We start from the raw sequence: 57,671 nt of genomic DNA, 5'->3' as shown, positions 1-57,671 counted from the left end.
GTTTTATAAATTCAATCATGTAGAATAGTGTTAGGTCCTGCAGAAACTTAAATGAAAGAGAGACATGCCAGCGCTTTCCCTTTAAAACGACTACCTCCACTGCCTGTCATGGGAGCGTTTCCCATTCCACTCGGGAGTAGATAGAGCCTATTAATGAAGTACCTTACCAGGTTCTCTTGCTCATCACTACATCAAGCTCAGTCCTGGACATTTTGCCTAATTCCGGGTGCTGCTCCAGCCACTTAAGGAAATCCTTTTTAATCGGGTCCGTCCACTGGCTGTCTATCTGGCCTGTGGTATAGCGCCCTGACCGCACCATTTCAAACCCAAACTTGTCTTTGCGGGTAACAAACTCTGCTGTGCCTATTACCTGCTCTGCCAGGTGAGCCGGCACAAAAAGGACTCCCTCTCTTTGTGCAATCACCAAATCTCCGGGCAACACCATAGCATTCCCAATGCGGATGGGAGTATTGAGCCCCATCAATACCATTTCCTCCAGGAAAGAAGGATGAAAATCGCGGACAAAAGCATTGAAGCCCTCGATATTCTGCATCTCCTGCAGGTCTCTTGCGCTACCGTTAAACACGACGCCGTTGCCGGATTTACTGAAAATAGAATTGGCCAGTGTAGCTCCCATAAGCGTTCCCCCGTCAATCTTGCCGAAGCCATCAGCCACATAAACATCGCCCTTGGTGAGCACCTCAATTGGCCAGGAATTGGTGTTCCCTTTTCTGCCTTGCTTTGTCGTTCCCCGCTCCTTTATGTTCTTCTCTATGTCCGGGCGACTAGGCATGAACATAGCAGTGACGGCTCGCCCTATCACCGGCACATCGTCCTTCACCATTTTCCATTCGCCTGCGAATTGGTTGGTATAGCCCTCATTTTTCAGTACTGTCCAGGCATCATCAATCCCTATGTTTTTAGCCCTTTCCAATAATGCATCGGGAATTTTAGGACGGCCATCCGGAAATCGCTCTCCTTTCCACTCAGATGTGAGGAAGACTAACTCCTCTTTCGGAATTGTTTGTGCAAAAGAGGAACCTCCACAGCAAAGGCAGAAAAAAAGCGACAGTAGGGTAGTTATGGTATTCTTCATTATATAGTCTTTGTTGATATTAGCTTATGTTTTGTATAAATCTTTCTCAAGCAAAAATCAATGGCAGCAGGCTCTAACACTTGTTAACTCCAAACACTGTTCTCCTGGTCAGGCAGTTTACTCTCAGCAGGATATCGGTGCTGCCTTACTGATTTATCTTTTTACAACAGTTAGTTATTCTGTTTTGCCAGATAGGCTTCTATATCTTTTTGAGTAATCGCCAGCTGCTTTGGATATTTGGCAACCCAGGCCCTGAATTCATTCTTGATCTTATCAGACCAATCACCATGTATTTCTCCGGATGGGTATTTGCTTTGCTGCAGGAGCACTCTCTCAAACTCGTCGCGCAGCGCAGTCATCTCAGACGCAGACACAAGCCCTTCTACTAAATGAGCCGGAATAAAAACTACGCCATATTCGTTTGCAAACGCTACGTCGCCGGGGAATACTGTAACCTCGCCCACACGAATAGGAGCATTGATGGAGGTAGGCGTCATATCTTTTATGTAGGATGGGTCGTGCCCTTTTATCCAAGCATTAAAACCTTCTGTGTCTTTTAATTCCTGCATGTCTCTGACAGACCCGTTGAATATGACACCCTTGCCGGTTTTACCATAAATGGCGTTACCTAAGCTTGAGCCTATTAAGGTGCCATCTTTCACCTTGCCAAAACCGTCAGCAACATATATATCGCCTTTGGTCAGTACATCAATAGGCCAGATGTTTATACCGCCCTTCTGGGATCGGCCTTCGGCTTTACCCTGTGCCTTTACAAGGCTGTCCAGGTCAGGCCTTGCAGGCATAAACTGGGCTGTAACCACACGCCCGACCATTGTCTCACTAGGCTTTAAAATAACCCAGTCCTTTGCTACCTGGTTTCTGTATCCTTTATTTCCCAGGTAACCCCACACTTGTTCTAAGGTTGCATTTTGCAGCCGTTCTAAAACTATATCAGGCACCTTGGGGCGGCCATCAGGGAAGCGATCTCCTTTCCATTGAGAGGTTAGTGCCTTGACATATTCAGGTGATGATCCCACACGTTGGGCATGGGCAAAATATCCGCATAAAATAAAGGCTATAAGCAGTAGTGCTCTTTCTCTCATGACACAACACGTTTTTTATTTAAAATCACAGTGTTTTCCGACACCATCTGTTAGTTACAAACAGGGTAAAGAGGAAGCCTCAGCGTTCTAACTGCGACGAGGCTCCCTCTAAAAAATCAACTCCAAAGTCTATCATGGGAACGTTTCTCATTCCACTCAGGAGTAGGCTCAAAGTAGCCTTTCGCTGATGGATGAAGGTGCTGCTTCATTACCTCATCGTTGAGCTCAATTCCTAAGCCTGGTGCATCCAGCGGCACGTTCGCAAAGCCCTTTGTTATCAGGGGCTGCTTGCCCGTTGGTTTCACCAGCTTTTCCCACCACGAATCATCTACTGAATGGTGCTCTAAAGACATGAAGTTCTGCGTAGCGGCTGCACAATGCACGTTGGCCATGAAGGTAACCGGGGAACCTGCCTGATGCATCGCCATCGCTATTCCCTGTTCTTCGGCGTAGTCTCCAATTCTCTTTGTTTCCAGAAGCCCGCCTGAAGTACCCAAATCCGGGTGTATAAGGTCTACTGCATGCGCATCTATCAGCGGCTTAAATCCATCCTTGAGTCCGAAGATATCTTCCCCGGTAATAGTTGGTGTTTCTATCGCATCCGTAAGCGTTTTCCATCTCTGAGTATCCATCCAGGGAACCATGTCTTCTACCCAGGCGAGCCTGTAAGGCTCCATTCTTTTGGCAAAGCGGATTGAGTTGTTCACATCAAAGTGTCCGAAGTGATCTGATGAAAGCGGTATCTCGTAGCCCACCGCATTGCGCACTGATTCTACATACTCAGCCAAAGCATCCAGCCCTTTATCTGTAATCTGGATTTGCGTGAAAGGGTGCAGTGTACTTCCATAGCTCATGTACTCTCTCGTGTCGTACTGTCCCTTCATTTTTCCGTCTGCTCCAGACCAAAATTTACTATTTACGATGGTACCAGGTTGATTCGCAACCACGTGAATTCCTAAGTCCATCTTTAACCAGGTAAAGCCTTGGTCTTTCACCCGCAGTTCCATTGTTTTCGCAAATTCTTCGGGACTGTTGGCACCCGGGGTATCGGCATATAGGCGAATCTTGTCACGGTACCTGCCACCGAGCAGCTGCCAGGCAGGGACACCATATGCTTTACCGGCTAAATCCCAAAGGGCCATTTCTACGGCACAAACGCCGCCACCCTGACGACCATGGTAGCCGAACTGCCTGATCTTCTTCCAGAGCATCTCCACATTGCATGGGTTTTCACCTAAAAGGCGGCTCTTCAGCATGAGTGCGTAGCGCTCATCACCGCCATCGCGCACATCACCTAAGCCATAGATGCCCTGGTTGGTGTCGATCCGGATAACTGGCTGGCGACCTGTAACCTGCAGCACAGCCACCCGCATATCCGTGATTTTCAGGTCTGATGGGTTAGACAAGCGGTTAACTTTAGAAGTAGTATGGGCCATAACATCTTCTATAGGAGCACAAGACATTAAACTACCCAACGCAAGACCTCCTAAAGCAGACCTCTTCAGGAAGTCCCGCCGATGGTTTGTAGTGGCAGGATCGCGAAGCTCTGCCTCTCTTGCCATTGCTTCCTGTTTTTCTTCTGCTTTAAACTTCTCCGAAATTTGGTGTATAATACTTTTCATAGAGGATTATATTTGATTTTTTAATATTTTTTATATTAAAACATTGTTCATTCTTTAGATAAAGCATGCTGTTTTCCCTGTTAAAATACCATCAGCCCACTGCTTATGCCCTATGTTAAAGCGCATACATTCACCTGACCTACAGCTGTATTTCCTGATCTTCCCCAATAAAAGTCAGCAGACCTATCTTCTTGTTCTTGATGCTTGCAGGTTTAGGCAAGCTGGAACTTATACAAAGAAAGGATACCCCTTTGTAGCGTACTTTTTCATACCTTCCTCATTTATCTCCACCCCAATGCCCGGCTTGTCTCTTAGAACAATATGTCCGTCTTTGATCATGTCGCCTTCAAAGGTGACAATGTCTTTGAACATTGGGTCTGTGTGGAAGTATAGCTGCCATTCGAGGATGGCGAAGTTTGGCACTGAAGCACAGACATGGCTGGATGCCATGGCCGCCAGATAGGAACCCACCATATGAGGGGAAAACGGCACGTAGTAAAGGTTCGCCAGGTTGGCTATTCGCTGTCCCTCACCCAGCCCGCCTGCTTTTTGCAGATCAGGCATCACCATATCGGCAGCACCTATCTCCAGCAAGCGGCGGAAACCATGTGCCAGGTACAGGTTCTCTCCGACACATATGGGTGTACTGGTAGATTCTGTGATATTTTTGAGAGCATCCACGTTTTCAGCTGGCACCGGTTCTTCCAGGAACATCAGATTCAGGGGCTCCATCATTTTGGCTACCCGGTGGCCGGTGGTCTGGTCGTAGCGGCCATGCATATCCACGCATATATCGATATGAGGCCCCACTGCCTCCCGTACGGCAGCAATCTGATTATACATTCTTTCCAGCTCAGCCGGACTGGCCGTCCAGTTATAGTGGTCGTACTTGTTAGGGTCACTTGCCTGGTCTATGTCAAGCTTTACAGCGGTAAACCCTCTTTTCGCCACATCCTTGGCGGCTGTGCCAAACATTTCAGGCGTTGGGTTTCTTTCGCGGTAAGCCGCCGTGTCGCAATACACCCTGATCTTATCTCTATACTTACCTCCCAGCAACTGATAAACAGGTACGCCCAAAGCCTTTCCTGTCAGGTCCCAGAGAGCGGTTTCAACTGCCGAAAGAACAGCAACATACATACCTGCCTGAGCTCCTTCAAAGAATCCTGATCTTCTTACATCCTCAAATATACGGTTTACATTCAGCGGGTTTTTGCCCTTTATGCGCTCCCCAAACATCTTCACTAAGTGATAGGTACCGGGTGTAGCGTCCACAGCCTCCCCGCAACCCCAGACGCCTTGGTTGGTGTGCACTTTAACAAAAAGGCTGTGTCCGTTGCGAATGTAACCGGCTTTAATGTCGGTTATTTTTAGGTCTGATGGGCTTGAGGCTAAGGGTGCCTTTTGAACAGCGGCTTCTAATTCCTGCCCGAAAGTGGACATCAAGGTAACACCAGCCAGGCCAGCCATACTGCTTTTCGTCAAAAAGGAGCGTCTCGATTGTTTATTTACCATGTCTTTTTCTCTTGTTCAACTTGTTATTAATAGATTTTACTTACCAGGTGCGGGTTTTCAACAACTCCTGGATTTGTTCCTTTGGAACTGGCAATTCGTTTGCGTGGTCAGTTAGCCACTTTGAAAAGTCCTTCTCAATTTCCGGGGACCAGCGGTTGTCAATCTGGCCTGCTGTGTATTTCTGCTCGCGCAGGCGCTGATGACCGAACATGTCCCGCAGCCTGACTACTTCCGAGGTTTTCACCACCTTCTCCACCAGATGAGGTGGTATAAAACTAACTCCTCCATCCCTGCCTAAAACAATATCGCCGGGCATCACCATCACTTTGCCTATCCTGGTTGGCTTGTTAATGCCGACTAAGGTTGTGTTGAGTTCTCCATCGGGGTTGTTCAGATGGTGCGAGGGGTGGTAGCTTCTTACATAAGAGGTGAAAGACCCAATCTCTTTCAAGCCAGCGATGTCGCGTATAGCTCCTTCGTACACTATGCCGTTTCCTGATTTCGCGTAGATAGAGTTTGCCAGGTTGTCACCGATCGTTGGTCCATCCTCATGCGCACCAAACTGATCGGCCACATATACATCTCCTTTCACCAGCATATCGACGGGCCAGGAGTTCTGATCTTTGATCCTTCCATCCTTTTTTTGGCCTTTTTCGGTTATCACCCGCTGTACGTCGGGTCTGCCGGGCATAAACGTTGCCGTTAAGGCACGTCCTACCAGCACACTGTCCGGGTTCACGACCAGCCATCCCTCTGCATACTGGTGCTTGTAGTTTTCCCCTTTCATGACTGCCCATGCCTCTTCATGCGTTACCAGCTTCATTCTCTTGATGAGATCATCCGAAACTTTTGGACGGCCATCAGGAAATCTTTCTCCCTTCCACTGCGGTGTCAGGAACAGAAGCTCTTCCTTGGAAATTTGCTGAGCCAGCGAAACAGTAGAACAACTTAGGAACAGTATAAAAAGGGAACAAAAACTGACCTTTCTCATATAATGCTTGTTTAGTGATTTAGTTGATTTAGTTTCTGAACTTGTTATCAGGCAGGTGCATCATCGCAAGCAGAACCTCAGGTGCTTTGCCAACTCTGCTAGCTGGACAGTTTACTTAAAAGGCATAGCAAGGCTGTTCCTGGTCATGCTTTAGAGGGTAAAACTCAATCTCAGAAAATTTTACCCTCTAAAGCATAATGCCCGCCTCTACAAGAAATCAGGAAAATTGTTGCCAGGGTTAACTATCTGCAGCTAGTCCACAACATCCCAGAAAACCGGGTTGCCGAGCGTGTTGCCCCCCATCCGTGCTATTGCCTCGTTTACATTGTTTTCGTTTACAGATCTTTCTCTCAGCGGGTAGGGCAACCTGCGGATGAAGCCGCCCCCGAAATCGTTTACAGAAGGGTCCTGGCTCGGATAATTAATAGGCTCTAATTCCGGATAGCCACTTCTACGGAAGTTAGACCAGGCTTCCTGAAACTGAAGGAAAGAAGCAACCCAGTACTGCTCGTTTATCTGCTCAAGTGCCTGGGCCGGGTCATAGGCAATTTCAGGCTGTGCCAAGAATGCGGCCACCTCTTCTGGTGTAATGTTGATGATTGCCTCCTCAGTTACACCACTATAGGCCTCCATCTGTTCCATATGTGCCCGGATGCCAGCTTCATAATATTCCTGAGCCACGGCTTCACCTCCCGGGATATACCCTCTATGCGCGGCCTCAGCTAAAAGGAGGGCTGTCTGGGCATAGGTTACCAGAAACTCAGGTCTGTCGAGTTGCAGTACAGTCCTGCGGTTAAACTGGGAGTAGGCGAAGGCAGCCCCAATCTTACCTGGAAAACCAGGTGCACTGGCTATGTTAGTGTCATCATAACCATACGGCATCCCTTGCTGGTCCTCCGGGTTCGTATTTTCAGTTCCTAACGATTCCAGGGTCCCGGCAGGGTTCTCGTATTTTACGGCAATGTACTCTAAGCGCGGATCATCTGTCTCCTGTAGAAACTCAACAAACGGAGCTCCTACATAATAGTTAAGCCGCTCAGTAGCCATCAGCGGAGATGACATGGGATGGATGAAAATACTGCTATAGGGAACAAAAGCATTATCCTCATTAGAGGTAATTACACCGCCTCTTGCAGGATCAACCGCTGTCGTTACAATGGACTGCGCTTTCGCCTCGTCAATTTCAGTATAACGCATTCCGGTACGCAACAAAAGCGAATTACCAAGCTTTTTCCACTGTTCAATATTGCCCTGATAAAACAAGTCTCCCGGCACGACATCCCCATCTGGATTTAACGCATCAGTAGCCTGCTGATATTCCTTTATGATGTCCTCGTATATAACCGAAGCCTCATCGTACGCAGGCAAATAAGTACTCTCCAGAAAACCTTTGCCTGCCTCAAAATAAGGCACATCTCCGTAGGTGTCTACTAAAACCTGAAAACTGTACGCGCGCCAGATTCTTGCCATGTTGTAGAGGTTACTCCGCTCCGGATCATCCTTGGTCATCTCAATTACAGCAGTCAAATTCCTGATTGTCTGTGTGTAGAGGTCGTTGAACATGGGTGCAGACTGAGTTTCATTAACCAAATTGAGGTTACCGCCTGCCACGAATCCTGAATATGGTATCTGCACTTGCTGAACAATGGCCGCCTGGTAACCCAGCGTGCTGACTGCGGAAGTTCGCTGTGCATCCGAGAACAGGTACACAGGGTCAAGAGTAGTTGGTTCTATAGGATTGGTGTTTATTTCTTCAAAATCCTTATCGCAGCCGCCTGCACCTATTAGCAAGGCAATCAGCACCACATATTTATATATATTCTTTGTCATGATGTTGCTCTTAGTTGACGTTATAAATTGATATTTACATTCACACCATAGCTGCGGGTAGTAGGGAGGGAGTGGCCTTCAAGCCCTGCCAGGTTATCGGAAGCAGAATATTGCGATTCCGGGTCAAGGTTGTCAACGTACTTCTTAATCATCAGCACATTGTTAACATAAACATTGATGTTAAGCCCCTTGATGAAGGTGTTGCTCAGCAGTTTGGTCAGGTCGTACCCTAGAGAGGCAGTCCGCCACCGCACAAAGCTTGCATCATATACAAAAGGAGTAGCAATACTGAAACTGCGGACGCCGTTGTAGAATGTTCCCGGCAATACGGCCGTTGTATTCGGGTCTCCTTCGGGGGTTACGCTTGGATATATAACGCCCCCCTCGCGCCCGTCTAAGGTTGCCTTGTGCAGGCCGTGGCGGTACCAGTTGAAATTGGAGTTAGAGATCAGCTTATGGCCTGCTTTAAAGTCAACCTGTGTGAAGAAGCGGAAGCCTTTGAAGTTTATGGTGTTGAGCCATCCTCCTGTATGGGTTGGAATAGCGCTGCCGTAGGTAACAATATCTCCTCCTAACATATTACCATTAGAGGTTATAATTTGTCCATTCTCATCTCGTCTGAAATCAACACCACGCACCGAGCCCAACGGCATGCCAACTTCATGCGATACAATACCAATAAATTCGCCTGTTCCTACATCGATCCGTTGCTGGTTATTGGCCAGTTCCAGCACCTCGCTTTGGTTGTAAGTCAGGTTGAAGGCAGTTTCCCAGGTAAGATTATTATTAGTTATCGGGATGAAGCCCAGTAACATTTCCACCCCCTGGTTTCTCAATCTTCCCACGTTCACCTTTGTCTGCCCAAAACCTGATGCGTTAGAAATATCCACATTCAGGATTTCATCTTCTGTGTTCTTGCGGTAAGCTGCCAAATCAAGATTTACCCGGTTGTTAAACAACCTTAGCTCTAACCCCACTTCAGCTTCTTTCACTTTCAGAGGTCTCAGGTTTGGGTTCGGGCTCACCGAACCGGCAATGTTTCCTAATGGCACGCCATTCAGGGTCTGATTATTAAGCGAGTAGAACAGTTGGTTGGTATAGGGGTTAGTGTCTCCCCCTACTTCAGCGTAAGCAGCCCTTAGCTTTCCAAAGCTTACCCAGGTAGGCAGTGAGTTGGCAAAAGCCTGGCTGAACACAAAGCTAGTGCTTACCGATGGGTAAAGGTAACTGTTAGACTCAGGGTTCAGCGTGGAGAACCAATCGTTACGGCCTGTAACGGTTAAAAACAGATACTCACGGAATCCAAAATCCACCGTACCGTACAACGAGTTTACTTTCTTTCTGTAGTAGTTATAACCAGGGTTTTTTATTTGTCCATTGTTAATGGTATACAAATCCCGAACATAAAAATTAGTTACAGAAGTGCTTAGTGTCTGGCCTGTCTGATCCATGGAGTTCCCACCGATGGTTGCATCAATGCTAAAATCACCAAACGCATGGTTTGCCCCAACCAGGAAGTCGAGATTAAGCTCCCGGAAAGTCTCTGAATCCTGATAATAATTACCATTGAAACCTGAAGTAGCAGGCTGTAAAAAAGCAGTACCGGTCGGGCGGTTAGCCTCATGGTTGACGTTGAAGTAATCCTGCCCCACGCGCCCCTGGGCATAGAGCCAGGGCGTGAACTGGTACCGCAGCGACACATTGCCAAAGAGGCGGTCGCGGTCGCGGTTTTCAAAACGCTCGTATATAGACCAGTACATGTTGGTACGATTCGTAAAACGCGCAGGATTGATTTCGTTGCCAGTGACCGGATCTTTGTATGCTTCCTCCATCCACCTCGGGTCTATGCTGTTTGCAAGTGTATAAAGGGTGGAGTTCATGTTAAAGTCCTGCTGCGAAACAACAGGAGGGTTGATGTTGCCCTCGTTGGAATAGTTAGCATTTACCTGCGTAGAAAGCTTATCAGTCAGGTTATAATTCAAACCCAAATTCACAGATTTCCTCGTAAAGCTTGAGTTCGGCACAATACTCTTGGCATCTGTATCTGAATAGGAGACACGGAAGCTTCCTTTTTCATTACCACCGGCTAAAGCAATGCTGTTCTGCAGCATTAAGCCGGTACGATAAAAGGCATCGGTGCGGTCTTTGAAAGGCGAATACGGATGTTGCTCCCCGTCTACCTGCCACGTGGGCTGGCCATCAAAGCGCTCACCAAAACTCCAGACACCAGATGAGCGGGCTTCTCCAACGCTCTGCGGGCGCACACCACCCTCGCCCTGTCCGTATTCATACTGGAAATCTGTGAAGTCCAGCGCCTGATCGGCCTGAACAGTGGAAGAAACAGTTATACCTATACCCGTTTGGTTTGTACCAGATTTAGTAGTGATGATGATGGCGCCGTCTTTTGCACGGAAGCCATACAGTGCCGCTGCCGCTGCTCCCTTCAGAACCGTCATAGACTCAATATCCTCGGGGTTTATACTCTGCAGGCCATCACCGGTATCTGACATTGCCTCTCCGGCAAATCCCTCGCCTGCGCCATTTCCACGACCACCAGCGTTATTGTTAATCGGAACCCCGTTCACAACAATCAAAGGCGAGTTATTACCACCAAATGAAGACTGGCCACGAATCCTGATTTTGGAGGAACCACCCGGTCCGGTTGGAGGCGCCTGCACGTTTACTCCGGATACTTTTCCGACCAGATTATTACCTACGTTGGTGGACCGGCTACTCAATAACTCCTCTGTGTCTACGGTAGCCGTAGAGTACCCCAGTTTCTTCGCTTCTCTTTTAATTCCCAGCGCAGTCACCACAACTTCATCAAGCGCCTGCGTGTTTTCACTCAGTTCAATAGATAAATTACTTTGGTTACCTACTGTCACTTCTTTCGGTTCATACCCTATAAAAGACAGAACCAGCACATCGTTGGGAGCAGCATTTATAGTAAATGCTCCGTCCCCATTCGTAACAGTTCCTCTCGTTGTTCCTTTTATGGCAATACTCACACCAGGCAAACCCATTCCTTTGCTGTCTGTAACGCGCCCTGTTACCGGCGCCTGCGGATTCACTCTTTCAGCGGGTAAATTTCCTAATGGTGTTTTGCTCGATTTAAAAAAACGTACATGTATATTTTTATTGATGAGCTTAAACTCCAAGCCTGTTTCCGCAGCGACCCGATCCAGCACCTTACTGAGCAGTTCATTCTTTGCCTCTATCGATATTTCTCTCCTGATAAGTAACTCTTTCTCGTCAAATGTGAACCGAAAAGTGGTTTGGGCTTCAACGCTACGTATAAAGTCCTGGAGGGAAGCCTCAGAGAGAGAAAGTGTCACTCTTGAGTTCTGCATATCAGACTCCGGTAGCCCAATGTCTGCTGCAGATGCGGAAAAGGCAAAAACCAATAGCACTGATGCTAAGGACAAAGCTTTTTTTGCTCCATCTTTTAATAGGTTGTAAAAACTGTTTTCCATAAATTTGCAATGTTTAATGTGATAACATTCGTTAAACAACAGCCTCTTTGGTAAGAATATGCGCCAACAGAATTCTTATCGAGGCATCTACAGCCAGCCCTGTTCCAGGTCTGGCTGTTTTCATTCCTTCTCCTCACTCATATGTTTCTGGGTTTGGTTGAACACTATTTTTATTTTGCTGCCTTTTTGTTTATATGAAAAGCCTTTCACAAAGCCGATGCCTTCCAGCACACTCTCTAACTTTTCATTATTATATTCTCCGGTGTAATTCCAGGCTGTGTCCTGTATGTCCTGGGCATCCACTTCTATATCCACGCCATACCAGGTCTCCAGCTTCCTGACAATCTGCCCCAGATCGGCTCTTCTGAAAACGAGCACGCCCTGCTTCCAACCTAATACTTCATTTCTGTCGAAAGCAGCCACATTGTACTGCTGCGACGCCTTGTTGTAAGACAGCTGCTGGCCCGGCACCAATTGGGTTAGTTGACGTTTTCCTTCCTGCTCCTGCCTGTCAATCTTTACCACGCCCGTAGCCAAGGCAACAGTGATGGCGGCGTTGTGCACACTGTAATTTATATTGAAAGAGGTGCCCAGTGCCTGGGTAGATATGTTTCCGGTGTGCACGATGAACGGGCGCAGACTGTCTTTGGCAACTTCAAAAAAAGCTTCTCCGCGCAGCTGTATCTCCCGTTTATCGGCAGCAAAGCTCTTCCGGAAAGAGACACTGCTACCCGCATTCAACCTGATTACAGAGCCGTCTGATAATTTGATAGTTTTCTTGACACCAGGGGCAGCCGCTACTGACATATATGCAGCAGCCTTTTTTCCAGAGGAGGAGGTATATTGCACCAGCACAAAGGCAAGGCAAATCGGCAGAAAGACGGCGGCAGCCACCTTTAACCAGAACTGTGGCGGTTGCAGCTGCAGGAAACGGGTGATAGTGCCGGTTTCCTCTTCCTCTGGCTTCTGCGGTTCCTGTATTTTCGCTTTTATTTCCTTGAATATGCTTTCCGAATCATGCTGTAGCTTATCGTCTGTTAGCTGACTGGCTTTCTGCCACATGTCATTCAGTTCTTGCTCATGCTCTGTGTTCAGGCTACTTTTATGGAACCACTTCAGCACTTCCTGCACCTCCTCTGGTGAGCATTCGCCTGCATAAAACCTATCAAGCAAGTCTTTATTCATTATCTATTCTGGAGTTTGTATAGATTACACGCAACTACAGGCCTGCACCACCTCTCCAGAAAAAAATAATTAAGCACTCACTTTTTTTTGAATCTGTGAATATTTTGTATAAATTAATATTGAATTTTCACTAGCAACTTAAATAAACTTGTGCCTGCGAGAAGTGAAATCCTTCCAACTAATCAAAAACCCATGAAGACAGGAAGCATTATGTGTTTGCACAGCGCTATAGAGGCTCTTAAGACAGGCGATATAGCTGCATTTGAAAGTCTTTATCACTTATTTGAGCCCAAGCTGTATGCTTTTGCAATGCACCTGGTAAGGCAGAAAGAGGATGCAGAGGAAATAGTGCAAGAGGTGTTTCTGAAAGTGTGGGCGCGACGGCAAACAATGGACCCGGACAAGAACTTCGACGGATACCTGTTCAGCATTGCCAAGAACATCGTATACAACAAAACGAGGCGCAGGGTGTACGAATTTGCATTTACGCAGTACATCACCGCAACCAGTACAGATACAGGCTGTTTTACAGAGGAGACTGTTGCTTACCAGGATCTAACAAAGCTGCTGGAAGACACTTATGCAACCCTGCCTCCTGTCAGGCGACAGGTCTTTGTGCTGAGCCGTGTGGAGGGCAAAAGCAATTCAGAAATTGCCCAACTGCTGAATACCAGCAACAGCAACATCGAAAACCATTTGAATAAGGCCCTGAAGACGATCAAAGAAAGGTTCAAAGGCTACGAAATTGTGTATGTCTTCCTGCTTGGCTGTTTTGCCATGGCAATCTAACACCCCCCGTATCGCCTGTTCATGGTAAGCAATATGAACTATCCTGCCTGAACTCACACAGCAGCACTTGTAATGCAACACGATCAATTAAACAATTCAATTAATTTATTGGACTTATAAACACCCTTTCTTAACTTCGCTTACCTCTTTACCAGGGCCGGCACCAAAATCTGCCCTGGCTCCCGCTATAAATCACCCCGCTTCACACCTGTTAAGTAGCATTGTTCTTTTTTACGCGCTACTGCTGCCACCATACACACATGCTACAGCGGGAAGTGCGGTTGTAACCATTCAGCATAAACTATTCGACCTACTTCTAAACACCAGCCCTTTACCCCAAGACAAAGCGCGGAGAGTGGCTGCAATAGCAAACAATCCTAACCTGCTACCTAAGGAATTACTAGTTAACTTTACTACTCTCACAAGAACCTCCCACGTCCCGATACCAAAACCCGCTTGTGTAAAGCGCAAGCAGCACGTATATCACTTAAGAAATACGTGCTGCAGCATGGTGTAGACGAGGCTCAAAAACAGCCAACACCTAAATTTATTGTTAAAGCACTAATGAAGATCGCGTGTAACCTCTGAACCAGAACCACCCCGCAACACATCCAGGTCGGCTCCCAGATGGGCCTGCTGCACATGATCAATGTAAATTTTCACATACCCTCTGGCAGCCATGGGCGCTGGCGGTATCCAAGCAGCTTTGCGTTTTTGCAGTTCTTCCTCACTTACATCCAGATGAAGCCTTCTGTTTGCCACATCCAGTTCAATCATGTCGCCGTCCATCACCAAGCCCAGGGTGCCACCAACAGAAGATTCCGGAGACACATGAAGCACCACCGTGCCTGCTGCTGTACCACTCATTCTTCCGTCGGAAATACGCACCATGTCCCGCACTCCTTTTCGCAGCAGCTTTTCCGGAAGGTCCACATTCCCGACCTCCGGCATGCCGGGGTAGCCTTTCGGCCCCACTCCTTTGAGTACAATCACACAGGTCTCATCAATGTCCAGTTCCGGATCATCAATCCGTGCGTGATAGTCTTCAATGGTTTCGAACACCACTGCCCGCCCACGGTGCTTCATGAGCTCCGGCGAGGCGGCTGAAGGTTTAATGATAGCCCCGTTCTCACAGAGGTTTCCTTTAAGCACGGCAATACCTGCCTCGTTTTGAAGCGGCGCGTCCACAGAGACAATCACATCATTATTATAACAGGAAATCTCCGCATTATTCTCGCCTATCGGGCGGCCGTTAACGGTGATTGCCTCATTATGCAGGTACTGCTGCATCTCCTTAAGTACCACGGGCAGGCCTCCTGCATAATAGAAGTCCTCCATCAGGTACTTTCCGGATGGCTTCAGGTTGACCAACAAAGGTATCTTGCTTCCGATGGTGTCAAAGTCTTCCAGGTTCAGTTCTACGCCAAGGCGACCGGCAATGGCCAGCAGGTGAACGATGAAGTTAGTAGATCCTCCTACTGCTGCATTCACCACAATGGCATTCTCAAATGCTTTCCTGGTCAGGACTTTTGAGAGTGTCAGGTCTTCTTTTACCATTTCCACAATTCTTCTTCCTGACAGTTGGGCCATTACCTTTTTGCGCGAGTCTACGGCAGGTATGGCCGCCGCCCCAGGCAGTGTCAGCCCCAGGGCCTCTACCATGCAGGCCATGGTGGAGGCGGTACCCATGGTCATACAATGGCCCTGGCTGCGGGCCGCTCCTATTTCCATTTCATGAATATCCGCATCGGAAAAATTTGCCACCTTTTGCTTCTCCTTGTGCAGCCAGTTGAAAGATCCCGAGCCCACACATTCTCCCCTGTACCGGCCATTCAGCATAGGACCGCCCGGCACCACAATGGTAGGTAGGTCTACGCTGCAGGCTCCCATTAGCGTAGAAGGAGTGGTTTTATCGCAACCGGTGAGAAGCACAATACCATCCAGCGGGTTTGCCCGAATAGTTTCTTCTGTATCCATAGCGGCCAGGTTCCTGAACAGCATGGTGGTTGGCCGCATAAGCGTCTCCCCTAATGAGGTAACCGGAAACTCAAGCGGGAAGCCGCCTGCCTCTATCACTCCTCTTTTCACTACCTCTGCAAAATCGCGGAGGTGCCCGTTACAGGGTGTTAGTTCTGACCAGGTGTTGCAAATACCAATAACTGGTCGCCCCTTGAAGTAATCATCAGGGTAGCCCTGGTTACGCAACCAGGACCGGTGCACAAACCCCATCTTATCAGACTTCCCGAACCAATCGTAACTTCTTAATTTCTTATCTGTTGACATACAAGTAAAGAGCTTTAAGCTATAGTATAATTTTAAGTCAAGACTTATCCTATGAATATTTACCTTGCCTGTTTCTGCTGCTGTTATGTATTCACCAACATCCTGTTATCCAAATTTTTGGATGATATAAACCCACTCCTACCCCTCCGAGGAGGGGAATTTCAGCGAGCGTAGGATTAATACTTTCCCTTCTTGAAGCGCGGTAGGTAATACTTATTCCACAGCGTTAACCAGTGTGCCGATAGGGGCAATTGTTATCCTGATTTCGTCATCCTGCTGTAGCGTGAATTCGTTTTCGGGCACAATGCCAGTTCCTGTCATCAGCAGGCTGCCGTGCGGAAAGCTGCATTCTCTGTAAAGGAAAGCCGCCAGTTCCTCCGGTGTGCGCTTCATCTGTGCTATTTCAATACTGCCATTAAAAACTTTGTCGGCCTTCCGGTAAATTTCTATCTCGATAAGTGTATTTGCAGGAAGCGGCTCTTCCGTCACGAGAATGCAGGGTCCTACCGCTGCGCTGCCATCGTATGTTTTCGCCTGTGGCAGGTACAGGGGGTTCTCTCCCTCAATGCTGCGGGAACTCATGTCGTTGCCAATGGTATAGCCCACAATTTTACCGGAAGAGGTAATAACCAAGGTCAGTTCCGGTTCAGGCACGTTCCAGGTAGAGTCTTTGCGTATGCGTACCTTTCCTCCCGGTCCTACCGTTCTGTGCGCTGTTGCCTTAAAAAACAACTCCGGTCGCTCCGCTTCATACACAAGGGCATAGAACTCTCCTCCCCCGCTCTTTTTCGACTCTTCCTGCCTGCCAACTTTACTGCGATAGTAGGTGACCCCACTTGCCCATATCTCCTGATTTCCAATAGGAGCAAGCAGCTCATGCTGCAGTAAATTGCTTGCATCCGGATCGGGAGACATGCTTTGCGTTACCTGCAGCATCTTCTCATAAAGCCGGTCATCATTTAGAAAGTCGTCCCACTGTTGATCCCTCACAGGGTACAGCGCTTCATCCTTTTCGATGACAATACCTTGTTGCGTTCTGTATAATTTCATAAGGTTTTTTATTTATTACAAATTAGGTTTTGCATCACGTAAAGAGCAGGTAAGTCAGGAACAGAAAGAAAGCGGCTGACAACCCAACCACCAATGTTCCTGTAGTATAAAGCCTATAGCCCGTCCTGACTTTCATACCGGACATCTGCGTTACCACCCAGAAGAAGCTGTCATTGGCATGCGATACTACCGCAGAGCCTGCGCCAATAGCAATCACCACCATGGCTTTTTCCAATTCAGTCTCAAAACCGAGCGAGGGCATCATCGGCAGCACAATAGAGGCTGTCGTGATCAAAGCGACGGTGGAAGAGCCTTGTGCCGTTTTGATAGCTGCCGCCAGCAGGAAGGGCAACCAGATGTTCAGGTGCACACCAGCCAATGATTCGCCTAAAGTATCTGCTATGCCGGAGTTCTGGAGAATCTTCCCGAAGATTCCTCCTGCTCCCGTTATCAGGATAACAGATGCCGCATCCCGCAAGGCGTTCCCTATCCATCCTTGTGAAGACAGCATTTCAGGCTTTAGCTTTTTGGGGAGAATCAAGGATAAAAATGCTCCGATGCACAAGGCTACCACAGGTTCTCCGAGAAAAGAGATAAGGCTATAGGCATCCTGGCCCAAAACCTGATTGAAATATTGGGCAGAAGACTTCGCAACAATCAGTATAATGGGGACCAGTACGGGTATAGAGGACTTAAAGGGGCCGGGAGCATCCTTCAGCAGCAGGTGTATATCTTCTTCTGTGGTTTGTGGATTGGGCTCGATATAGGTCTTTGCTGCATATTTCGTGGCATACAACAGCCCGACCGCCAGCGCCAGCGCACTGATTGGTAAGCCCAGCAGCATGACGAGTCCAAGGTCGGCACCTAAAATACCGGCCGCGGCAATAGGACCTGGTGTGGGGGGCACCATGGTATGCGTGGCGGTAAGTCCAAGCCCAAGGGCGATGGCAGGCCCTGCCAGTGATATACCTGCTTTTTTGGCCATACTCCTGCTAAGGGGAGAAACGAGCAGAAAACCGCTGTCGGCAAAAACCGGGACAGAAACAAAGTAACCAATAATGCCCATCGCTACCGTTACCCGTTTTTGGCCAACTAGCCGGAGCACTTTCTCGGCAAGCGCATAGGCACCTCCGGAGTTCTCAAGAAAAGCCCCGATGATGACCCCGAATATGATAATAAGCCCTATTTTACCCAGTGTTTCGCCAAACCCGGTATTGATGGACTGCACAATGATAGCCAGGGGCATTCCTGTAACAAACCCATAGAAAATGGCAACCAGAAACAGAGCGAGAAAAGGGTGTACCTGCAGACGTGCCGTTAAAAAAATGATAAGCGCGACGCAAAGGAGCAAATAAATAACTGCCATAGTAAGGAGATTCCTACTGGTTAGAGTGTTTCCTGATTTAGAATGTTATTGTTTATATTCCCGCTACCTCTGCAATTCCTCCTCTTTACTTTATTTTCTTCAATTTATTTCTGATTATGTTCTTTTTAATCTCGCATTTCCCTGACAGGCAAAGCCTCCTTAGCGAAAACCTTATTCAAGAGCGAACAAGGTTTTCGATCTTTTAGAAAGAAAGGTTTGTCAGTTGGCGACCATACCCTGGCCATCTCCCATATTAAACATAATCCAGTCCAGCATCATCAGGGGCCTATCTTTCACTTCTTTGTTGCGGAACACAAAAAACAGTTCGTTTACTCCACCAGGGTCCTTTACCTGTGTCGTTACGGTTTTTGTCGCTCCCCACCCGGATCGGTCAGCACTTGGAGGCACAATGGCAGTTCCAATCAGCTTTCCGTCAGGAGCGCCCGCTCTTATCTCGATAGTGCCTCCGTCTGTTCCTGCTGCCAGGTTAAATGTCAGCGACTTGATTCCTGTCAAATCGATATCGCGGAAGGAGATGTAGGACCTGTCTCTGATATCACTCACAAGTGACGGGCCGTCTCCATGAGGCTGCTGCCGCCCTACGTTCAGGAACGAAGCAAAATCTTCTGCCTGCACTTTCGGATGGCGCAGGAGCACCACCTCCCGCCCGGTTAGAGCCCCGGTTACCTGATGCCCTTTGTCGGTGTAGCTCGCAGAGATAACATATGTTCCTGACTCGCCACCGCCTTTATGCTCGTTTAACCTGTACGTTCCGGCCAAGGGCAGGCTACCCTGGGCACCATCTGCGAGGGAGAGGATATACTTCACCATCTCTGTTGTTTCCTGCTCCGAGTGCTGCGGATGCGCGGCCATCATGGCCATGCCCCAGTTCCCATTACCTCCTGAAATGATCTTCTTTGCCAGCATGGGCAGAGCTGTGTCATTGCCTTTATAGCGCACCGCTACTTCCTTGTAGCTCGGCCCTATGGACTTGTCGGCAACGGCATGGCAGGATTTGCAGTCGCTTTCTGCTATCAGCGTTTTCCCTCTCACAAATTTCACCGATCCACCTTCTGCATTCTGGCTGTTAGAGCTCAGCAAGGCTAAATCTTTTCCTTCTGAGAGATAATCCACCGCAAATTTGACCTGGTTGGCGGCAATCCCACTGTTCAACTGCCCGTCTTCCTCGTCGCGCACATTCACCTTATAGTTCAATGCTCTGTCGTCGAAATAGAAACTGCGGTTGCCGGCGATCTCAATCTTAACTTCCGGTATATCGTTTCCTACTTTTATCTCGGTCTCCGCTGTTGATTGGTCGCCTTCCTTGTCGGTTACGATTAACTTTGGCCGGTAAACTCCGGATTTGGTATAAGTAAAGACAGGGGCTACTTCTGTTGACGTCTCTCCGGCACCTGACTCCCAGGCATATGTTAGTTCATCTTCTTTGTCATAGTCAAAGGATTGATCTGCGGACAGCTGTGCTTTGAATGGTGCTGCCCCTACTGTTCTCTCCGCTACTATCTGCGCGACAGGCTGCCTATTTCCTTCGGCATACTCAATTCTCACCAGTGTGGCATCCGGGTTGCGGGCAAAGTAGTTGGCGCCATACTGCAACACGTACATAGCCCCGTCGCGCCCGAACTTCACATCTATTGGGTGAGCAAACTCCTGGCTTTCGAGGAAAGGCTCTATTTTCTGCAGATTCCCTTCTTCATCGAATGTGAGCACTTTCATCCAGTCGCGTGCCCACTCATAAATAAACATCTTATTGTTGTAGTAATCGGGGAACTTGCTGCGGGACTTCTGATAATCATTCGCGTAATAGAACGGCCCGGCCATGGCAGAGCGAGAACCGGTGCCCAGCATCGGAAACTCTTCGGACTCTCCGTAAGGATACCAGATCATGGCTTCGCGGGCAGGAGGCAGTACTTTAGAACCGAAATTGTTCGGTGAATCGTTGATGGGCCGCCGTGGGTTAAATTTCGGACCTACCTCATTTGTCGCGAAGTTGAAATCCGAGTATGCTTTGTTGTCGCCTCCGAAATAAGGCCAGCCGTAGTTACCGGGCCCTCTGGCCTGGTTCCACTCATCCTGGCTCAGCGGACCACGCTCGTTGGCTACTCCGCCGTCAGGGCCTACATCTCCCCAGTATACATAGCCCCGCTTGTCCACCGTCATACGGTACGGGTTCCGGGCACCCATCACATAAATCTCAGGTCTGCCCATCGAGCCGTCTCGGGGAAACAGGTTACCCTCCGGAATAGAGTAGGTGCCATCCGGATTTACTTTGATGCGCAGGATCTTGCCGCGCAAATCGTGCGTGTTGCCTGATGATTTCTGCGCATCGAACGGACCACGCCCCGGCCGCTCATCGATTGGTGTAAAGCCATCAGACTCTTTGGAGCTGGTATTATCCCCGGTTGTCAGGTATAGCAAACCATCCGGACCGAAGTAGACGTTGCCGGCAGAGTGGCAGCAGGTTTCGCGCTGCACAGGCACCTGCATCACCACCTTCTCGGACCGCATAATCAGGCTATCGCCTCCCAGGAGCTTGAACCGCGAGAGGTTCTGCACCGCCTCGTCTCCTACAGGCGAATAGTACAGGTAAATGTAGTTGTTGCGGTCGAAATCAGGGTCCAGTTCCAGGCCGAGCAGTCCATCTTCATAATTTCCTTCAGTATGAACATCCAGTTTAGCCAGGACCTTTGTTTCCTTCTTTTCCGGGTCATACAGCTTTACGCTGCCCAGGCGCTCGATGAACAGCACACGGCCATCATTCAGAATCTCCATTTCTATCGGCTCGTGCAGGTACGAATCCAGCACTACCTGCAGAAATCGGTTGTCTTCCGGCACCTGTTGGGTATAGGCTTTATCATAATTGAGCGCAGGCCCCTCCAGCGTATAGTTAATGCCATTCAGCACATGCTTCAGGAAGTCCGGGTTCTGATAGCTTTCAGCGGTGCCACCCGCCAGGGTATAAAACATGCGGCCGCCGTCAAACTCACGGTACCAGGAAACCGGCTTTTCCCCTTTTCCTTCTACCAGCACCGTAGCTTCAAGGCTTAAGGTATAGGTAGTATGGAGGGCATCCTGCTGTTTCCAGCTTTTGGCCAGTCCTTCTGTCAGAGCGCCCTCTCCTCCTACCAGCTGCATGTTTTCTTCAGAGGTCGTGACAAGGCTATCGGCCTGTTGTTCAGGGGCAGCACCCAGCATGCGGTTATACCAGGGCCACTGGTACTGAGAACTGCCAGCGGCATGTATACCAGCAAAACCTCCTCCGGCCTGCACAAAGCGCTCTATTTCATTTTGCTGACGGGTGCTCAGGACGTCCTGCGATGTGTTTAAAAAGACAACTGCCCCATACTTCTTCAGAGAGTCTTCTGCAAAATAAGCGGGGTTGGTGGTGGTATCTGCCTGCAGGCCATTCTCAGCGGCATAGGCTGCCAGGGCTGCCATGGCAGCATCGGAAGTTTGCTGGGCCGTACTGTTTTTAGAGAAGATGAGGATGCTTTTGTCTTTCTCTCCGGAGCAGTTCCATAGGAAGAGGGCCAGAGTAAAAAACAGCAAAGACTTGAATATTGTTTTAGGGTGTTGCTTTATCATCATTGATACTAAGGTTACTTATGTATCAATATATGCATTTCATGTAAGCTAGGCAAGCTAAACACTTTAATAGAGGCATTACGGTCCTGACTGATATGCATAAGCTGCTCCGCTTTATCTCCTTAAAGCATATTAGATTTTATATAGTAAAAAAGCTTTGCAAGTCCAGCACCTGGTACAGATTAAATACAGGCACTTCCTTCAGCTTTACTGAATCTGAAGGAGAGCACGCCTCTTCTTTTATGTTATGAAAGGAACTTTATCTCTCTGATAACTGCTTCACAATTACCCGGATTATGTATAAAACAAGCCATTAACAGGCTGTTATAGCTTCTGATTTTGTGAAAGATGGTTTTTCTTTAATCAGTTCTTAAATTAGATGTCTATTTAGGTAATTGTACCGAACTTGCAACAGGTTATATGAATCTTAAAGATTTATACCTGACCATTAACAAGCCATACTTAAGCTTACGCCTTACTTGCCCATGCATAATATGAAGCATATACTCTTCTTTTTTATAGGTGCCACCTTTCTTTTAAGCAGCTGCAATAAAAATAAAGGTGACCAGCTCTTTCATTTGCTGTCGCCGGATGAGACGGGTATTACTTTTAGCAACACCTTACCTGAGAACGACACCCTCAATGCCATTGAGTATGACTACCTCTACAATGGAGCCGGTGTGGGCATCGGAGACATTAACAACGACGGTCTGGAGGATATCTTTTTCGGTGGCAACATGGTAACCAGCAAGCTATACCTGAACAAGGGCAACATGCAGTTCGAGGATATCACCGAAAAAGCCGGTGTGGCTACTGATCGCTGGGTAACAGGCGTATCAATGGCTGACATTAACAGCGATGGTTTTATTGATATCTACTTGTGCGTGGCCGGGCCGAATAAATCAGCAGAAAAGCCGAACATGCTTTTTATCAATAACGGCGATGGCACTTTTACGGAAGCTGCGAGAGCCTATGGTCTGGCTGATATAGGGTATAGCACCCAGGCGGCTTTCTTTGACTATGACAAGGACGGCGACCTGGACATGTACCTGCTTACGAATGCGCTGGAGAGTTTTCCGCGCAACAATGCCCGGCCAAAAAAAGTGAATGGCCAGGGCCTGAGCACCGACAGGCTGTACCGCAACAACGGCGACAACACCTTTACCGATGTATCAAGGGAAGCCGGCATTCTCATTGAAGGGTATGGCCTGGGCCTGGGCATTGCCGACATCAACAACGACGGTTGGCCGGACATTTATGCGGCAAACGACTTCATCACCAACGACATCCTGTACATCAACAATGGTGACGGCACTTTCACAGATCACTCAAAACAGTACATGAAGCACCAGAGCTGGAATGCGATGGGCACTGATATTGCCGACTTCAACAACGATGGCCTGCTCGACATCATGACCGTTGACATGCTGCCTCCTGACAACCTGAGGGAAAAAACCATGATAGCGGCTCCTAACTATGACCGGTACAAGCGCAACCTCTCGCTGGGCTATCAGCCGCAGTATATCCGCAATACTTTACAACTAAACAACGGCAACGGCACTTTTAGCGAAGTTGGCCAGTTAGCAGGCATTCACCGGACAGACTGGAGTTGGGCACCTCTGTTTGCTGATTATGACAACGACGGACACCGGGACCTTCTGATCACGAACGGGTACCGCAAGGATGTTACCAACCTTGATTTCATTATCTACAAGCGCCAGGAAGGTCAGTTTGGAGACGACGCGCATCAGGCAAAAACTATGGCCAAGTTGATCAAGGAACTCCCGGGTGTAAAGGTGCATAACTACATCTACCAGAACACCGGTAACCTCTCCTTCACAGATAAGTCTGAGGACTGGGGCCTGGATGCCCCTTCCTACACCAACGGCACTGCCTTTGCTGACCTGGACAACGACGGCGATCTGGACCTTATCATGAATAACATTGATGAGGCAGCCTTTATCTACAGAAACGATGCAAACACGATGCCCGACCGCCATTACCTGCGCGTTAAAATGGAAGGCAATGCAAAGAACAAAGCAGGGCTTGGCGTGAAACTTACTTTAAAGTATGGCGGCCAGCAACTGTACCACGACCATTCTGTGTACCGCGGCTATAAGTCTACAGTAGAAAATGTGGCCCACTTTGGCCTGGGGAAAGTAAGCCAGGTAGATGCACTGGAAATAGTGTGGCCGGACGGCAGGCAGCAAACAATACAAAACATAAAAGCAGATCAGGTTTTAACCGTACGCTATGCGGATGCCACAGCAGCCCCGGAGGCTGCACCTGGCCCCAAAACCATCGCCACGCTTTTCCAGGTGCTCGACAGTACTGAAACCGGCATCCGTTATCTGCACCAGGAAAATGACTTTGTCGATTTTAAGCTACAGCCCCTTCTCATGCAGAAGTACTCGCAAGGTGGCCCGGGCATTGCCGTGGGCGATGTGAACGGAGACGGCCTGGAAGACTTTTACGTGGGAGGCTCCTCTGATGTCTCCGGTAAGCTTTACCTACAGTTGTCGGCAGACGAATTCAAAGAAGCGCCTTTTCCGGATGCAGTGAAGCACGGCGATGACATGGGCACTTTGTTTTTTGATGCAGACGATGACGGTGACCTGGACCTATACATCGTAAGCGGGGGAAGTGAGTTTAAGGAAGGTTCCACTGAGTACCAAGACCGGCTTTACAAAAACAACGGCAAAGGAGTATTCACTTTAGATGCCTCCGCGTTACCTGACCTCAGGTCCAGTGGTTCCTGCGTAATAGCGGCAGACTATGATCAGGACGGTGACCTGGACCTGTTTGTGGGCGGCAGAGTTGTGCCGCAACGCTATCCTTTACCGGCTAACAGCTATATCCTTCAGAACGATGGCGGTAAGTTTACAGATGTAACAGACAAGGTATTCCCTGAACTTAAGGAGATGGGCCTGATTACCGCTGCGCTTTGGACAGACGCCGACCAGGACGGGCAAATGGACCTGCTGCTAGCAGGGGAATGGATGCCTGTTACCCTGATCAAAAACAATAATGGCCGGTTTGTAAACGCAACAAAAGACTCCGGCTTGCAAGATGCCACCGGTTGGTGGAACAGCCTGGCAGCCGGCGATTTCGACAACGACGGGGACATCGATTACATAGGGGGCAACTTCGGCCTTAACTCAGATTATAAAGCATCCGGTGAACAACCTATCACGATTATGGCAAAAGACTTCGACAACAACGGAAGTATAGATCCTGTGTTAGGCCGTTACCTGATGGACAAAAACTACCCAGCCCACCCACGCGACGCTATGACAGACCAGATGGTTTCGCTGCGCAGGAAGTTCCAGACATTTGAATCGTATGCCAGCATCGGCTATGGCGATCTTTTCTCGGAGGAGGAGTTATCAGATGCCATCGTAGCAAAAAGCACTCATTTACAAAGCAGCTATATCGAGAACCTGGGAGATGGGAAATTCAAGATTAGTCCATTGCCGGTACAGGCGCAGGTAGCACCGGTCTTCGGTATCTTGGCAAACGATTATAACGGAGACGGTAATTTAGACCTGCTGCTGACAGGCAATAACTACGGCACAGAAATACAGGCGGGATGGTACGACGCCTCCATCGGCCTATACCTGCAGGGCAACGGGAAAGGCGGTTTTGCCCCTGTCCCTGTTGCAAGGAGTGGCTTTTTTGTGGATACCGATGCAAAAGGAATTGCCGAACTTGCGCTACCAGAAGGCAGGCGCATGGTACTCTCGGCCACTAACCAGGGTCCGGTGAAAACCTTCACTTATGTGCAGCAGAAAGAAGTGATACAGTTGAATCCTTCTGATGCCTGGGCCACAGTGACGCTTCAGGATGGCAGAAAAGTGCGGCAGGAGTTTTACTATGGCTCAGCTTACCTTTCACAGTCGTCCAGAACACTGGCTGTACCGGCAGGAGCACAAAGCATTACTATCTATGACTTTACAGGAAAGAGCAGACAGGTGGCGCCTCAGGCAGGCTCGCTCGCACAGCGCCCATAGGTATTTCCGTGCTGTTCTCATTTCCGTGCTGTTCTCTTTAAATTCGCAATTACTTTGAAGCAAAAATTTATAACCAATATTTAATTCTGAATAATTGTAGCCGATACAGGAACTTGTTTTGTCTGAAAGTAATTGGTTACTTACAAGTACTATTAGTAATTTGGGACAACAAAAGCATACTTAATGGTGGCTTTAAATTGTTTACAGTATCTCAACATCCTCTCAAAGATTATGAAAAGTATCAAACTACTATTCCTTTTACTGGCACTACCCATCCTGTTTGGCTGTGAGGAAAAACATGATCAGGCAGGTCTGGATAAGTTCTCGCAGTCGCAACTGATCGTGTGGAACAGGCATTTAAGTGAAATCATAATCAGGGATATTTTCACTCCTCCTGTTGCCAGCCGCATTTACTCTTACCCGAACATTGCGGCGTACGAGGCTCTGGCCCCAGCCTACCCTGCTTACGAATCACTCTCGAACCAGTATAACGGCTTAACAGCTATACCACAGCCTGATACAACAAAAGAGATGTACCTGCCTGTGTCGAGCATTATTGCCTTCTCCACAGTAGGTAAGAAGCTTATCCTGGACGAGTTGAAGATGGAGGAATACGAAAATGAATACCTGGCTCAGGTAAAGAACATCGGCATCCGTGAAGAGGTGCTGCAAAACTCTATTGCGTACGGCCGGCAGGTGGGGGAACATATACTGGCCTGGGCAAAGAAAGACGGCTATGTAGAAACACGGGCACTTACCCGGCATGTCATTTCTGCCAAGCCAGATTCCTGGCAACCCACCGCACCTGACTATATGCCTGCTGTAGAGCCCCATTGGAATAAAATAAGACCATTTGTCATGGATTCTGCGGCGCATTTCAAGCCTCAGCTGGCAACTGCCTTTGACTCTTCGGCTACATCTGATTTCTACAAAGAGGCAATAGAGGTTTACAACATTGTGAAGGATATTGACGAGGAGAAACTTCTCATAGCACGTTTTTGGGATGACAACCCGAATATATCTTACACCAAAGGGCATGTTACCTATTTTCAGCAGAAGTTAACTCCTCCCGGCCACTGGGTTTCTATCACCAGCTCCGCTATCCGCAAGAACAAGCTGGATATGATGGAGGCTGCCGAAACTTATGTAATGGTTACTACTGCGCTGGCTGACGGATTTATTTCCTGCTGGGATGCCAAGTACGCCTATAATTCCATTCGCCCGGACACATACATAGAGCGCTACATAGACCCGGACTGGGACCCTATCCTGCAGACGCCTCCATTCCCGGAGTTTCCGAGTGGCCATAGTGTTATATCTGCGGCGGCAGCCACCGTGCTGACGCATAAGTTTGGAGACTCCTATGCTTTTGTTGATTCTACGCAGCTTGCTATAGGCTTGCCCGTGCGTAAATTTAACTCTTTTAACGAGGCTGCTTACGAAGTAGGGGAAAGCCGGATTTACGGAGGCATCCACTTCCGCCCTGCCTGTGACCTTGGGGCTGAGCAGGGAAAGGCTGTGGGAAACCATGTATTCACTAAATTGCGAACCCGCAAAGCAGCACAAACAGCAAAACTGTAGTCTGCCTTTATCTTGAATATTTTTTTAAAAAGCAGTCTGCATAGGTTAGTAAACCGGCAAACTGCTTTTTTCGATTTTAAAATCCATGTACACATCATTTAAAGACTCTCTGCTTTACAAACTGAAATTTCTATCACTTGCTGCAATCTTTTCCCTTGCCAGCTGCGATACTGATCAGGAAAAAGAGAGCCAGAGAGAGATAAAAGAAGCACCTTCAGCGCCCAAACTTTTCGAGAGCCTCTCTGAAACAACAACAGGCATCACATTTTCGAACACGCTTACAGAAACCGAAACCCTCAATGTACTGGAGTTTGAGTACTTCTATAATGGCGGGGGCGTGGCGGTAGGAGACTTTAACAACGACGGCCTGCAAGACATCTTCTTTGCCGGCAACATGGTACCAAGCAGGCTGTACCTGAACAAAGGAAACTTCAAGTTTGAAGACATCACCGAACAATCCGGCATTAACACCTCTGGCCGCTGGGCGGGCGGTGTAGCCGTAGCAGATGTGAACAACGACGGCTATCAGGATATTTACGTTTGTGTGACAGGCAAAGCCAACCCACAGCAGCGCAAAAACCTGCTCTACATCAACAACCAGGACAATACCTTCACAGAGGCTGCCGAACAATACGGTATTGCTGACGACAGCTACTCTACCCATGCCGCTTTCTTCGACTATGACAAGGATGGCGATTTGGACCTTTACCTCCTCAACCATACGCTCGAAGAAAAGAACCCGAACCTGCTGCGCCCTCAGTTACGGAACGGCTCCGGAAAGAACACAGACAAGCTATACCGTAACAACGGGAACAACTCTTACACAGATGTCTCCAAAGAAGCAGGTATACTTGTGGAAGGCCATGGCCTGGGGGTAGCTATCAGCGACATTAACCAGGACGGCTGGCCGGATGTCTACGTATCAAACGACTACCTCTCGAACGATATCCTTTACCTGAACAATGGCAACGGCACCTTCACCGACAAGGCCGCAGCTTACTTCAATCACCAAAGCCAGTCGGCAATGGGCAACGATGTAGCTGACTTCAACAACGACGGGCTGGTAGATATCATCACCGTGGATATGCTGCCGGAAGACAATCTCCGGAGCAAACTGATGTTTGCGGGCATGAACTATGACCGGTTTATGGCCGAAATTAAAAACGGCTATACACCGCAGTACATGCGCAACACGCTGCAGCTGAACAACGGCAACGGCTCGTTCAGCGAAATCGGGCAACTGGCCGGTGTACATAGCACCGACTGGAGTTGGAGCCCCCTGCTGGCCGATTTCGACAACGATGGCTACAAAGACCTGCATATCACGAATGGCTTTCCCAAAGACATCACCAACCGTGACTTTATTATGTACCGCATGCAGGGCCTTAACAGCAATGTGCCCACGGAGGTGCTGAACAAGCAGTTTATGAAAGCAATAAACCAGCTGCCAAGCGCCAAGAAATCGAATTACATGTACCGGAACCAGGGTGACTTTACCTTCAGCAACCAGACAAAGGCCTGGGGCCTGGATGTGGCTTCTTTCTCGAACGGTGCAGCCTATGCTGACCTGGATGGCGACGGTGACCTGGACCTTGTAACAAACAATATAAACGGGAAAGCATTCGTATACCGTAATAACGCAGAAAAACACATCGGGAATAATTTCCTGCGCATAAAGCTGCAGGGAGACAAAGCAAACGCAGCTGGCTACGGTGCCAAGGTTAAACTGACTCAGGATGGTAAGGAGCAGTTCCTGGAGTATTCTCCATACCGGGGTTTTATGTCCACGGTAGAGCCCTTTCTGCACTTTGGCCTGGGCCAGGACTCCGTGATAGCTGCCGTAGAGGTGACATGGCCTGATGGCAAAATACAGCGCCTCGAAAACGTGAAAGCCAATCAAATGCTCACGCTGGCTCATAAAGACGCCGTGGCCACGAAGCAGCCTAAAAAAGATACAGCACCCCAAATTTTTCAAAGCGCCAATGCCAGATATAAAATTGACTATGTGCACAAAGAGGAGCCTTATATCGATTTCAAGGTACAGCCGCTGCTGCCGCATAAATATTCTCAAAACGGGCCAGGCATTGCCGTGGGCGATGTAAACGGCGATGGGCTGGAAGACTTTTATGTGGGAGGAGCCTTTAAGTATCCGGGCAGAATTTTCCTTCAGTCAAAGTACGGCACCTTTACAAGCGCTGCCATTACAGACCAGACAAAGTTTGAAGAAGACATGGGCAGCCTGTTCTTCGATGCAGACGGCGACGGCGACCTGGACCTGTATGTAGTAAGCGGTGGAAACGAATTTCCGGCCAACTCACCTTACTTCCAGGACAAGCTTTACAAAAACGACGGCAAGGGCAACTTTACCCTGGATGTACAGGCGCTGCCCAACACAACCTCCAGTGGGTCGTTTGTAACAGCGGCAGACATAGACGGCGACGGTGACCTGGATCTGTTTGTTGGGGGCAGAGTGTACCCGCAGCACTACCCGGCCCCGGCTATCAGTTATATCCTGCTGAATGAAGGCGGAAAATTCCGTGATGCCTCGGCAAAGGTGTGCCCTGCACTTCATAACCTTGGCATGCTGACCGCTGCCTTATGGACAGACTTCGACAATGATAAAGCTGTTGATCTGATTGTAACAGGTGAAGGTATGCCCATCACCTTCTTCCGTAATGTGAATGGCAAACTGCAGAATGTGACTGCTGCTACCGGGCTGCCTAATACCAGCGGCTGGTGGAACAGTCTGGCTGCAGGTGACTTCGACAACGACGGCGACATAGACTATATAGCAGGTAACCTGGGCCTGAACACCAAGCTTAAAGCATCCGACAATGAACCTGTAACTGTTTATGCCGCCGACTACGATAACAACGGCAGCATGGACCCAATAGTGGCACATTACGTGATGGGGAAAAACGTTCCAGCACGGCCCCGGGATGATATTTTTGACCAGATGGTATCCATGCGCAGGCGTTTTACCAGTTACGACAGCTACGCACGTGCTTCTGTCACAGAGGTATTGTCTCCGGCAGAAATACAGCGTTCTTATGTGCAGCGAAGTGTAAACATGCACTCTAGCTATATAGAGAACCTGGGCAACGGCAAGTTCAGGATAAATTCTTTGCCCATGGAAGCACAGTTTGCCCCCGTTTTTGGTATGACTGTGAACGACTATGACGGCGACGGAAACCTGGACGTGCTGCTTGCTGGCAACTCACAAGCCCCAGAAGTGCTTAGCGGAGCTTATGATGCTTTCAAAGGTTTATTCCTGAAAGGAAATGGGAAGGGCGGTTTCCAGCCGGGAACCCTGCAGCAAAGTGGCTTCTTTGTAGACGGCGATGCCAAAGGAATGGCTGAACTGACTCTTTCTAATGGAAAGCCGCTGCTGCTTACAGCAAACAACGACGGTCCGTTGCAGGCCTATACCACCACCGGCTCTGCAAAACAGGCACAGGTCATAAAGGCCAATCCATCTGATGCAAGGATAGAAATAACACTGGACACAGGTAAAAAGATAATAAAAGAGCTTTATTACGGTTCTGGTTACCTTTCGCAATCTACCAGAAGCATTGCCTTGCCTGATAATGCCGTCTCTGTTGTGGCTTATGACTACAAGGGGAAGAGCAGAAAGATTAAATAGTGAAAGCCGCTAAAGGCATAAAAAATTAACCCAGGAAGATGCTTACGCTTCAAAAAAGATATATCAGAACTGTTTTCTGCTCTCTTCTTTCCTCCACTCTCCTGTTGGCTTCCTGTGCCGGGGAAGAGCAGGAAAACGGACACACGGGTATGGTCGTGCTACTGGAGGAAGTAGCGCAGAAGTATTATGTTGCGGATAACAGGTTTGCCAACCACGCCCGGGTAGCGCACTTTGATACATTGGCAAGCGAAGCCACCGGGAGGAAGAAGTTTGACTACGAATACCAGAAAGCAGTGGAGTTGCTCCGCGCAGGAGAACCGGCAGAAGCGGCCAAACTGTTTGAGAAGCTTCACCAGCAGCTGCCTCAGATAGCCTACAGCTTTACCCCGAAAGACAAAGACCTGGCAGACAAACTGGAAGCAGATATAGCCCAGTCGTACCTGCGCCTGGGCGAACAGGAAAACTGCCTGATAAACCATACCTCTGCTTCCTGCATCTTCCCGATTGCCAGCCCCGGTTTCCACCAGCTCCCGAACGGCTCCCGGAAAGCAATAGAGCGCTATACTTCCCTTTTAACACGCAATCCTGGTGCTTTGCACTATCGCTGGTTGCTGAACATTGCCTACATGACGCTTGGGGAGTATCCTCACCAGGTGCCGGAGAAATGGCTGATACCGATTGAGAGCCAGTCAGATTATCCTGTAGCGCCTTTCGAAGAAGTAGCAGGAAATTTAGGAGTGGATGTTGACAATATTTCCGGAGGGTCCATTCTGGAAGATTTCGATAACGATGGTTACCTGGACATACTGGCTTCTTCATACGGCCTGCGGGATCAGATCCATTACTTTCACAACAATGGCGACGGCTCCTTCTCTGATCACACAGAGAGCGCCGGCCTGACAGGTATAACCAACAGCCTGAACATGATGCAGGCTGATTATAATAACGATGGCTTTATGGATGTGCTGGTGCTGCGGGGTGCATGGTTTGAGCAGCAAGGCAAACAGCCTAACTCACTGCTGCGAAACAACGGCGATGGCACCTTTACAGATGTAACAGCAGAGGTTGGCCTGCTATCTTTTTATCCTACACAAACAGCCACCTGGAGCGATTTTAACAATGATGGCTGGCTTGACTTGTTTATAGGCAATGAAACATCTGACCGCTTCAGTCCCAACCCTTGTGAATTATACATCAACCACCGGGGCAGATTCCGTAATGCCACGGAAGAGGCTGGTCTTGCGCTGAACCAGTATGTGAAAGGGGTAACCTCCGGTGACTTCGACAATGACGGCTGGCAGGATATTTATGTGTCCACGCTATACGGGCAGAACTACTTGTTCCGAAACATGGGCTTAGGGAAAAAAGATCAGCTGAAATTTGAGGATGTAACAGAAAAGGCAGGCCTGCATAAACCCATGATGTCTTTCCCGACCTGGTTTTACGATTTTAATAACGATGGCTGGCTCGACATTTTTGTTTCCGGCTTTAAGTTTAGCACAGAACCCACCGTGTCTTACAATGTAGCGGCTGAGTATCTGGGCTTACCGAATGATGCCGAAAAAGCCAGGCTCTACCGCAACAACGGAGACGGCACCTTTACGGATGTAGCAGAAGCAATGGGTATAAACAAAGCTTTATATACCATGGGCTGCAACTTCCTGGATATCGATAACGATGGCTGGCTCGACATGTACCTGGGCACAGGAGACCCGAGCTTTGAGTCTCTCATTCCGAACAAGTTGTTCCGAAACAATGCGGGTAAAAGCTTTCAGGATGTAACCACCGCTGCGGGTGTCGGGCATCTGCAGAAAGGACATGCCGTTTCTGCCGGTGATATAGACAACGATGGCGACCAGGATATCTATGCGGTGATGGGTGGTGCTTTTGAAGGCGACAACTACAGGAATGCCCTTTTTAAAAACACCTATCAGGAAAGTACTTCTTTCAGCAATAATTGGATTGCCATAAAGTTTGAAGGAGTAAAGTCAAATAAAGCCGCCATTGGTACTCGTCTGAAGATAACGCTGACAGACCAGGGGAAACAAAGAACCCTTTATAGGGATATAAATTCCGGAGGCAGTTTTGGAGCCTCTCCCCTACGGGCAGAAATAGGGCTGGGAATGGCAAGTAAAATTGACAAAATGGAGGTAACGTGGCCGGGGTCCAACCGCACGCAGGTGTTTGAAAACATCACCGCTAACCAGTTCATTCAAATTACAGAAGGAAGTTTGCAGGTCAGGAAACTGGATAGCAGGAAACTGGAATTACAAAATAAAAAAGGTGCGCATGGTTTACACCACACGCACCTTTCAGAATAAAGCTTTTTTGTTTAACGCCCCGCTTCCTGCTAATTAGCGGCCAGATTTGTTCTTCCGAGGTCTGTGATTTCAAGCCGCAGCTTCCCTGCCTTATCTATTATTCGGGCAGATTTAGTACCGGCCGGCAACCATAACGTCCTGGAAGATTGGGATAAGTACCCGGAGCCAAAGTAGAACTCCTGTTTTCTTTTTTCCCCGTTAGCTAGTGTGAGAATGGCATAGGCATCGGTTGGCAGAATAGCAACCGCATGTAAAGCCTCCTGCCGTGCCGCTGGCTTATAGGCCCTCAAGCTATCATTGTGAGAAGCAATCAGCAGCAGCGGGGTTCCTGCTGCAGTACTTATTTCTGCCATACCTTTGGCATCAGAATCTACTACAAATCCACTCCTGTTTATATCTACAGGCAAAAACTGCCCTTTGCCATTGCCTTTCAGGTAAAGGCCTGTAAAGGCATCATAGCGCCCTACCACCACCTCAGTAGCATAAGAGTTCCCGACAAGCAGCATGTCCAGGTTACCGTCGCCGTCATAGTCGTTTACAGTGATGCCGCATACCGGGGCGAATTGTGCCTGCATGGGTAAGGCTGTCATTCTGAACTTGCCGTTACCCAGGTTCTCTATATAGCTGGTCTTAAAGTTTTCGCTCTTTGCCGTGTAGACACCCTCCAGCCTTTCCGCTGTAAATATCTCCTCAAACGATTTAGTGGCATAGTCTTCATAAGTTCTGAACTCCCTGCGCATCGACACCATCTGGTCTGTCATATTGTCCCGGCCGTGCACGAGCTGCTTTTTCCCCTGGATGTAGTGTGTCATAACCGCATCTGTGGTACCGCTCTTGTCAAAGTCTTTGGCGTATACCTGAACCGGCTGTTCCTCTGATGCTTTAAATTTAGAATTAAGGCCCAGGTTGCCGGCCACAAAGTCAATATCTCCGTCATTATCAAAGTCACCGGCAGCCAGGCTGTTCCACCAGCCGTGTGTGCCGCTTAGTCCTATGCTGGAGGTTACATTTTGAAACTTGCCATTTACATTCTTCAGAAACGTTACGGGCATCCACTCTCCTACCACCACCAGGTCTACTGCGCTGTCATTGTCAAAGTCTGTCCATAAAGCGGAAGTAACCATGCCTATATCTGAAAGCATAGGACCAACCACTTCGGTGACATCTTTGAATTTGCCGCCGTTGTTCTGCAAAATATAGCTTTTGGCTGGCAACGGGAATGCCCTCGGGTGCACCCTTCCTCCAACAAACAAGTCCAAGTCGCCATCATTATCATAGTCTGCTGCTGTTACACAGGAGCCACTGGCGTCTATTAGTGGCAGTGCACTGGCATCCAATGTGAAATTCCCCTTGCCATCGTTCAGGTACAGCCGATCCTGATAAGCTTTGTCACCCGCTGTATTCTCACTTCCGCCGCTCACCACATAGAGGTCCAGGTCTCCGTCGTTGTCTGCATCAAAGAACAGGCTACCCATGTCCGCCTCGGCCTTCCCCTCCGGGGAAAAGGACTTAGAGGCAAACACTCCGGCTTCATTCTGCAGAAACAGCATTCCGGTAAAGGTGGCACCGCCGCCAACATAAAAGTCCTCCAGCCCATCACCGTTTACATCGCCTACTGATATGCCCGGTCCGTTCTGTGAATACTTGTGCGGCAGCAGCGGCTGCAGCTTAAAGTCAACATACTCCTGGTGTTTATCTTTGTAAGAAACGCCTACAGCTGCTGTTACCTCTTTAAAATAAGAAGCTTCGCTTTTTTGTAGGGCATCTTTCCTGTTTCCTTCTTTGGCATCCCTATAACTTATTGTAAGCACCTGATTCGGCTTTACGTTTCTCAGCGCCTGGTACTTTCCATCAGGCCACGTGATTTCCAGCACATCTACCTGCTCCGCCGATCCTAAGCCAAAATGCAATGTGTTTTCTACTGTTGATTGAAACCCCCTGAAAGGGTACTGCTCCCCCACCTGCATTTTATCACCATACCGCAATACCGCTTTTGCTCCTATACCTGCTTTATTTGCAGCGGCACCTTCAAACTTTATCCGGAGATAGTTCCTGCTGTCCGATTCATCATCTTTGTCATCCCTTTTAGCTCGCTCAGATAGCATGTTCTGGTATACAAACGGCTCCTCATCCACATTGCTGATGACAATATCGAGGTCTCCATCATTATCCAGGTCTGCATAGGCCGCACCGCTTGAAAAAGATTCCTGCGCGAAGCCCCAGTTCTTCGACTCATCGGTAAAGGTGAGATCACCGTTGTTCCGAAACATGAAGTTGTGCTTTTTTGCCCCCTCCATAGTCTCTGCTATCTTCAGCAAATGAGATTCTGTCCCTTTGTTGCCAAAGCTGGACCGTGCCTGTGTCATGTAGTAAGTGGCGAAATCAAGATGGGTAATATCCTTGCCTATACCGTTTGTTATAAACAAATCTTTGGTGCCGTCGTTATCAAAGTCGGCAAACAAAGGGCTCCAGCTCCAGTCGGTATAGTGTATACCGGCTAGCTGTCCGATTTCGCTGAAAGAGCCGTTGCCGTTGTTCAGTTGCAGGTTGTTCCGTACATACTGCGGCATGTAGCCTCTCTGAAGCGCCAGTTGGAATTCATCATAGTTTTTGATCCCATTCATGAGTTTCTGCCGCCTGCTATCATCCGGCATCATATCAACACTGATGATATCCAGCAATCCATCGTTATTAAAATCAGCCATGTCCGTTCCCATAGAGAAATGACTGGTATGCTTCATGTAATCCCGAATGCTTTCCGTGAAGGTTCCATCCTGGTTGTTGATGTACAGCAGGTCATCGTAGATAAAGTCATTCGTCACATAAATATCTGGCCAGCCATCCTGGTTAACATCTCCAATGCCCACGCCCAGGCCGTAGCCTTCTTTAACGATGCCCGCTTCCTCAGAAACGTTTGTGAAGGTACTGTTCCCGTTGTTCCGGTACAGCCTGTCAACACTCGTGCCTTTGCTCTGGCTGGCTTTAGAAGCGATAACATTAGGATTACTGTCAGAGCGGTTTACGGTTGCCAGGTATACATCTAAATCACCGTCCCCGTCATAGTCAAAAAAAGCAGCCTGTGTTGTATAGCCGTTATCAGCCAGTCCATACTTTTCCGCTTCTTCTTCAAAAACAGGTGTGTTGTCAGCACCAATGCCTTTGTTGATAAACAAGAGGTTTTTCCGCCTGTTTGGGTCTTTGTACCCCGACATGCAGACATATATATCAAGCAAGCCATCATTGTTTATGTCTACGACTGATGCCCCCGTCGCCCAGTTTGTTGTTTCTACACCAGCCTGCTGCGTTATATCCTCAAACTGCAGTTCGCCCTTATTTAGGTAGAGTTTTCCGGATACCATGTTGCCTGTGAAGTACACATCCTGCAGCCCGTCGTTATTTACGTCGCCAACTGCTACTCCGCCCCCGTTATAGAAATACTCAAAATTGAGAAGGTTAATGGAATCATTAGAGATGAGCTTGTTCTGAAAGGTGATTCCGGTATCTGCGAAAGACTTTAGCTCGAACATCTTTTCTTCCTGACTACAGCTGGCAATACCTATCGCTGCAATAGAAAGCATGAAAGCTCTGAGAAGAACGGGTAAACGAAGGGTATTCGGAATCATAATAGCTGAACGGCTTGTTGTATCTGGAAGACGCTAAATTTAGACGCGTTTGGCCTTTGCTTTTCCTTTCAATAAAGCAGCCGGTTGTATGAATGCATCTAAAAACAGACAACACATCTGCCACCTAAAAAGTGACATTTTCTATCTCTCCTGCAATAACGGTATAAGTAGTTTCGCCTGTAGCAGACATGCTGAACCCAAAGTTGCCAGATACGCTGTATTCGCCCAGGTCATATTCGGAAATCTGCAGCTCTCCGTTTGTGATTCCGGCACTATACCGCTCTCTGGTCTCTTCCAGATCGTTAGCAGAAATACCATCAGGAAAAAAATACGCCTTTCCGTCGCCGGCTGTTCCGGTTCTGAGCTGGTAAGAGCCTACTTTATCTGTCTTCAGCTTTACGGAGAGCATAATGGCCGTTGTGTCAGTGCCTTGTACCTGCACGCCTACAATAGTAAGGGTATCTCCGGTGCCAACAAAAGCGCTGGCGCCCTCAGGGATGGTGCGATTTCCTAATTTGTAGTTTCCCTGGGAGTTAGACCAGTTGGAACCATTTACCACGGCAGTAATACCACCCCTTGTACTCCCAACAGGATCAGGTATGTCATCATCGCTACAGCCAGATATTGCCAATACACAGAAGAGCGGCAGAAACAGGTTAAAATATTTACGAAAGATATCTTTTATCATAATTCCATATATCACATGCCTAAAAATAAGAAAAGGATCGCAAACAGCGATCCTTTTCTATTAACTGATTCAGAACGTTATGTAGTTCCTTTTATTATCCTGCAAGATTTAGAACCCTGGGTTTTGGTCTCCCTGCAGTTTAGGGTTTCTGTCGATTTCTGCCTGAGGTATAGGTAACAGTTCGTTTACCCCTGGCACAAACGGACGACCCATTGCATTCAGCACTTCCTCTGCTCTACAGGTTCTTACGAGGTCAAAGAAACGGTGTCCTTCAAAAGCAAGCTCTCTGCGTCGCTCCAGTATAATCAGATCACGGAGTTCTGCCTGGCTTATACCTGCCGGGACAGGCAGTGGGCAGGTTGCACCAGGCATGCTCTCACGAGCCCGGGCCCTTACCTTGTTCACAGATTCCACTGCCTCCGCTGTTCTACCCAGCTCGTTTAAAGCTTCTGCGTTCCATAAAAGAACATCAGCATAACGAATGAGTGGAATGTTAAGCGGAGAGTTCGCAGCACCAGTCAACTCGTCTTCCGGTATCAGGAATTTCTGAATACTGTAACCGGAGCGCGCCCAGGTAGCATCATACGTCAAGCCATTAATTACATCGCCTGGCTCCAGGATAGAGTACTCCAGACGAGGATCGCACGGTTCAAAAGCGTCGTATATGTTGTTCACCTTGATGTCGGCATTACCACCATAGTTTTCTGGTGTGTTAGGCCCGATTGGTGTACTAAATCCCCAGCCAGAGATATTTGCAGTACGAGGCGAGATCCACTGGTTAAGCGCCAGTCCGTCATTTTCGTTGTTCCAGCCACCAGTACCGCCTACACCCTGAACGGAGAAGACCATCTCCGGACTATTCTCCCCTGCCAGCAAGAAGAGACCTTCAAAATCTGGCAATAACACGTAATTTCCAGAGTTAATGATAGCGCTTGTCAGGTCTACCACCTCCTGGTACTGATCTGTTGTAGCCCAAGGCGTTTCCGAGCATCCTTCAGGTGTGGACTGCCAGAGCAAAGACTTCGCCAGAAGGGCTTGTGCAGCACCTTTTGTTGCCCGGCCTACGTCTCCACCGCCATAAACTGCCGGAAGCACTTCAATAGCGTCTCTCAGATCCTGCTCGATCTGGGCCCAGTTTTCTGCAACAGACGCCGGACGCGGCACGAATACGTCCTCCGGATCAAGCACACTCGTGATAATTGGAACACGTCCGAATGCCTTCACTAAATCAAAGTAATACTGGGCCCTCAGGAACTGGGCTTCACCCAGGATTCTAGCCTTTAGTGTTTCGTCCATGTCAATATCTGGTACACGCTCCAGCACCAGGTTTGCCCGGTATATACCATCATATGACTGGCTCCACCAGTCATTCAGTTCCGCGAAACCTGCCGTAGCTGTAAAGTACTGGAACTGCCGAATCTGGATGTAATCCTGGTCATCAGTACTTCCTTTGTCTGTGTCACCGCCTACTACGTCCCCAATAATCCAGTCCATTCGAGAGTGAACGTCCCATTGTAAAGGGTCATATGCAGCATTTAGTGCTGCCAGCGCATCCTCAGCTGAAGTGTAGAAGTTTGCAGTGGTTAAATCAGACAGCGGCTTTCTATCCAAGAATTCATCTTCACAAGCCTGTAGTGCCGCACCACCCGCGATTAATCCGCCAGCTACTAGAGACAGATAGATTGTTCTTTTTAAATTTATCATGGTTTGTTTGAGTTAATACAATAATTAAATACCGATGTTTACTCCGAACAGGAATGTTCTCGACTGCGGATAAATACCTCGGTCAACACCTATTTCCAGCACACTGTTAGACTGGCCTTCAAGGAATCTGGCAGAACCTATTTCCGGGTCAAATCCATCATGATATTTTGTCCAGGTAAACAGGTTAGCACCACTTATATATACTCTCAGGCGCTTAATTCTTGCTCTTTCAGAAATAGCTGTTGGTACATTATAACCAAGTTGAAGGTTCTTTAATCTAACATAAGTTCCATCTCTTACCCATCTGTCAGAATCTGGTCTCAGGTTATTATTCGGGTCACCGGCAATCAGTCTTGGGAATTCCGCATTCGTATTATCCGGTGCCCAGGTGTTTCCGATCAAGGCAGTGAACTTGTTGCCTGGGTCAGCAGAGTAGCCGTAAAGGCTGATAGCACTAAATATGTCGTTGCCGAAGCTGCTGTTGAACAGGAAGTTCAAGTCGAAGTTTTTGAAGGTCATCTCACCAGTAAGACCTGCTGTAAAGTCAGGAAGTGGGTTACCGATAAACGTCCTGTCATCACCATCAATAATCCCGTTTTCATTGCGATCTACGAATATAATATCTCCTAACTCTGCGTTTGGTTGAACAGGCTGTACTTCATCAAGCTGCTCCTGTGTTCTGATAATTCCGGCTGTCTGGAAGCCAAAGAACTGCGCTATTGGCATACCTTCCTGCGTACGGTTGAAAGGCTGCGTCAGCACCAATCCGTTCAGATCCAGCACCTCGTTATCCACAGTAGTTAAGTTCAAACCAAAACCATAACCGAAGGCATTGTCCATGTTGCGGTAACCCAAGGCTAACTCGAAACCTTTGTTGCGGATACTACCTGCGTTGGTAAAGGCTGCACCAGGACCAGTACTCTCAGGGATAGGAAGCTGCAGGAGTAGGTCTTTAGTAGTCTTGATGAAGTAATCTGCAGCAAAAGTCAGTCTGTTATTGAGGAAGCCTGTTTCCAGGCCAAAGTTAACCTGCTCCGTAGTTTCCCACCTGATCTCTTGGTTAACCTGTACACCCTGGAAAAAGCCAGGAACCTGAATCTGATCGGCACCCAGTGCATATCGGCCGCCGCCCTGAATCACACCATAGGTTGGGTAGTTACTGAAGATGTTTTGGTTACCCGTTTCACCCCAACTGGCGCGCAGCTTCAGGTTGCTCACAAAGCTCACGTTGTCCTTGAAGAAGCTCTCCTCTGAAACTCTCCAACCAATGGAGGCAGAAGGGAAAACACCATAACGGTTATTCGCAAACTTGGAGGAACCGTCTCTTCTGATGGAGGCAGTGAAAAGGTACCTGTCTCCATAACCATAGTTCACTCTGGCAAGCTGCGAGAAAATGGCAGACTCACTTGCTCCACCACTCACGAAGTAATCTCTTGTGGCTTGGTTCAGGAACTGGATTTCATCGTTCTTGAGGAATCCACCGCCCCTGGCAAAAGCATTCTGGTAGTAATTATCCTGTGCTTCAACACCAGCCAATACAGAAAAGTCATGCTGGCCAAATGTTTTACTATAGTTAAAGATGTTACTCCACTGCCATGCTCTGTTCGTGCTGTTATTCACACCCAAAGAGTTGGCATCATTTCGCCTGTTACCTATGGCATAGGCAGGGTCGAAGTTTTGGTTTCTGAAGTAGTTGAAGTCTAAGTTAAAGCTGGAACGGAAAGTCAGGTCTTCAATTATCTCCACTTCTCCGTAAACAGAACCCAATACACGGTAGTTTCTGTTTGTGTTGTAGGACTCTAACGCTAACCAAACCGGGTTTTCAGACTCCCCCTCAAAGTTACTGTTAGGGCCCGCAAAAGAACCATCCGGGTTGCGAACAGGCACAGTAGGCAACTGGCGGATACCGCGTGAAAGTACACCTGTGTTCAAATCCTCGTTGTTCGGGATAAGCGCTTCCTCTGTAGAGCTTAGCTGCAGGGTATTGCCGACCTTTATCCTACTCCCGATTTTGTGGTCTGTGTTTAAACGGAAGGTATAGCGTTCAAAGTCGGTACCGATTACAATACCTTCCTGCTGAAAGTAACCTGCGGATACATACATGGTAGAATTTTCGCTACCTCCGGACCAGGCCACCTGATAGTTAGAAATAGGTGCCGTTCTGAATAGCTCATCCTGGTAGTTTGTGCCTTCGCCTAATGACTCAGGATTCACCCAAGCTGGGTTTGTTGGGATACCAGCCGCCTGCCTGGCCAGGTTGTCTAACCTGGTGTATTCTGTGGCATTTGTCATATCCAGTGTTCTCCAGGCCGTCTGTACACCTGTGTATGCCGATAAGGTAACTTCAGATGCCCCTGCTTTACCTCTTTTGGTTGTAACAACTACCACACCGTTGGCTGCTCTTGAACCATAGATAGCAGTAGCAGAAGCATCTTTCAGGATTTCAATGGAGGCAATATCATTGCTGTTCAGGTAGTTAATATTACCTTCTACCTGCACACCATCTACCACATAGAGCGGGTTGTTATTACCGATTGTACCGGCTCCCCTGATACGGATACTTGATCCGGCACCTGGCGAACCAGAGTTAGCCGTTACCTGTACACCTGCAACCTGCCCCTGCAACTGCTGCGCTACCGATGGAGTAGGAATTCGCTCCATGGCTTCTCCCTGTACAGATGAAATGGCACCTGTCACGTCAGATCGTTCCTGTGTACCATATCCCACTACAACAACTTCTTCTAACGCCTTGGTATCTGTCACAAGCGAAATATTGACATTAGAACGGTTGTTTATCGGCACTTCCTGCGTAGTGTAGCCTATGAAAGACACTACAAGGGTTCCGGTTCCGTTTGGCACATTCAGCGTGAAGTTACCATTGGCATCTGTGGCAGTACCTATTGTAGTTCCTTTTACCACAACCGTAGCACCTGGTACACCCTCGCCATCAGGTCCTAAAACTTTTCCGCTTACAGGTACCGTCTGTCTTATACCATCACTTTCGAGCATTGTGCCAACGTTGGCATAAGAACTGAAGGCGCTCATACCAGTAACATGATTTTCTGCCAGCACAGGTGTTTGTGATAAGCATGCAGCCGCCAGCAGCATCGCGAGGACCTTCTTTTGACTTGAAGTTTTCTTATGACTGCTGTTAGTAAGCAGCCACGTATTAAAGTAACTCTTTTTCATACATTGGTTATTGTGAGATTAAAAAGTTTATTACACTTATTAGCTATACCCAACCTTTTCTACCTTATTCGGAAAGACTAATAAGCTTATCAGAGAACATGGCAGTACGCACCCCCTGCTGTACAAGCCCAGTGATTAAGCACTCAGGACCAAAACTAACTCAATATTATAATAAATTTCCAGTTTTACCATAAAATCAATTAAATTTCTACTCTACCTTTAAAAAAACTTTATATTCATAACAGAGGATATGTTTAAACTTACGTTCTATAAGTAATTGTAGCTAAAACATTTACATATTATTACAATGTTACTAGCAACTCAAAATTCTTAAGTGTGTAACCACTATTCATGCAAAATAAAGCTGTGTACTCTTTGGTGTGGTCCGCTGTTCTTAAACTGTTTTCTTTAATAAGGTTGAATTTGCCTAAAGCTTATTGTACTTAGATAGGCTAGCCTAGGAAATGCAGCATTATCATAGGTTTCACAACAAGCGTTGGTGCCTTGAATTTACTCAAAGCCCAGTTCTTTGACTTTTGTTGGGTTGAATGTGTAGTGTCACTTCACTAAAAAGGCCATTGCTAATGCTTGTTCAGCCTCTTTGTTTGTTTCCAGGCAAGTACAGGTTACAAACTTCGCTGCCTCGTCCAGGATTTGTTAATTGCGCAGTGGCAGTGTGTGTACGGCATAAAAGTAAAAATGGATCAGGAAATTAGCTGGTTGTGTCTGTGCAAACGTTTGCGTTAATTGAAATTATTTGGAAGCGGCGAAAAAGATTTAAAAAGGCTGCTGTAGATTTACTTACAAGGCAGTCTTATTCTTTCAAACCTTTGCAGGCTTGCTCTTTTACTTTACCTTCAGGGTAGCAATCTTTTCCCCTTTTTTCACTTTCTGATTTTGTAAAACGACAAGCCCTGGCCCTTCTTTCTTCCATTTCTCCTGCACAGCGGGCGGCGCAGGTGTATATATAAATGAACCTAAGATAATGTCCTCATCACCGTCCTGGTCGTAATCGCCAGCCTCCATGGTGAGCCAGTGACCTAGCTGCGACTGAGAAAAGGTGCTGGCTGTGAAGGTAAAGCTCTTTTCCTGTTGCAGGTATACAAACCCTTTTTCCGGAGCCCTCTTAAAATCCGGGAAGAAGGAGATAGCTGCTATATCCAGATCGCCATCCTGGTCAAAGTCCCGGGCAAGTACCTTTGAGGCTCCTGGCATGGGGTAAAAGTAAGCTTCGCTAAACTTATTCTTCCCGTCATTCAGGAAGATTCGGATGCCATGGTAAGGTTTCAGGACTGGGGAGTGATCGGCATTGTCGCCATTGGAGACAAGGAGATCCGGAAAGCCGTCTTTGTTAAAATCTGCCAGCTCAAAATAGCTCAACCCGTATACTGGTGGGAACTGTACCAGATTCTTCTCTTCGAACTTCCCTCTTCCTTTGTTATAAAATACCTTTATAGTTTCCGTTCCCTGCGCAAAAAGCACAACCAGATCCTGACGGCCATCCCGGTCCAGATCCACTACCTCTGCTTTACGGGCACCCGGTAGATCTTTTAGAATATTGGACCGGTATTTCCCCTGCCCTATGTTCTGGTACCAGACTAATTGCCCCATGTTATTGCCGTAATTGCAAACGATAATATCCTGGAGTTTATCCTCATCCAAGTCAGCCATGACCATGGCTACCGGGCGTTGCAACCCCTCCAAAAGTGTTTCAGGCACTTTTCCTTTTTTAGAGTCATAAAACTGAACCAGCTTTCCTTTTCTTTGCTCTGAAGGATCCATTACGCCAATAGACAATACTTTGTACGCCCCTTTGTCCTGTATTAAATCAACAGGCGCAGATTCTACCTGAACAGAATCAATTACCTGTAACTGTTTATTAAGTTTGAAAATCCAGTTCCTGAGGTCTCCTACCCAGAGTGTTTGTGTCGCTGGTTCATATTTAACTAATGTGGTAAGGGCATATTTCCCTTTATTCAGGTCAGGAGTAACTACTGAAAAGCCCCCCAGTTCAGGTTGTAAATCCGGGGAAGCAGGCAAGGGAAGCTGCTCGGGCGCATTTAGCAGGTAATACGCCTCTATCTTGTCGAAATCTCTCTCTGCAATAAGCGGTATATCCGGAAATATGCCAGCCTGGAGAAGTGCCGTTATCTCCTCCAGCGTCTTGTCCATATAGATGTTGTTCCCGGTCTTGTTTATACCTAAACGAAGCGCCATTTGCGGCAGCACGCCATGTTGCCAGGTAGCTTTATCCAGCAGTTCAGGTTCAGGAAAAGCATGGCAGGTACGACAATAAGCCTGCGCCAGTTGCTCTCCTGTTAGATGAAGCGTTTCAGTGGTATCAGGTAACATGGCCCCCTGCAGGCTCACACGCTCCTCTTCCAGTCTGTTTTTATCAGAGTTCCCGGTGCAGCCCGTTATGATTGCCAGACACAGGAGCAAGTAGCGAAACCGCATGCTATAGTTCTACTTTCCGTGTACGGCCGTTGAAGTCCTTTACCTGGACAGATGCCACATCGCTTGTCAGGAGCAGCTTTCGTGACGATTGCGACAGGTAAGTCTGGCCATAATAAAACTCCTGCACCTGCTTTTTGCCATTCTTGTAAGTGATAGTAGCCATACAGTCTAAGGGCTGCAGCGCTATCACTTTCGAAGCATTTGCTGTTCTGTCTTTTGCTGCAAAAATGCGCAGGCTGTCGTTGTTCTGTGTCACGAGGGTCAGCTTTTGCCCTTTGACATTAATCAACTGTGCAATTGCCTTGGCATCGCCGTTTACAAAGAAACCACTGTGCGAGAGCGTAGTAGGGTAGAAGCCTCCTTCCCCGTTGCCTTTCAGGTATAGTCCTGCAAAGGCATCATACCTGCCCGTAAAAACCTCTGTTCCATAGTCGTTGCCAACCAAAAGCAGGTCTAGGTTGCCATCACCATCCACATCATCCGGTTGCATCCCGTAAACAGGCGCAAGCTGTGCCGCTTTTGGAAGCACTTTCAGCTTAAACTTGCCATTTCCCAGGTTCTCCATATAGCTGCTCTGGAAATGCGTGGCCTCCATGATAACGGCTCCTTCCCGCTCTGCCTGTGGTATCACCTCATCTATTGTGGCATTGGCATAATGGACATAACGCGGGAAAATGCTGCGGGTGCGCGGCATCTGCGCATTCAGGTCGTCACGAGTGTGCATCGGGAAAGGCTTCATCGTGCCATCCGCAGCTTTCAGATAACAGGCCAGCACCGGGTCTATGCTTCCGTTGCTATCAAAGTCCTTTGCAAAGATGCTTAGCGGCTGTTTAGCCGATGCCACATAGTTTGTGTTCAGCCCTAAATTCCCTGCTACATAATCTATGTCGCCGTCGTTGTCGAAATCGCCTGCCGCCAGGCTGTTCCACCAGCCAGTGTAGCCTGCAAGCCCAGTTGACTGGGTAATGTTCTTAAACTTCCCGTTGGTGTTCTGGAAAAAGGTAACCGGCAGCCACTCTCCCACCAGCACGAGGTCAACTTCTCCGTCTCCGTTGAAGTCAGACCAAAGAGCATCTGTTATCATACCTAAGTTCCTGAGTTCCGGGCTTACTGAATCCGTTACATCCACAAAGCGGCCACCATCGTTTCGAAGGAGATAGCTCTCCGGTGCGAGCGGGTATTTCCCGGGCACCACACGACCTGCCACAAACAAATCAAGGTCTCCGTCTTTGTCATAATCAGCAGCCCTTACACAGGATTTACTTGATGTAAGAGCTGGAAGCGCCTCCGTATCTGGTTTAAAATTGCCTCTGCCATCATTGATATAAAGGCGGTCATGCAACTGCTCTGAACCCTCTAAAAATTCATAACTTCCGCTAGCAGCATAAAAGTCTAAATCGCCGTCGTTGTCTGCATCAAAGAACAGCACGCCCATATCTTCCCCGGTTTTGCCTGTCGGTATGCTTCCCTCTTTCAACTTGAAAGTGCCGTCCGGCAACTGCGTAAACAAGCCCCCGTCTTTTCCGGCAGAGCCACCTATATAGAAATCATCCAGGCCATCGCCATCGATGTCGCCGACCGCTATGCCGGGTCCGAACTGAGACAGCTTGTGCGGTAGCGTACGCTGCCAGTTAAAATCGATACCATCATCCTCACTGCTTTTGTACCGAACCCCGTGCTCCGCAGCCACTTCTCTGAAAACCATTTTTTGCCTTTGGTCTTCCGCATTCAGTGGTGAATTTTGCAACCTGGCATCTTTCTGGTCCAGTGTAAGCACCTGGTCTGCCTGTATATCCTTCAGCAACTGGTATTTCCCGTTTGGCCATACCACTTTAACTGAATCAACTTTATCAATACTACCTAGCCCGAAATGGGCGATACTTTCTACAGAAGAAAGGTAGCCTTTGTAGGCACTGTTCTCATGAAACTGCTTTTTACCCTTACCATAGTAGATAGTGGCCGTTGCTCCCAAACCTGCAGCATTAGGCGCAGCTCCCTTAAAATTCAGCCGCAAAAAGTGAGGCTTACCCTCTCCTTCTTTTGCTGTATAAAGGCTGTTGCGGTAGACAAAAGCACTGTCGTTAATGTTGTTTACTATAAAGTCCAGATCGCCATCGTTGTCCAGGTCCGCATAGGCGGCTCCGTTAGAAAAGGCAGGAATTTCCAGGCCCCAGTTCTTTGTTTCATCACTGAAAGACAAATCGCCTTTATTTTTAAAAGCGTAATTGGATATTTTGACAATAGGAATAGAGTCGGCCAGATATGTATAACCTCCAACTGTTCCTACTGGCCCGTTACGGTACACGCTGAAATCCAGATCTGTAATGTCTTTTGGAAAACCGTTGGTAATAATAACGTCACGAAAGCCATCGTTGTCGAAATCTGCCACCAGCGGTGTCCAGCTCCAGTCGGTTTGGTGAAGACCTGTTAACTGTCCGACTTCGCTAAACACCGGATGGCCACTGGACGTCATGCCTTGGTTAAGCTGCAGGGTATTCCGGACATACTGATGCTGATATCCATACATATCATTATTAAGATAGGTGGCGTAATTATTACCCATCAGCATCATTTTCTTGCGTTTATTATCCTCCGGCAACATGTCCAGCGCCAGAATGTCCACCAGACCATCGTTATTGATATCGGTTACACTATTACCCATAGCAGAGTAACTCGTATGCTTTATGTAATCTGCTATTTTGTCGGTGAAGGTGCCGTCCTGGTTATTGATGTACAGCAGGTCGTTGGAGAGATAGTCGTTGGTAACATAAATGTCCGGCCAACCATCCAAGTTGATATCGCTGATGGCAAGCCCTAAGCTGAAGCCTTCAATTAAAACACCTGCCTCACGGGACACATTGGTAAATGTATTGTTGCCATTGTTGCGGTAAAGACGGTCTGTATTTAGAGCTGAACCGTCTGTTACCTTCTTACGGTATTTACTGGGTACGCCTGTATTAATGACGCTGGTGAGAACATACAAATCCAGGTCCCCATCATTGTCATAATCAAAAAATGCCGCGTTGGTTGTGTAGCCTGTATCGGCAATGCCATACTTGGCGGCAGACTCTGTAAATGTGGGCACTCCATCTTTACCTGGGCCATTGTTGATGTACAAGAGATTAGCACGGCTTAGCGAATCATGTTTCATTGTGGCTCCAACATATATGTCTAACCAGCCATCATTATTTATATCTACCAAGGCCACACCGGTGCACCATTTGCCCTCTCCGGTCACTTGAGCCTTTCCTGTCACATCATCGAACTTAAAGTCGCCTTTGTTCAAGTAAAGCTTACTGGAGACCATGTTGCCCGTAAAGTAGATATCCTGCAGCCCATCGTTGTTAAAGTCCCCGATGCCTACGCCGCCGCCATTATATATATACTCCGACTTAAGCACGTTCATTGTATCGGATTCCGTAATGCGGTTCGAAAAATGGATACCAGTCTCGTCCGATAACAATCTTTCAAACAGGTGTTTTTCTTGCTGCTTACATGCCGGCACCGCAAGAAAGAATAAGGCGAATAGCAAAAGAAGACTGATATTAGAAAAGCGCATAGTGTAAAGGGAAAACAGATAGGGCACGTTGACTACTAACCATCCACTACCTCACAAACCAAGTAGCTGTTTTTTAGGTTCTTTACTACAGGTAATATGCATAAATAATGTAAAGTTTTGATCCAGCTTGTTTAGCTGCAGAAGACAAAAGCCTCCGAAGCTAATGCGCTCCAGAGGCTTTTGTTGTGGTATATCCTGCTATGTTAGCGTATATCAGAATACCAATTAGCTGCTTTCTAGAATCCCGGGTTCTGTGTTAGCACAGATTCTCCGCCTACTGTCTGCAGGTCGATCTGTCGTTGCGGAATCGGGAAATACTCATTTTTGCCTGTAGTGAAAAAACCACCCTCAACATCCGGAAGAAGGGCACCCTCATAGTCGAAGAAAGCATTCAGTTTCTCAGCCGCTTTGCCCCAGCGAACCAGGTCAAAGAAGCGGTGACCTTCCAGGGCCAGTTCCAGTTTGCGCTCAAAGTAAATAGCTTCTAATGCTTCCTCTTTGCCAAGTCCAGCAAAATAGCCATCCGGGTAGGGCTCAACGTTGTAGTTGGCTGCCGGCACATCTGTAAAACCATCCAAAGGCTCGCTTGGATCTACGTAGGTAGTCACGATGTTTTCGGGTCTATCGGCTCTGGCACGTACCATATTCACATATTCCTGCGCCTGCGCAAAGTTACCCAACTGCGCCTCAGCTTCGGCCGCCATCAGCAGCACGTCTGCAAACCGAATGATGAGCACATTGATTGCAGAACCCGGAGCCCAGGAACTCTGATCTGCGTAAGTATCCGCTGTGGCTTGCCAGTAGATGAACTTTTTGGCAGAGTACGGACCCGCACTAGATTGCTCACGAATCCAGGCCTGCCCCGGGTGTAGCCCCCAGTCCAGGAAAGGAATGCCACGACGACCTACTGTCCAGTCCAGGCGAGGGTCTACTGATTGCTGGTCTGGCACAAAGGCTTTGTCAGAGGTTATACCCTGGTCATTCTTAAGCGGGTCAATATTGTAATTGTCTACCATGGGAAATCCCTGCGCCGTTGTCTGGTAAGAGTTTGCCAGGTCCAGGGTAGGCTGGTAGAATCCGCAGCAGCGGAAAGGGCTGTTATAAGGAAAGTTCAGCATCTGGCCCATGTTGCCATTCGCAATGGTGTTGGTTCCATCGTTCGCCACCATCTGTACCGCAAATACAGACTCTTTGTTGTTCTCGGCGCTGGCATCCCAGTTGTCCTTGAACTTGTCGACAAGTCCGTATGTAAGGCCGTTGCTGGTAACGCCATTTGCGATAACATCATCAAATATTGCTTTTGCCTCAGCAAACTCTTGCTGATACAGGTAGGTTTTACCAAGATAAGAAGCGGCTGCCCACTTATTGGCTCTGCCCACCTGCGGCTGTGAGTTTGGCAGATTTTCCATAGCGAACTTGAAATCTTCCTCAATATTAGGCCAGATGTCCACGTTGTTCGGCTGGTTGAAATCCGTGGTTGTCTCATCAATCCAAGGCACCATGTTAAACATCTTCTTCAGCTCGAAGTAATAGTGACCGCGCAGAAAGCGTGCCTCCGCTGCAATTCGCTGCTTCTCTCCTTCCGACATACCTTCTGCCACTTCGAGTACACTCAGCACAGAGTTTGCACGGTTAATGCCCTCATACATCGCCCTCCACTTCAGGTTTAGAAAGCCATTGCTCGGATCTATGTTGAACGTTGCAATAGGGTTGATAGCAGGCTGATCCGCGCCGTCGCTGCCTTTGTGGGCTTCCCCTCCGGCCACGCTACCATACACCCAGTTAGAGGGGTCTGTTTCCCAGTTGCCTATACCTATGCCGTCCAGGGCAGCGTAGGCACCAATCAAAAGTTTCTCCACACCCGCCTTATTGGCCAGTACGTCATCACTCAGAGCACCTATGGCCGGCTTTTCCAAAAACTCATCCTCACAAGAGGTAAATAGCGGCATAATAGCCACCATGGCCGTGTAAAGTATATATTTAAACCTTTTCATATTTAAAATTATTAAGATAAAAAATTAGAAGGAAACATTTAACCCTACCAGGTACTGGCGCATGTTCGGATAATTGCCCTCATCTATACCAAAGGCGGTAGTGCCTCCTGAAATTTCAGGATCTATGCCTGAGTAGTTTGTAATGGTAAATAGGTTAGCCGCCTGCACATACACCCTTAGGCTTCCCATTCCGTATTTGCTTATCAAAGCAGCAGGCAGTGTATAGCCTAGCTGCACGTTTTTCATCCTCAGGTAAGAACCGTCCTCCACATAATAAGAGTTAGGAACATTAGAAGTGCTGAAGGAGCCTACGTTTTCCTGAATAGGAGCTATGGCATTGTTATTTTCCGGTGTCCAGGCATTGTACACAGCGGTCCTACTTTTCGCACCCTGGAAGTTCGGGTAGAAATCAGTCCACCATTTTACCTGGTTCCATATATCGTTGCCCTGGCTACCGTAAATGAATGTGCTAAAATCAAAGTTCTTGTAGGTGGCTGTGATGTTCAGGCCGTACGTAAAGTCCGGGTTAGGGCTACCCAGTACCACCCTGTCGTCAGGCGTGATGATGCCGTCACCATTTGTATCGGCGTAACGGAAGCGGCCTAGGCCTATACCAGACTGGTAAATGGCTGCCGGGTCGCCAGTGGCTTCTTCCGCCAACTCGTTAGCTTCCATAATTTCGTCCTCACTATCCCAGAAGCCTTCGATCTGATAACCAAAGAATGAACTCATGGCATCGCCAACCCGGTTACGGATTATATTGCTACCATTAAAGCGGCGAGGCTCCAGGTCGAAGTTCTGAGCACCGTTCGATATCTTCAGGATCTCATTATTATACGTTGTGAGTATCCCGGTAATATCAAACCGGAGATCTGAGGTAGCTTCTATATGACCGGTTACTGAGGCATCAATACCGTTGTTCCGCATCTGGCCAATATTCACAAACGGCACAGTAGCTGCTCCGGCAGTACCTGGGAACTCTGGGTTAAATAGCAGATCCTGTATCTCCTTCACGTAATAATCAACGGTAAGGTCAATCTTGCCGTTGAACAACGTTGCATCAATACCTATATTGCTGTTGATGTTGGTTTCCCATTTAGCACCCGGGTTACCGATACGGCTTTTTCTGAAACCTTCAGAAGTAAGTGTGTTGGTGCCATTAATGTCGTAGAACGAAAACTGTCTGTTTGAGCCATAGGTAGTGAAGGCATTCCCTGGGTCAACATTCAATTGATTACCCATTACTCCATAACCCCCACGAATCTTCAGGTCAGTGATCCAGCCAACCTGCATAAAGGATTCCTCGGATATTCGCCAACCTGCACTCACCGCCGGGAATACACCATACCGGTTATCTGGCCCGAAGCGCGAAGATCCATCGCGGCGGACAACGAGCCCCAGTAGGTACTTATCCATCAGGTTATAGTCTAACCGTCCAATCAGGGAGAAGAGCGCATCTTCGCCTCTGCCGCTATAGTTGGTTGGGGTGCCTGATCCCGTGCTGAGCGTGGTGAAGTTTGGATCAAAGGAGAAGTAACCCTGCGTCGACCCACCTAGGTTGTTCCAGAAATTATTATAAGCTTCGGTTCCAACAACCACACCCAACTCATGTATATCGTTGAAAGTGTTCTTATAAGTCAGCGTATTCGTCCAGGTCCAGTTATAGCCGTTAGCGGCACTCTGATTGAACTGGTTGACAGTATTATTCTCGGCATTCTCATATTCCGGATAGGTAAAAGACCTGTAGGAGTTACTGTACATCTCGCCACCGAAGCTGGTGCGGGCCGTAAAGTTATTCAGGAAGTCTACTTCAGTGAATACATTACCAAAGAGGCGGTTGCCCATCCCGCTGTTGTTCCTGATTCTGGCAAGTTGCGCCACCGGGTTCCGTGCGTTCCCCAATCCAGTACCAAATGAGCCGGCAAAGTTCCCCATGATGTCATACACTGGAATGATGGTCTGTTCCCGATATGCCATATTAATGACATTTTCGCCACCGCCAATCTGCCGGTCATTAATAATGGAGTACGCCAGATTCTCTCCTATACGTATATTCTTGTTCAAATTATAGGTACTGTTTGCCCGCACGGTATACCTTTTATAAAAGGTATTCGTTAAAGCTCCCTGCTGATCGAAATAATTTGCCGAAAAGTAGAAGCTCCCCATATCACCACCACCGCTCACAGCAACGTTATGGCTCTGGATAGGCGCCGGATCGAAGACTTCCTCAAACCAGTTAGTGCCTTCTTTGTTTGCCTGCACAATGCGGTAGAAAGACCCCAGCTCTCCGCTGCCTCCCGTATATAAAGGATTCACATTGTAAAGCGAAGGATCAACCCTAGGATCACCTTCCATCAGGCCAGTATTAGTGCCGACAGCGAGATAGTCCGGTAAGACAGGGCTTGCACCTGAGCCATATAACGCCTCAGTTGGTGCAACCCGAAAGTTAAGTTCAGCCATTTCCTGAGGATTAGCCAGATCCCACACATTGCCTTCCGGCGGCCTTTGGGTGCCATAATACCCGTCGTACTGCACCCTTACTTTATCCTTACCTCTTTTGGTGGTAAGGATAATAACTCCGTTGGCGGCGCGGGAACCATAGATGGAGGCAGACCCCGCATCCTTCAGCACCTGCATAGAGGCGATGTCATTAGGGTTGATGTCGTTGATGTTTTGTGTTGGTACACCATCCACTACATACAAAGGGCTATTATTCCCAAACGTGTTAAAACCGCGTATTCTCACCTGTTGTCCCGCACCCGGCTGGCCGGAGCCAATCACGGTAACACCGGCAGCTCTACCCTGCAGCATGCTTGTTACCTGGGCCTCTGGCTGCTTCGTCATCTCACTTACATCCACCACGGCCACTGCACCTGTCAGGTCCTTCTTCTCTTGCGTAGCGTATCCCGTTACCACGACTTCCTGTAAGGCCTGCGTGTCAGCAGAAAGGGAAATATTCAAAGTAGACCGGTTATTAATGGGAACCTCCCGCTTCTCGTAGCCAATAAAAGACACCACAAGAGTTCCGTTTCCGTTTGGCACGTTTAACGTGAAGTTACCATTTGCGTCTGTGGCAGTGCCTATCGTGGTTCCTTTAACCACTACTGTGGCGCCAGGCACGCCCTGTCCGTCATCTCCGGTTACCCTTCCGCTCACGGGCACCGTCTGCCTTAACACGTCATTTGTTAGCAGGTTAGCAGCAACTGCGTGATACCCGAAGGCATTCATGCCAGCAACACTGGTTTCTGCCTGCACAGGGCTTTGTGACAGGCACGCTGCGGCCAGCAGCATGGCGAGCACCTTTTTCTGGGGTAGGGTTTTAAAATGGCTGCGCTGAGAGAGCATCCACGTACTAAAGTATCTCTGTTTCATACATTGGTGGTTGAGATGAATTAACTTTTGAACTGCACTGACTACACATCAGCTATCGCGCACTCTAACAGAGTGTGCTTTACAACTGCAGATTAATGCACGTGCCGATGATATAAGGATTCTGGAATGGGATTTCGTAGCGCTTTTACATAGGCATGGTGATTGATTACTCAAATTTATAAGAAAATTGATAATACACTAGATATAATAAATCTTTTTTTTATCCGACCCTCAAATCAGCAAACACATCAACATTTAGTCACCTACTAGACAATTTATATGTCAAATTCACACTTTTAGACTTAATTTTTATGTTTAAACACTATACTTGTCTCATTTTTTAGTAGAAGTTGTTGCTGTTGTAAAAATATTTGCGCAATTTGAGCGGAATACAAGACTAAGAACATGAGCTATCCACCAGTAATAAGCACCTACACATCAAGTTTAAATACTATTGAAAGGAAAAAGCATCTGCAGAAAATCAAAATCGTTAAGCACCTGTATGTGAAGGGCGCCAAGACGAACACAGATATTTGTAACCGCTTTGGGATTAGCTCCCCTACCTTGATGGGCATTCTGAACGAGCTTATCACAGATGGGCTGGTTGAGAAACAAGGGCAAGGTAAATCAGTGGGTGGCCGGAAGCCGGACCTCTATGGACTAAAGGATAACTCGCTCTTTGTGTTGAGCATTGAAATGGAGAGGTTCAAAACCAGGATGGCCATCTTCGACAATAACAACAACATCATCTCTGGGATCTGCACTTACCCGATTGAGATCTCTAAAGACTTAAGTGCTGTGGAGCAACTTTATGAACACGCCAATGGCCTAATAGCATCCTCGGGAATTAACACAGATAAATTAGTGGGCATTGGCATTAGTATGCCGGGCCTGGTAACAGCCAAAGCAGGAAACAACTACTCCTATTTAGTAACCCAACAGGTGCCGGATATAGCAGTGCAGCATACACAGGAGTCGCTGCAGCAAATTCTGGAGAATAAGTTCAGCAAGCATGTTTATATTCAGAACGATGTAAAGAGTGCTGCCCTGGCCGAATTCCGGTTTGGACTTGCCCAGAACAAAAAAGACGTGCTTGTTATTTCCATGGATTGGGGGATTGGCCTGGGTGTAATTATGGACGGCAAGTTGCGCAATGGTTCCTCAGGCTTCGCCGGAGAGTTTGGCCATATACCGCTTGTTGAAAACGGAGCCTTGTGCCATTGCGGAAAGCGGGGCTGCCTGGAGACAGTCGCCTCTGGCCTGGCGCTGGCACGCATGGCCAGGGAAGGCATAAGAGCCGGCAAGGTCTCTATTCTGAACCAGTTATCTGACCATGAAATTGACCATATAGAGCCCCAGGTGATTATAGATGCGGCAAACAAGGGCGACCAATATGCTATCAATATATTATCAGAGGTTGGTATAAACTTAGGCAAAGGCATTGCCATTCTTATCCAGCTCTTTAACCCTGAGCTCGTTATACTGGGAGGGAAAATTGCCGAGGCACAGCAGTTCATCACCACGCCTATACAGCAGTCGGTAAACACCTACTGTATGACGCAGTTGCGGGAGTCTACCACCATAGCCTTATCTGAACTAGGCAAGGATGCCGGTATACTTGGTTCGGTGGCAACCGTGATGGAAAACATTTTTGAGACACAGATAGAGTTAGCCAGATAGTACATGAAAGAATTCACCAGACTGTACAGCAACTGGCAGAACAAATAATCAACTGAAGAGATCATCTAAACTTATACCGCTATAAAACGATGGCCAGATTAAACCTTTTGGAAGAGACACGCTTTGAAAAGCTTCCGGTAACAGTATATCCTGACGAGCACATCGCCTCACTCAAAGTTGCCGGGCGTATCGCAGACCTTATCCGTGGCAAACAGCAGAAGGGAGAAAAAGCAGTACTGGGCCTTGCAACAGGTGCCACCCCCGTGGAAGTGTATGCCGAGTTGGTACGCCTGCACAAGGAGGAGGGCCTGAGCTTCCAGAACGTCATCACCTTTAACCTCGATGAGTACTACCCCATGAGCCCCACCGCAGCACAGAGCTACGTCACGTTCATGAACGAGAACCTATTTGACCATGTCGACATTCCCAAAGAAAATGTGCATATACCTGATGGCACGCTGGGGAGAGAGCAGATTACAGCCTATTGCTTGGATTATGAACGAAAGATTGAAGCGCTGAACGGCCTGGACCTGCAGATACTGGGTATTGGCCGTACCGGACACATCGGGTTTAACGAACCGGGCTCTGCGCCCAACTCCGGCACCCGCCTTGTTACCCTCGATGACCTGACGCGCCGCGATGCCTCCCGCGACTTCGGTGGTAAGGAGAACGTGCCCACCAAAGCCATCACCATGGGCATCGGCACTATCTTTAAGGCACGCGAAATCATACTCATGGCCTGGAGCAAGAAGAAGGCCCCCATCATCAAAAAGGCCGTGGAAGGGGAGATCTCCAGTGATGTGCCCGCTACTTACCTGCAGCTTTCTGAACATGTGGAGTTTGTACTGGATGCCGACGCTGCCTCTGAGCTGACCCGCTTTAACACCCCGTGGCTGGTAAAGGATTGTGTGTGGGACGAGAGACTAACAAAGAAAGCCGTTATCTGGCTCTCCGAAACAGTTAGGAAACCTATCCTGAAACTAACAGACGAAGACTATAACAGCCACGGTATGGCGCAGCTGGCCGTGGAGAAAGGCCCCGCCTATACAATCAACATCCACATCTTTAACAAGCTGCAGCACACCATCACGGGCTGGCCCGGAGGCAAACCAAAGGCCGACGACTCACAGCGCCCTGAGCGCGCCGAGCCGGCACAAAAGCGCGTTATCATCTTCTCTCCTCATCCTGATGATGACGTTATTTCTATGGGGGGCACCTTCATTCGCCTCGTAGACCAGGGGCACGACGTGCATGTGGCATACCAGACCTCCGGCAACACCGCTGTGTGGGATGACGATGTGCTGCGCTACATGGAATTTGCCATCGACTTTGACAAGAGCATAGGGGAAGACAGCAGCAGGCTCAAAAACCTATACGGGGAGATGCGCAACTTTTTTGAAGCAAAGCAACCCAACCAACCCGATACCATGGAAGTGCGCAACGTGAAGGGCTTCATCCGGAAGAGCGAGGCCATCGCCGCTGCGCGTTACGCCGGGTTAGACGATAAGCACATTCATTTTATGGCGCTTCCTTTTTACGAGGAGGGTAAGATACGCAGAAACCCAGTCACAGAGGAAGACATTGAGATGACCATGGAACTCCTGCGCCAGGTAAAGCCGCACCAGATATTCGCCGCCGGAGACTTTGCTGACCCCCATGGCACGCACATTGTCTGCTTCCGCATTGTTATAGAGGCACTACAGCGCCTGCGCCAGACTGAAGACTGGTTAGAGGACTGCTGGCTATGGATGTACCGAGGTGCCTGGCACGAGTTTGAAACATACGAGATCGAGATGGCCGTACCGCTGTCGCCGCAGGAGGTGGAACGGAAAAGGAACGCTATCTTTAAGCACCAGTCGCAGAAAGACAGGCCGGTGTTTCCGGGCGACGATGCCCGCGAGTTTTGGGTGCGGGCGGAAGAAAGAAACCGCGAAACAGCCAAAGACT

The 57,671-nt window shown here is 48.2% G+C and carries 27 protein-coding genes (1 of these 27 running past the window's edge); 7 read left to right on the top strand and 20 right to left on the bottom strand.

What is annotated here, in order from left to right:
• Positions 1 to 163 precede the first annotated feature (163 nt).
• From E1919_RS02725 to E1919_RS02690, 8 genes are all read right to left on the bottom strand, one after another.
• Positions 164 to 1,096, bottom strand: a complete 933-nt coding sequence (locus tag E1919_RS02725; protein ID WP_162051782.1) for an RraA family protein — start codon at positions 1,094 to 1,096, stop codon at positions 164 to 166.
• Positions 1,097 to 1,266: 170 nt separating this feature from the next.
• Complete coding sequence (locus tag E1919_RS02720) at positions 1,267 to 2,199, bottom strand: RraA family protein (protein WP_162051781.1); 933 nt, start codon at positions 2,197 to 2,199, stop codon at positions 1,267 to 1,269.
• A 116-nt stretch (positions 2,200 to 2,315) separates the two neighbouring features.
• Positions 2,316 to 3,821 (bottom strand): mandelate racemase/muconate lactonizing enzyme family protein, encoded by a 1,506-nt coding sequence (locus E1919_RS02715; protein ID WP_162051780.1) that lies wholly within the window; start codon positions 3,819 to 3,821, stop codon positions 2,316 to 2,318.
• 228 nt (positions 3,822 to 4,049) lie between these two features.
• On the bottom strand, positions 4,050 to 5,333 hold the full coding sequence (locus E1919_RS02710) for a mandelate racemase/muconate lactonizing enzyme family protein (RefSeq protein WP_162051779.1): 1,284 nt from the start codon (positions 5,331 to 5,333) through the stop codon (positions 4,050 to 4,052).
• Positions 5,334 to 5,373: 40 nt separating this feature from the next.
• Entirely contained in the window at positions 5,374 to 6,324 is a 951-nt protein-coding gene (locus tag E1919_RS02705) for an RraA family protein (protein ID WP_162051778.1), read from the bottom strand.
• A 252-nt stretch (positions 6,325 to 6,576) separates the two neighbouring features.
• Entirely contained in the window at positions 6,577 to 8,154 is a 1,578-nt protein-coding gene (locus E1919_RS02700) for a SusD/RagB family nutrient-binding outer membrane lipoprotein (protein WP_162051777.1), read from the bottom strand.
• A 20-nt stretch (positions 8,155 to 8,174) separates the two neighbouring features.
• Complete coding sequence (locus tag E1919_RS02695; RefSeq protein ID WP_237143961.1) at positions 8,175 to 11,579, bottom strand: SusC/RagA family TonB-linked outer membrane protein; 3,405 nt, start codon at positions 11,577 to 11,579, stop codon at positions 8,175 to 8,177.
• Positions 11,580 to 11,747: 168 nt separating this feature from the next.
• The gene (locus E1919_RS02690; protein WP_162051776.1) at positions 11,748 to 12,812 is read right to left on the bottom strand and encodes a FecR family protein; all 1,065 of its coding nucleotides are present in this window, start codon (positions 12,810 to 12,812) and stop codon (positions 11,748 to 11,750) included.
• A gap of 192 nt (positions 12,813 to 13,004) precedes the next feature.
• Between E1919_RS02690 and E1919_RS02685 the strand changes: the two genes are divergently transcribed.
• On the top strand, positions 13,005 to 13,601 hold the full coding sequence (locus tag E1919_RS02685) for an RNA polymerase sigma factor (protein ID WP_162051775.1): 597 nt from the start codon (positions 13,005 to 13,007) through the stop codon (positions 13,599 to 13,601).
• Positions 13,602 to 14,162: 561 nt separating this feature from the next.
• Here the strand turns inward: E1919_RS02685 and E1919_RS02680 are convergent.
• The 4 genes from E1919_RS02680 to E1919_RS02665 form a co-directional block, all read right to left on the bottom strand.
• Complete coding sequence (locus tag E1919_RS02680; protein WP_162051774.1) at positions 14,163 to 15,884, bottom strand: IlvD/Edd family dehydratase; 1,722 nt, start codon at positions 15,882 to 15,884, stop codon at positions 14,163 to 14,165.
• 213 nt (positions 15,885 to 16,097) lie between these two features.
• Positions 16,098 to 16,934 carry a fumarylacetoacetate hydrolase family protein gene (locus E1919_RS02675; RefSeq protein WP_162051773.1) on the bottom strand — a complete coding sequence of 279 codons (837 nt, stop codon included), beginning with the start codon at positions 16,932 to 16,934 and terminating at the stop codon, positions 16,098 to 16,100.
• Between the two features lie 34 nt (positions 16,935 to 16,968).
• The gene (locus E1919_RS02670) at positions 16,969 to 18,300 is read right to left on the bottom strand and encodes a GntP family permease (RefSeq protein ID WP_162051772.1); all 1,332 of its coding nucleotides are present in this window, start codon (positions 18,298 to 18,300) and stop codon (positions 16,969 to 16,971) included.
• A gap of 219 nt (positions 18,301 to 18,519) precedes the next feature.
• Positions 18,520 to 21,906 (bottom strand): ThuA domain-containing protein, encoded by a 3,387-nt coding sequence (locus E1919_RS02665; protein ID WP_162051771.1) that lies wholly within the window; start codon positions 21,904 to 21,906, stop codon positions 18,520 to 18,522.
• A gap of 491 nt (positions 21,907 to 22,397) precedes the next feature.
• On the opposite strand from E1919_RS02665, the gene E1919_RS02660 reads away from it, so the two are divergent.
• The 4 genes from E1919_RS02660 to E1919_RS02645 all read left to right on the top strand — a co-directional run bounded on the left by E1919_RS02660 (position 22,398) and on the right by E1919_RS02645 (position 33,458).
• A complete protein-coding gene (locus tag E1919_RS02660; protein WP_237143960.1) occupies positions 22,398 to 25,913 on the top strand; it encodes a VCBS repeat-containing protein in 3,516 nt (1,171 codons plus the stop codon).
• A gap of 231 nt (positions 25,914 to 26,144) precedes the next feature.
• Complete coding sequence (locus E1919_RS02655) at positions 26,145 to 27,494, top strand: vanadium-dependent haloperoxidase (RefSeq protein ID WP_162051769.1); 1,350 nt, start codon at positions 26,145 to 26,147, stop codon at positions 27,492 to 27,494.
• Between the two features lie 85 nt (positions 27,495 to 27,579).
• Positions 27,580 to 31,137 carry a VCBS repeat-containing protein gene (locus E1919_RS02650; protein ID WP_162051768.1) on the top strand — a complete coding sequence of 1,186 codons (3,558 nt, stop codon included), beginning with the start codon at positions 27,580 to 27,582 and terminating at the stop codon, positions 31,135 to 31,137.
• Positions 31,138 to 31,175: 38 nt separating this feature from the next.
• On the top strand, positions 31,176 to 33,458 hold the full coding sequence (locus E1919_RS02645) for a CRTAC1 family protein (RefSeq protein ID WP_162051767.1): 2,283 nt from the start codon (positions 31,176 to 31,178) through the stop codon (positions 33,456 to 33,458).
• Positions 33,459 to 33,487: 29 nt separating this feature from the next.
• Here the strand turns inward: E1919_RS02645 and E1919_RS02640 are convergent, their stop codons facing one another.
• The 8 genes from E1919_RS02640 to E1919_RS02605 form a co-directional block, all read right to left on the bottom strand.
• On the bottom strand, positions 33,488 to 37,081 hold the full coding sequence (locus E1919_RS02640) for a VCBS repeat-containing protein (protein WP_162051766.1): 3,594 nt from the start codon (positions 37,079 to 37,081) through the stop codon (positions 33,488 to 33,490).
• 124 nt (positions 37,082 to 37,205) lie between these two features.
• Positions 37,206 to 37,769 (bottom strand): hypothetical protein, encoded by a 564-nt coding sequence (locus E1919_RS02635; protein WP_162051765.1) that lies wholly within the window; start codon positions 37,767 to 37,769, stop codon positions 37,206 to 37,208.
• 108 nt (positions 37,770 to 37,877) lie between these two features.
• The gene (locus E1919_RS02630) at positions 37,878 to 39,473 is read right to left on the bottom strand and encodes a RagB/SusD family nutrient uptake outer membrane protein (RefSeq protein WP_162051764.1); all 1,596 of its coding nucleotides are present in this window, start codon (positions 39,471 to 39,473) and stop codon (positions 37,878 to 37,880) included.
• Positions 39,474 to 39,497: 24 nt separating this feature from the next.
• Positions 39,498 to 42,662, bottom strand: coding sequence for a SusC/RagA family TonB-linked outer membrane protein (locus E1919_RS02625; RefSeq protein WP_162051763.1), 3,165 nt, complete (start codon positions 42,660 to 42,662; stop codon positions 39,498 to 39,500).
• An 846-nt stretch (positions 42,663 to 43,508) separates the two neighbouring features.
• A complete protein-coding gene (locus tag E1919_RS02620) occupies positions 43,509 to 45,119 on the bottom strand; it encodes an FG-GAP repeat domain-containing protein (protein WP_162051762.1) in 1,611 nt (536 codons plus the stop codon).
• A 1-nt stretch (position 45,120) separates the two neighbouring features.
• Positions 45,121 to 48,582, bottom strand: a complete 3,462-nt coding sequence (locus tag E1919_RS02615) for a VCBS repeat-containing protein (RefSeq protein ID WP_317168182.1) — start codon at positions 48,580 to 48,582, stop codon at positions 45,121 to 45,123.
• 332 nt (positions 48,583 to 48,914) lie between these two features.
• Positions 48,915 to 50,672, bottom strand: coding sequence for a RagB/SusD family nutrient uptake outer membrane protein (locus tag E1919_RS02610; RefSeq protein ID WP_162051760.1), 1,758 nt, complete (start codon positions 50,670 to 50,672; stop codon positions 48,915 to 48,917).
• Between the two features lie 24 nt (positions 50,673 to 50,696).
• The gene (locus E1919_RS02605; protein WP_162051759.1) at positions 50,697 to 54,044 is read right to left on the bottom strand and encodes a SusC/RagA family TonB-linked outer membrane protein; all 3,348 of its coding nucleotides are present in this window, start codon (positions 54,042 to 54,044) and stop codon (positions 50,697 to 50,699) included.
• 405 nt (positions 54,045 to 54,449) lie between these two features.
• Here E1919_RS02605 and E1919_RS02600 point away from each other — a divergent pair, with 405 nt between their 5' ends.
• Both E1919_RS02600 and nagB read left to right on the top strand, forming a co-directional pair.
• The gene (locus E1919_RS02600) at positions 54,450 to 55,724 is read left to right on the top strand and encodes an ROK family transcriptional regulator (protein WP_162051758.1); all 1,275 of its coding nucleotides are present in this window, start codon (positions 54,450 to 54,452) and stop codon (positions 55,722 to 55,724) included.
• Between the two features lie 89 nt (positions 55,725 to 55,813).
• Positions 55,814 to 57,671, top strand: partial view of a glucosamine-6-phosphate deaminase gene (gene nagB / locus E1919_RS02595; RefSeq protein ID WP_162051757.1) — the 5' portion only. The gene runs 62 nt beyond the window's last position; 1,858 of the gene's 1,920 nt are visible here — the first part of the coding sequence; its start codon is at positions 55,814 to 55,816; the stop codon falls past the right edge of the window.

The organism is Pontibacter pamirensis (genome assembly GCF_010015475.1).
Classification (GTDB): Bacteria; Bacteroidota; Bacteroidia; order Cytophagales; family Hymenobacteraceae; genus Pontibacter; species Pontibacter pamirensis.
Note: the sequence above shows the minus strand (reverse complement) of the source record. Positions and strands in the feature narration are given on the sequence as shown.

Coding starts and splice junctions, on each gene's coding strand:
- E1919_RS02725 (WP_162051782.1), bottom strand. CDS start 1,096: ATGAAGAATACCATAACTACCCTACTGTCGCTTTTTTTCTGCCTTTGC.
- E1919_RS02720 (WP_162051781.1), bottom strand. CDS start 2,199: ATGAGAGAAAGAGCACTACTGCTTATAGCCTTTATTTTATGCGGATAT.
- E1919_RS02715 (WP_162051780.1), bottom strand. CDS start 3,821: ATGAAAAGTATTATACACCAAATTTCGGAGAAGTTTAAAGCAGAAGAA.
- E1919_RS02710 (WP_162051779.1), bottom strand. CDS start 5,333: ATGGTAAATAAACAATCGAGACGCTCCTTTTTGACGAAAAGCAGTATG.
- E1919_RS02705 (WP_162051778.1), bottom strand. CDS start 6,324: ATGAGAAAGGTCAGTTTTTGTTCCCTTTTTATACTGTTCCTAAGTTGT.
- E1919_RS02700 (WP_162051777.1), bottom strand. CDS start 8,154: ATGACAAAGAATATATATAAATATGTGGTGCTGATTGCCTTGCTAATA.
- E1919_RS02690 (WP_162051776.1), bottom strand. CDS start 12,812: ATGAATAAAGACTTGCTTGATAGGTTTTATGCAGGCGAATGCTCACCA.
- E1919_RS02685 (WP_162051775.1), top strand. CDS start 13,005: ATGAAGACAGGAAGCATTATGTGTTTGCACAGCGCTATAGAGGCTCTT.
- E1919_RS02680 (WP_162051774.1), bottom strand. CDS start 15,884: ATGTCAACAGATAAGAAATTAAGAAGTTACGATTGGTTCGGGAAGTCT.
- E1919_RS02675 (WP_162051773.1), bottom strand. CDS start 16,934: ATGAAATTATACAGAACGCAACAAGGTATTGTCATCGAAAAGGATGAA.
- E1919_RS02670 (WP_162051772.1), bottom strand. CDS start 18,300: ATGGCAGTTATTTATTTGCTCCTTTGCGTCGCGCTTATCATTTTTTTA.
- E1919_RS02665 (WP_162051771.1), bottom strand. CDS start 21,906: ATGATGATAAAGCAACACCCTAAAACAATATTCAAGTCTTTGCTGTTT.
- E1919_RS02660 (WP_237143960.1), top strand. CDS start 22,398: ATGAAGCATATACTCTTCTTTTTTATAGGTGCCACCTTTCTTTTAAGC.
- E1919_RS02655 (WP_162051769.1), top strand. CDS start 26,145: ATGAAAAGTATCAAACTACTATTCCTTTTACTGGCACTACCCATCCTG.
- E1919_RS02650 (WP_162051768.1), top strand. CDS start 27,580: ATGTACACATCATTTAAAGACTCTCTGCTTTACAAACTGAAATTTCTA.
- E1919_RS02645 (WP_162051767.1), top strand. CDS start 31,176: ATGCTTACGCTTCAAAAAAGATATATCAGAACTGTTTTCTGCTCTCTT.
- E1919_RS02640 (WP_162051766.1), bottom strand. CDS start 37,081: ATGATTCCGAATACCCTTCGTTTACCCGTTCTTCTCAGAGCTTTCATG.
- E1919_RS02635 (WP_162051765.1), bottom strand. CDS start 37,769: ATGATAAAAGATATCTTTCGTAAATATTTTAACCTGTTTCTGCCGCTC.
- E1919_RS02630 (WP_162051764.1), bottom strand. CDS start 39,473: ATGATAAATTTAAAAAGAACAATCTATCTGTCTCTAGTAGCTGGCGGA.
- E1919_RS02625 (WP_162051763.1), bottom strand. CDS start 42,662: ATGAAAAAGAGTTACTTTAATACGTGGCTGCTTACTAACAGCAGTCAT.
- E1919_RS02620 (WP_162051762.1), bottom strand. CDS start 45,119: ATGCGGTTTCGCTACTTGCTCCTGTGTCTGGCAATCATAACGGGCTGC.
- E1919_RS02610 (WP_162051760.1), bottom strand. CDS start 50,672: ATGAAAAGGTTTAAATATATACTTTACACGGCCATGGTGGCTATTATG.
- E1919_RS02605 (WP_162051759.1), bottom strand. CDS start 54,044: ATGAAACAGAGATACTTTAGTACGTGGATGCTCTCTCAGCGCAGCCAT.
- E1919_RS02600 (WP_162051758.1), top strand. CDS start 54,450: ATGAGCTATCCACCAGTAATAAGCACCTACACATCAAGTTTAAATACT.